A 57,671-nucleotide genomic window follows, 5' to 3' on the forward strand; every position below is an offset into this window, starting at 1 on the left:
CACTTGCGGCACACACCGTAACGATGCCGTGGCGAAGACGTGGTCGTTGGCAACGTGCGGCAGCACAATTCGCGACCGCGGTGATGCACTCGGGGTCCAGGCCAACTTCGCTTCTTTTTATGCTGCCGCACGTCCGTGAATCGCGCGTCCTCTCGCACTTCCCCATCGCCTCACGGCTCGGGCTACCTGAAGAGGGAACGCTCAAGCGCGCTACTCATCTCCCGACGGCCCATACATTCCCGGCACCGGCACGTCATTCAGTCGGAAGTAAACCGTCAGGATCGCGCGGTGATGAATCAAATGGTTCATCACAAACGTCCGCACCACCGCCGCTCGCGGCATCGTGAGAATCGTCTGACCGGCTGACTTCAGCGACCAAGCCACGCCCAGGTCTTCATCCTTCACGGTCTGAATGGCTGTGCGCGCTTCGGCGACGTTCTTATCAAAGAAGGCCAGCAGTTCTTGCCGCGTGCGATACGTAGGAGTGCGATAGGGTTCGCCGCCGACGGGCGAGACGTCCCACTCGGTGAACTGCAACGAACCGGCGACCCAGCCAGGAATTTCGGCGATGTGGTTCGCGTTCCAACCGATCGTGTGCGATTTGGGATGGCACTTCCAATCCCATTTATCTTCGGGAACGCGCTCCAGCACCTTGCGCGTGCTGGCCATTTCGGCATCGAACTCAGGAAGCAAAACGTCGGCGTAAGACATGATCGACCTCGCGAGAAGAAATGAACGTTGATCGCGCGGGACAATCTATACAAACGTCCATTTTCGTACAAGCCCCGCGATGCTGGGGTGCGGCTGACGTTGGTCTCGGCCGCGAGTTACAATAACGTTCCCCTTCCGCATCCAACCTCTCATTCTGATCGCCAGGAGTTGATTCATGGCTCGTCATTCTGTTTCTCGTCGCTCCTTCCTCGCCGCGTCGGCCGCTGCGATGGCGTCGACGATGGCTTGTCCGCTGTTTGTGCCGCGCAGCGCTTGGGGCGCGAATGAACGAGTTGTCACGGGGCACATTGGTCTCGGCGGACAGGGCCGCGGCAATCTCGGGCCGTTCATCAGCAATTGCGCGGGCATCTGCGATGTCGACAAAGACAACGCTGCCAAGGCCGCCAAGATGGTGGAAGACAAAGGTGGCAAGTGCGAGGTCTATGGCGACTATCGCAAGATGCTCGAGCGAAAAGACATCGACGCCGTCGTGATCTCGACGCCCGATCACTGGCACGCCTTGACGACGATTCATGCTTGCGAAGCGGGTAAGGATGTCTACTGCGAAAAGCCGCTCACGCTCACCGTAGCCGAAGGTCGCAAGATGGTCGAAGCCGCTCGCAAGTACAAGCGCGTGGTGCAAACCGGTTCGCAGCAGCGAAGCAGCAAGGAATTTCACCAGGCCTGCACGCTCGTTCGCAACGGCCACATCGGCAAGGTGCACACGGTGCTCGTCGGCTTGCCGAAGTCGAACCATCCGGGCGAACCGGTGGCCGACAGCGATCCGCCGCCGCAGCTCGATTACGAAATGTGGCTCGGCCCAGCTCCGTATCGGCCGTACAACTCCAAGCGAGTGCACTACAATTTCCGCTTCTTCTGGGATTACTCGGGCGGCCAAATGACCAACTGGGGGGCTCACCACATCGACATTGCCCAGTGGGGCCTCGGCATGGATGACACCGGCCCGGTCGAGTTCGAAGGAACCGCCAGCTTCCATCCGATGAAGTGGCATGAAGTGAGCGAAACCTGCCGCGTGACTTGCACCTATGCGAACGGCGTGAAGATGATCGTCACGCAAGGAAAGTACGACTACAACGGCAAGGACATCGCCGGCGGCACGACCTTCATCGGTGACAAGGGTCAGGTGTGGGTCAACCGCGGCAAGATCGAAGCCAGCAATCCCGAGTTGCTCAAGCTCGACCTCGCGTCGATGGAAACCAAGCTCTACAAGAGCCCCGGCCATCACAAGGATTTCGTGGCTTGCATCGCCTCGCGCAACAACCCGATCTGCGATGTCGAAATCGGCCACCGCACTGCCACCGTCTGCCATCTTGCCAATGCGACGACTCGCCTCGGCAAGAAATTGAAATGGGATCCAGTGGCTGAAAAGGTCGACGATGCCGATGCTGCCGCGATTCTCAGTCGGCCGTATCGCTCGCCGTGGAAGTTGCAGTTGTCGTAGAAACACACAACGGCAATGAGTTTCAGTCGCTGGCACATTTGCCAGCGACGCATCTGGCTAGAGCAATTCCGCGAGCTGTGTCTCTTCGGTGATCTCGTCCTCGTCGCAGCCGGTCATTTCAACGAGGTGCTGGACTACGATCTTCTTGATCAGCTCGTGCGTGAGCGGAATTCCCGACAGCCGGCTGAAATACTTGGGGTTCTTCCAGAGTAACTGCTGAGCCAGTTCGCCCACCGTCTTTGCTATGGGCACGCGGCCAAAGAGACAGCGCGCGATGACCAACCGAATGCCCCACACCACCAGCCCGCCGCAGAGAACAACAGCCAGATCTTGCAGCGGTAGGCCGTTCCAAATCGAGGCTAGCAACAGCACGATCGAAACGCCTGTGATCAGCCAGAACTGATACCACGAGAGAAACAGCGGCGGCACTCGCAGGCCGCGGTGACGAAACTCGGCGAAGAGTTGCCATGGGCTCACTGCCTCGGGCAACTCGGTCAGCCGCAGTTCGGCGGGAAACGCCCAGCCCGCGGAATCGCGGCGGCCCAGCATTTCGGCCAACTGTCGTTGCAACCATTGCAAGGCAAACTGCTCAAGCGAATGTGCGTCAGCCATCGGTTTCAAATCTCCTGCCTTCGATTCTCGACTGCCAGCCGGTCCGCTGGCAAGCAGCTGTATCGCAGGTTACTTTTCGCACGAACTTTGTTGCAGACCGCGCCCGTTTCGTGCCGCGGCCAAACCTGGCGCATATCCGCCACCAATCCACCCATCAAAAAATCTTGATTATTGCCTCGGCGATGCGATATGATCGGAAATGGCCCAGTTTGCCTCGCGCGACTGTGCCCCTTTCCCACCTCGCCTGCGGGCTTACCAATCCCCTTGGAGTCCTCCCCATGCTCAAGCTTCGTCTTGCCGATCCAAATCTCTCGGGGCACTCGAACTATTGCGACGGCGTTTCGCGCCGCAGCTTTTTGCAACTCGGGGCTCTCACCATGGGCGGGCTGACGCTCAGCCAGCTCTATCAAGCCGAAGCGGCGGCCGGCGTGGGATCGTCGAACAAAGCCATCATCAACGTCCACCTCAGCGGCGGTCCGTCGCACCAGGACATGTTTGATCTCAAGCCCGATGCGGCTGCCGAATTCCGCGGCGAGTTCCGGCCGATCTCGACGAACGTTTCGGGCATGGATATCTGCGAGCATTTCCCGCTGCTGGCGACCATGGCCGATAAGTTCGCCGTCATCCGTTCGATCATCGGCTCAACCGGCGCGCACAGCAACTATCAAACGCATTCGGCCTACGACGAACGCGATCTGCGAAACGCCGGTGGTCGCCCCGCGCTCGGCAGCGTGGTTTCGAAACTGCAGGGCGCCAGCGAGAGTGGCGCTCCGGCCTTCATCTCGTATGACGGCGGTCATCCCGGTTATCTCGGCGCCGTTCACAAGCCATATCAGCCGATGGGCGGCAGCTTGAATCTGAGCGACAAGCTGACCAGCGCTCGCCTCGACGAGCGCACGAACCTGCTCGGCCAGCTCGATACCATTCGTCGCGATATCGATGGCGGCGGCCAGATGGCGGCGCTCGATTCGTTCACGCAGCGGGCCGTGAATGTCGTGACCAGCGGCGCGGTCGCCGATGCTCTCGATTCGAATAAGACCAGCCAGCGCGATCGCGATCGTTACGGCAAGGAAGGGACTTCGTTCCTGCGAGCTCGCCGCCTGGTCGAAGCGGGCGTACGCGTGGTGTCGATGAACTGGGGTGGTTGGGATACGCATTCGGATAACTTCACTTCGCTCAAACGGCAGCTGCCCAACATGGACCGCGGCCTGAGTTCGCTGCTCATCGATCTGTCGGAGCGCGGCCTCGATAAGGATGTGACGGTTGTCGTGTGGGGTGAGTTCGGTCGTTCGCCGCGGATCACTTCCAACGGTGGCCGCGATCACTGGCCGCAAGTCATGATGGCCTTCCTCGCCGGCGGCGGCATGAAGCTCGGTCAAATGATCGGCACCACAACCAAGAACGCCGAAACCGCCAAGGACCGCCCGGTTCATTTCCAGGAGGTCTTCGCCACGCTCTATCGCAACTTGGGCATCGATGTGCGCAGCGCGCAGTTGGTCGACACCGCCGGCCGGCCGCAGTATCTGCTCGACAAGCGGGACGTCATCAGCGAATTGGTTTAGCTCGATCTATTCGGCGATCGTCTCGATCCGCCGCGATGAACCGCTAACTCGTTTGAAAAAACGCGGCCCGCTTCGCCCCTTTGGAGGCCAGCGGCCGCTTCTTGCCGCTCGACTGAACAGGGCGCGCCACATCAACTTCCGCGGCCGTGCGCTGCATCCGCTCCTCGACCCAATTCATCATGGCCACAGCCTTTGCGCTGCCCGGAGCCGGAATATCCTTATCGTCCATCGGCTGTTCAACGGCCGGCGGTGAACAGGCCTCTTTCGGTGGGTTCACAGGCTCGTGCGCGTTCGTTTCAGCCGCGGGTCCGTTTGTTTCAGCCGCGGGCGCTGCCTTTCTCGGGGCGCTGCTGTCCAAGTGAGGATCCAGCTTCGGCTCGGGCAACTCGGTCAGGAGCATGGCAAACCGGCTGGCCGCTTGTAGGTAACGAAGATCGCCAAAGCCCATGCGTGTGGTGGTGCAGCCCGTCTTTTGACTGTGCGGCTGGCGGACGATTTTCTGCGCCCCCACCGAGCGGTGAAAACAAAGCAGCGCCTCGCCATAGAGATAGTTGATCCGCTCCGCGGCGAGCAGTTTGGCGGCAAAGACCTGCCGCTGCGTTTCTTCTTCGGTCGGCAACGGCGCCGTTTCCACGATCAAGCGCGACAGCCGCGCCACAATCTGGCAAACCCGCGTCTGCGAAATGCCGAACTCCTTCGCCGTCACATGCGTCGACCAGTGAGCCACCTTCACAAACCGATAGATGGCCCAATCGCGCTCGCTGGGCTGCTGCCCACCCTGCAGAACTTCACTCGCCTGTTCGCCCCTCGTCGCCGTGCTCAATAACCTTGCTCCTGGTCAGGATGAAGAAGATTCTCACCCCTGATTAAAGAACAGTGCGTGGACAACTCTGGTCCGGATTTTGGTGATCTTCTAACGACTGATTGCTAAGTTTGCAGCGAATCCAGAAAGCCCGACGCGTGAGCGGAAGGGAGAACCGCTAGTGCAACCAACCATTGGCAACGTGCGGCAGCACCAAAATGGTGGAGCGGCGAGCGAGCGCAAATCGGTGCGCAAAAATCAGAATCCAACTCGCTTCTTATTGTGCTACCGCACGTTGTTGGACCTAAAGTCCACTCGCCCAAACCTTCGGCTCACGCCTCGGGCTACCTGAAGCGTTGAGGCGTTGAGGAAGCGACCCAAGATATCGTCAGCTCAATCCGAGCGCTTGGCGCTTCTCGTGAATGAACACGACGTGATGCTCGATGTGCCGCGAGACTCGCTCGAGCAACTGCTCGAGCGTGAGCGGACCGGCTTCCGAATGAATGCCGCGGCGGGCGAGGGCCGAGTCATCGAGCGTGCGCAGAATGCTCGTCATGTGGCGGCGGAGGAGATCGATGAGCTGCAGTTGCTCATCGAAATTGCGTTGCTCGTAGGCCAGGCGGGGAATGTATTGTTGCTCGTCACGCCCCGGCAACGATGGATCGGTTTCGGCAATCACGACGGCCAATCGATCGACGCCGATCACTTCGAAATCGGCGATGTGCGCGACAACCTCCAGCGTGCTCCACTTGCCAGCCACCGGCCGCGCGGCGACTTGCTCGCGCGTCATGCCGCTGACGGCCCGCTTCAGCAGCTCGGCCCCCGCTGCATAACGATCGATGAGCGGGGTGATTTTTTGGTTATCTGCCACGAATGTTTCACTATGAATCTGGTTCGAAAAATCAGCCGCCGGGCGCTAGCCCCCGGCTTGGTCGTTGGCCACGAGGAAGAGCCGGAGGCTAGCGCCTGGCGGCTGATGGGACGATCCGAATCATCGACGTGGCTCTAGTGCTTCTTCTTATTCTTCTTCCCCGACTCGGTCCGTTCTGGAATCCGCATCGAGTAGAACGAGCGCCAGACGAAGACCAGGGCGATGACGAACAGGATTCCGCCAGCAATCTTCGTGAAGTCCTGGCTGTGGGACTTTTCGGCTTCGTGCTTCATTTCCACAGCGATTTCGACCGCGAGCAGGCCGAACAGCGTCGAGAACTTGATGATCGGGTTGAGCGCCACCGAGGTCGTGTCCTTGAAGGGGTCGCCCACCGTGTCGCCAATGACCGTCGCGGCATGCAGCGGCGTTCCCTTTTCCTTGAGGTCGACTTCGACGAGCTTCTTCGCGTTGTCCCACGAGCCGCCAGCATTGGCCATGTAGATGGCTTGGAACAAACCGAAGACTGCGATCGAAATCAGGTATGCGACGAAGAAGTTCGGATCGAAGAACGCAAAGGCCAGCGTGAACGACATCAGGGCGATGAAGATATTCCACATGCCCGTTTGAGCATACTGCGTGCAGATGCGGACGACCGTTTTCGAATCCTCGATGTCGGCCGTCTTCTTGTTGAGGTTCATATTCTTCTTGATGTATTCGACCGCGCTGTAAGCACCGGTCGTCACGGCTTGCATCGAAGCTCCGCAGAACCAATACACCACCGAGCCGCCGCAGATAAAGCCGAGCAACACGGGAGCGTCGGTCAGGCTCAGCGCGAGCAGACCTTCACGGCCGAGGAGCAGAATGATCGAAAAGATCATCGTTGTCGCGCCGACCACGGCCGTGCCGATGAGCACCGGCTTGGCGGTCGCTTTGAACGTGTTACCGGCCGAGTCGTTGGCTTCGAGGTAGTGCTTTCCTTGTTCAAAGTTCGGCTTGAAACCGAAGTCGCGATTGATTTCTTCGTGAATGCCCGGCTTGCTTTCGGTTTGAGCGAGTTCGAACACCGATTGCGCGTTGTCGGTCACCGGGCCGTAGCTATCGACGGCGATGTTGACCGGCCCCATGCAGAGGAAGCCGAAGGCCACCAGACCAAAGGCAAAGATCGAACCGACGCCGACCAGATGAATCGAATCGGCGAGCTCCGTTTGAATCGTGGCTTTGGCGGGAGCGTCAACTTGCGTCGCTGCATTTAGCTTTTCCGACTTTCCGGCAACGGCCCATTCTTTGATGATCGTTTTTTTGTCTGCATCATCGACCTTCGAAGCGGCCAGAGTCTTCGACGCCGGCGGCGCGAGCGAAACCCTCATCACTTCATTAATGCCGCCCGGCATTTCGCTCACGTAGAGCGCGACACCCATCAGGCCCGCGATGAGAATGCCTTTCCAGAACGCGCTGAAGTTACCAGCGACCAGGCCCGAGAGAATCGTCAGCGAGGCGCCACCTTCGCGCGACGCAGTCACGATTTCTTTCACATGCGCGCTGTGCGAGCTGGTGAAGACCTTGGTGAACTCCGGAATGAGCACTGCAGCGAGCGTGCCGCAGCTGATGATCGACGCGAGTTGCCACCACAGTTGCGGCTTGGCGACCCCTTCGACTTGCAAATCGCTGAGGAGCAGCCAGCTCATGCCGTACGAAGTGCTGATGCAGAGGATCGAAGCAATCCAGATCAAACGGGTCAGCGGCTCTTCGAAATCGAATTCCTTCAGCTCGCCGTACTTGGCTTGCGAGATACCTTGGTTCAGGAAGTAAGAAGCGCCCGACATAAAGTCCATTAAGAACCGCATCGCAAACAGCCACACGATGAGCTTGGCTTGCAGTTCGATCTGGCCCGTGGTGAGCGCGAGCGTGATGAACGAGATCAGCGCCACACCGGTCACGCCGTACGTTTCAAAGCCGTCAGCCGTCGGACCGACCGAGTCGCCGGCGTTGTCGCCAGTGCAGTCGGCGATCACGCCCGGGTTACGCGGATCGTCTTCCTTGACATTGAAGACGATCTTCATCAGATCGGAGCCGATGTCGGCGATCTTCGTGAAAATACCGCCGGCGATACGCAGCACCGAAGCGCCGAGCGATTCACCAATGGCAAAACCGAGGAAGCAGATGCCGGAGATTGCCGGCGGCACGAACAGCAAGATCACGATCATCATGACCAGTTCGAGCGAGATCAAAAACAGACCGATCGACATCCCCGCTCGGAGCGGAATATTGACGACGTCCCAGGGCCTGCCGCGCAGCGAGGCGAACGCCGTGCGGGCATTGGCCAGCGTGTTAATCCGAATGCCGAAGTAGGCAACCCAGTAAGAACCACCCATGCCGATCAGCGAGAAGATCAACACGATACCGAACGTATCCCAGCCCTTCTTTTGTAGTCCCACAAAGTAATACGCCATGGCGATCGAGATCAGCACAAACAGCATGAGCAGGAATTTCCCCTGCTGCAGCAGATACGTTTTGCACGTTTGAAAGATGATCTCGGCGACGTCGAGCATTGACTTGTGGGCCGGCAGCTGACCGATCTGATACCGCAGATACAGGCTCATGCCCAACGTGCCAATGATCACAAACGAACCGGCCAGCAGCAGCCGATAGCCGTTGATCTCTTGCCCGCCGATTTTGAATTTCGCCGTCGCCATGTCGGGCAACTTCAAATCGGCTTCGCCCGCCGAGGCAAAGTCGGGAGCAACCAAGAAGGGCGCTGCGACGAGGAGGAGCAGCACCATCCAACGCGGGAACTTTCGAACGACGACATCCATGGAGAGAACCTGTGCGTGCGTACGGAGAAAACGTGCCTAGTGAAAGTGACAGTAAAGTTATCGATTCGCCGACCTCCCGAAAAGTAGAGGCAGGCGATTGCGGGGGATTTATTTTCCCTTCCGGGCGTGCAAGGGCGGTTGGAGTCGCGGTGGGCGAGGCGCGAGACGCGGAACGCGGGACGAGAGAGGAGAGATGAGAGATGAGGGGAAAGGCCTAAGACGAATCTGCACACGCTTCTCTCGCCTCCCGCCTCCCGCCTCTCGCCTCTCTTCTTTCTAATAGCCGTTACCAAAGCAATCGCTACAAACTTCGATAGAGCCCCTCCCATGACCGTTCGTACTCGTTTCGCTCCCAGCCCCACTGGCTACCTGCACATCGGCGGCGTCCGCACCGCGCTGTTCAATTGGCTCTATGCCCGGCAACACGGCGGGCAGTTCTTGCTGCGGATCGATGACACCGATGCCGAGCGCAACGTTGCGGAAGCCCTGCTGCCGATCATCAACGGCTTTAAGTGGCTGGGGATCGATTGGGACGAAGGTCCGACCGACGACGGCAAAAATAGCCGCGGCCCGCATGGCTCGTACTTTCAATCGCAACGGCTGGGTCGCTATCAAGAAGCCGCCGCGAAGTTGCTCGCCAGCGGCCATGCGTACAAGGATTACGCGACGCCCGACGAAGTGAAAGCCGAGCGCGAACAAGCCCAAGCCGAGAAACGGCCGTTTTTGTACAGTCGTAAATGGATGGCCGAAACGCCCGAGCAGGCCGCGAAGTTTGAAGCCGAAGGCCGCGCAGGAGTCGTTCGTTTAAAGATGCCCCGCGAAGGAAAATGCATCATCGACGATCAGGTCCGCGGCGTGTGCGAGTTCGACTGGAGCAACGAGCAGGACCACGTCATCCAGCGCGCCGATGGCACGTGCCTCTATCACTTGGCCAGCGTTGTCGACGATTACGATTTTCAAATCACGCACGTCATTCGCGCCGAAGAGCACCTGCCGAACACGCCGCGGCAGGTCTTCATCGTGCAGTCGCTGGGTTATCCGCTGCCGGTGTATGCCCACTTGCCGTACGTTGCCGAGCCTGGCAGTAAAAACAAATTGAGCAAGCGGAAGATTCCGCAGTACCTCAAGAATCCGGACTTCAAACGGCTGTATGACCACGGCGTGGAGATTGTCAGCAAACTCGGCCGAGAGATCTCTGCCGATACGTTCAATCCCGTGATCGTCGATTTCTATCGCGACGTCGGCTACCTCGCCGATGCGATCATCAACTACTTGCTCCTCCTCGGTTGGTCGCTCGACGACAAGACCGAAGACTTCACGCGCGAAGAGATGATCAAGAGTTTCACGCTGGGCCGCGTGACGAAAGCGCCGGCGAGCTTCGATTGCAAAAAGCTCTGGAACTTTCAGGACCGCCACATGCAACGGCTGCCGATCAAGCAGAAGGTCAGCAAGATGTGCGACTTCCTGCAAGCCGCGAAGCTGTTGCCGACTCCGCCGCCGTGCGACGTCGCGCCGAAGCTGACGCGGATCATCGAAGCGGCCGGCGATCGCTTGAAAGTGGCCGGCGACATTCTTGCGTACGCCGATTTCTTTTTCGTCACGTCCGAGCAACTGCAGTTCGACGAAAAGGATTTCGAAAAGCGCGTGAAGCCGCCAGCCCAACTCGCGCTGCTGCAGAAGTATCGCGCCAAGCTAGCAGCCGCGACCGACTTCACGGCGGCTCCGCTCGAGGAAATGACCAAGGCGTTCCTCACCGAGGAAAACATCAAAATCGGCGACATCGTCCACACCATCCGCGTGGCGATTTCCGGCAAAGGCGTTGGCCCTGGTCTATACGACTGCCTCGAATTGCTGGGAAAAGAAGCCTGTCTGGCGAGAATCGACCGGGCGGTGGCGAAAGCGGCAAGCTAGGGACGAGAGGCGAGAGACGGGAGGCGAGGGAAATTCAGCTACTCGAAAACCGAGGTTCGTCCTAAAATTCAAGGGTCGGGAGATGTTTTTGCATTTCCCTCGTCTCTCGTCCCCCGTCTCTCGCCCCTTCCTCATGTCCCACAACCGCACAGCAACGGCAGTGATTGTGGGACTCGCCTCGGCGGCTAGTTTTCCTTGGCTGTTCTCGACGGCGGCGCATCTCGCGCTGATGATCGCGCTGGTCCTGTTCGGCAGCAGTCATTCGCACCAAGCTAAGGAAGGGAAAGTCGGCCGCACGTTGAAGCTCACGCTCGCGACGGGAACCGGCGATGGGACCGATAGTCCGGAAGGTGGCGAAGAAGGTGGGGCGCCGCCGGGACTGGCTAATAGCGCTCCGCCGCTGCTCAACGCAGCGCCGCAGCTCGTGCCGGTTGTGAATGAAACGCCGGAGCCGCCGAGTGTGCTGTCGGAGCGGATCAACGCCATCGGCAATTTGCCGCAACCGATGGAAACGCCGAGCGTCGATGTAACCAGCTTTCCCGTGCCGTCGGTCATCGAAGCCAACCCGTCGAACTCTGCTGCCGCTCCTGGTACAGGCAGTACACCGGGCGATGGCATCGCTGGTGGAAATGGCCGCGGTCAGGGGCGCGGTTCGGGCGTGGGCAATGGCTCCGGCAACGGAGGCCCGGCCTCGGCGAGCATCTTCGGCGTCACGGGTCGCGGCATGCGGTTTGTTTATGTCTTCGATCGTTCGGCGAGCATGTCGGGCTACGAAGGCCGACCGCTGGCCGGAGCGAAGCGGGAGTTGCTGCACAGCTTGAAGGAGCTCGACAGTATTCATCGCTTTCAGATCATCTTCTACAACGACAAACCGCACATCATGAATCTGGATCCCGATCGGCCGCCGCAACTTCTCTTCGGCGACGAGAAGGGACGAAACCTGGCGGAAACATTTGTCGGCGGCATCTTCGCCGACGGCGGCACGCGGCACATGGAAGCGCTGCTGCTGGCGATTCAGCTGCGGCCCGATGTGATTTTCTTTTTGACCGATGCCGACGAACCAAAGATTTCCGCCCCCGACCTGCGGCGAATTCGCGAACGAAGTCGCGGCATCAGCATCAACGCAATCGAGTTCGGCTCGGGACCCTCAAGTGGCCGTTACACATTCCTGCAGCAGCTCGCCGCCGAAAACAACGGCCAGCATGTGTATGTCGATGTGACGTCACTACCACATCCGTAAGCCTGGCTTTCCGGCTGTTTCGGGAGCGCGACCCACAAGCGGCAACAAAAAAAGCGGCGGTCAGGAGATCCTGACCGCCGCTCGTGTTCATCAAGCAAAGCTGATTAGCTTAGGCCCAGTTGCCTTCGGCCATGGCAGCGTCAACACCGCCGACGTATTCACCAGCCGACAAGGGCTGCGGAGCAGCCACGGCGAGCGGGGTGCCGACGCCGAAGAAGTCGCTGGCCTTGCCGTCGATGCGGAGGAGGTAGTTGCCGTTGGCGTCATAGCCCAGCACGCGGAAGCGAGCGAGGTTCGAAACGTTGGTCGCCGGAGTGGTGGTCGGGCGATTCGGATTGCGGGTGTCGTAGGGATTCACAAAGATCCGAACGGTGTGGGCAACACCCAGGCCGTCGGTCGCCGTCAGCGTGGCGGCCTTCAGATCGGCATCGAGCACCACGCTCACGTCGGTCATGCCGCCCCAGTTCTTCAGCGACCAGCTCCAGATGGAGTTGCCGGTGAGGGTGGTGGCCATCACGAAACCGTCCTTCGAGCTGCTGGCGTCGAGTTCGGCTTGCAGGCCCGAGCTGTTGACCAGTGCGGCGGCGTTAATGGCACCTTCACCGAAGTCGTTGCGCGACACGCCACCGGCCAGGCCGAGCAACGGCAGGTCGAGCAGAATGTCGTCATTGGCGAACAAGGTGGCGGCCAAGCCCAGGGTCTCCAGCCGATCGGACAAACCGACAGGCTGCGTTTCCTTGATGTGATAGTCACCTGGTTCGACACCGGTGAATTGGTAGAAGCCGAGGTAGTTGGTTTCGACCGTGATCGGCGCGATCGCACCGTTGATGTCGCTGGCGCCCGTGAGAGTGACTTGAACACCCGACAGCGGGAAATCGACGCCCACGTCGTAAGTGCCGTTGGCATTCACATCGCGATAAACATAGCCGTTGACATCAGTCGGGATGAAATCGACCACGTCGATGCGGACCGTGACGACCGTCGACTTCGGATCGGCCACGCCGTTTGTCAGGCCGTTGTCGGTGATCGTATAGGTGAAGCTATCCTGGCCGATGTAGCCGGCGAGCGGAGTGTAAGTCACCACGCCACCGACCAGCGTCACCGTGCCGCCCGCGGTGCTCGTTGCCGACACAGCGGTCAGCGTGAGCGTTTGCGTGCTTTCGTTGGCCGGACCAGCCGTATCGTTGGCCAGCAGCGAAGCTGCCGTGAACGTGCGGTCGCGATCCTTGATGACGGTGTAGCGAGTGGTTGGGCTCGGATCGGTGCCACCGACCGGAGCATCGTTGACTTCGGTCACGGTGATGGAAACCGTGGCCGTGTTCGAATCGAGAGCCAGCGGTGCGATGGTCGATTGATCGTTGACCTTGTAGGTGAACGAGTCTGGACCGTTGTAGTCGGCAGCCGGCGTGTAATCGATCTTGCGGGTCGTGGTGTTGAACACCGCGGTGCCGTGTTGCGGCGGCGTGACGATCGTCACCGACCAGTTGGCCTTGGCGGTATCGGGGTCGGTGTCGTTGGCCAGAGCATCGATCGCAACCGAGGTGTCTTCGGCGGTCGTGGCCGTGTCGTTATTCGCAACCGGCGGATCGTTCAACTCGGTGACCGTGACGGAGACCGTCGCGATGTTCGAGAGGTTGTTCGGGCTGTTGTGGTCGTCGAGCTGATAGGTGAACGTAGCCACACCAAAGAAGCCGGCCGCTGGCGTGAACTTGATCGTGCCGTTGGCATTGACCACCGCCGTGCCTTGCGTGGCGAGCGGAGCCGTGACAATGGCGACCGTCGTGCCAGCTTGCAGCTGACCAGCAGTGCCGGTCGGCGGATTCACATCCACATCGCGATCGTTGGCGGTGACCGCGATATCGATCACCTGGCCTTCGGAGATGGTCACCGCGTCATCAACAGCGTTGGCGGCATCGTTGACGGGGGTGATGGTAAACGAAGCCGTGCGAGTAACCGACTTCGGATCGGCAGCACCGTTCGTCGTGCCGTTGTCGGTCACGGTGAACGAGAACGAAGCCGGGCCGTTGTAGTTGGCCGTCGGAGTGAAGACCACATCGGTGCCTTGGATCGCAACCGTGCCGCCGACCGGGGCCGAAACCGCGGAGATCGTCAGCGTTTGCGTGTTTTCGTTGGCTGGACCAGCCGTGGCGCCCGTCAGCAGCGTGGCGAACGGAACGGTTACCGTGGCCGTGTCTTCGGCGACATTGGCGAGCGTTTGATTGCTGGCCGTCGGAGCGTCGTTCACTTCGGTGATCGTGAAGGTCACCGTGGCAGTGGCTGACTTTGGATCGGCAACGCCGTTGGTCGTGCCGTTGTCGGTGACGGTGTAAGTGAAGCTGGCCGGGCCGTTGTAATCGGCGGTCGGCGTGAACTGCACGTTGCCACCGACGACCGCAACCGTGCCACCCACGGCAGAACCTGCGGCGGTGATCGTCAGGGTTTGAGCCGTTTCGAGCGGGCCGGCGCTGTCGTTGCCGGTCAAGGTTGCGGCGGTGATGGTCCGCACCCCCGAGTCTTCGGCAATGCTGCTGATCGCATCATCCACGGCAGTCGGAGCGTCGTTCACTTCGGTGACGGTCACATTGACCGTGCCGGTCGAGTCAGCACCCAGGCCCGAGTTGTCGTTCATCGTGTAAGTGAACGAGTCAGGGCCGAAGTAGTTCGGAGCTGGGACGTAGACCAGGTTGTCGCCCACGCGAGTGATCGTGCCGTTGTGGGCCGAGGTCGCTTGGAACGAGAGCAAGATGCCGGTCGCACCGACATTCACAATGTCGTTGGCCAGCACGGTAACAGAAGTGCCAGTCGAGCTGTCTTCGGCAACCGTGGCGTTGTCTTGGCGAGCACGAGGGCGAGTGGCCGGGTCGACGGTGATTGCGACCGACTTGGTATCGCTCTGAGCGCCACCTGTGCCGGTGTTGCCTTGATCGTTGACCGTGATCTGCAGCGATTCGGCTGTCGGAGCAAAGCCGATCGCGGCAGTGTAGGTGATGCCGTTGAGGGCCGTGTTGATATTGGCAATCGTGCCCGTGAGGGTCACGTTGTTGGTGTCATTCGTACCGATCGTCACACCAGGCGTCGTGTTGACATGAACGGTATTACCCGCGGTGACATGCAACGTGACGAGCACGGGGCTGCTGCCGGCATCGACGTCGGAGACTTGAATGAGCGTGCCGTTCGCCGAATTGAGGACGAGCGGATCGCCTTCGACCACGGTGGGAGCAATCGTCACGCCGCCGAGTTCCACCACCGGCTTATCGTTGACGGGCGTCACAACCAGCGAGACGCTGCCAGTCCCTTGCAGGGCCGGAGCCGGCGTCTGGCCGTTGTCGTTAATGGTGATGTTGAGCGTAAAGTTGCCCGTAGCATTCGCGGCTGGCGTGTAGCTCAGGCCGTCGAGGGCCAGGTTCAAGTCGTCCTTGGTGCCATTGACGGTGATGGTGCTCGTACCGTTGCCAACCAAGCCCGTCAGACCATTCGTGCCGGCGAGCGTGAGGGTACCGTTGCCAGCACCGACCGACAGCGTGAGAGTCATCGGCAAGGTCGGATTGTCGACGTCGTTGACCGAGATCCCGTTGCCGCCACCAGAAGTGAAGACGCGGGTGGTGTCTTCGGCAAAGGTCTGGGCGACGGTCGGCACGGTGACCGTCGGAGCGTCGTTGACCGGGGTGATGTTGATGGTGACGGTGGCCGTGTCGGTGTTACCACCCTGATCGACCACGGTGTAGGTAAAGGTGTCCGTGCCGTTCACATCGCCGCCGGGAGGCGTGTAGCGAATCTGCGTGCTGCCGGGAAGGATCTGGACGTTGCCCAGCGTACCGGTGGTGTTGACGCTTTGAATCGTCTTGGTCGTATTCGGAGTCGGCGAGTTATTGACGTCGTTAGCGAGCACGCTCAGGGTGAGCGGGGTCGTGCTCCCTTCGGTGATCGTGGCCGTGTCGTCGCCAGCGCTCAGCGGTTCGACGATCGTGATCGAGTCATTGACGACCGTGATCAAGTCGACTGTCACCGGAACATTGAAGCCGACCACGCCCGATTCCAGGCTGTCGTTGACATTGGCAAACGACACTTGGATCGGCACGATGCCGGCATCGTTAGCCGTCATACGCAGGCGGACGATTTCGGTCGGCGCGGTGCCCGGGAAGGGATCTTGGAAGTTGCTGCCGCCGATGTCGTTAATACCGAATGTTTCGACGAAACCGACGCGTTGATCCTGGTAGAACGGCGGATCATCGTTGAGCGGGGTGCTGTCGGTGTCGTAGAAAGTGCGGACGCGGAAGGCATCGGCAACCGCAGCGAGAACGGTGGCCGGCGGGGTTTGTTGACCCGGCACAGCCCGGACGGCAGCGTTGGTTACACCCTTGACGAGTTCGGTGACGACGATCGACGACGAACCACCCAGGCTGGCATCTTTGGTCGCGACGACGTCTGGCACGTCGAGATTCGACAGTTGATTGATGAACCGCAACTTGAAGTTCGTGGTCCCCGTGCCGCGAGAGACTTCGACGCGGCCTTCGCCCAGGGCGTTATCGAGAGCCGTTTGGATATTGGCGTTCGCAGTGTCGCGATTCGCGGCATAGGTGATGGGAGCCGTGGTCTTCAGCGTGCCGTGGTCGTTGACCGTCAGCGTGAACGTACCGTTGTTCGTGCCGCCAACGATGTTGATGTTCTGCACATCGTTGACTTCGAAGTCGGTCTTGGTCGTGTCATAGAGCACGTCGAAGAACGAGGTGATGACACCGTCGGCCGATGTACGGGTCTTGCCCATGTAGCTCAGAACGCCAAGGTCCTCAGCCAGAATGCGGACGTCGTAGAAGCCACCCTTCGAGATCGAAGTGATGTCGTTGTTGGTGCCTGCGGCGACGATTTGCACCGTGATCTTGATCATCGGATCGCCAGCGCCGGCCGACGAATTGAGGCGATTGATAACAGTCACCGCGTCCATCGACGTCAGGCGGTTATCGTTGTTGACGTCGACGAATGGCAACGGTTCGTTGCTCGATTCACCGCCAGAAGCGCCAGTCACGCCACCGGTCGCCAGGCTGCGGGCGCCGCGCGTGTTCAGGTCGTTGATGATCGTGATGGCATCGAAAGCCGTAATGCGGCCGTCGTTGTTCACATCCAGCGGCTGCTGAATGTTCCAGTAGGGATAACGGATCAAGCCGGCGCCACCAGCGGCATCCATCACCGAACGTTCTTCGAGGGCCTCCGCGAAGAGCGCACGGCGCTGAAAATCTTGCCGGCGAGTTTTTTGCCGGGAAGAACGAGCCGACGAAGGGACACGACGCTGACGACCAGAAATTGTCATGAATTTTACCCGTAGCGAAACGAAGTCTCTGTTCCCGATGCAAATTAAGCAGTTTTGCGGGTGAGCTGGTGCTTCGCCTCAGAAGCACTCGCTCACTGCTCGAATTCGCTGACCCCTACCCCAAAAGCAAAAACAGCTGAACTGTAAGTGCGACAAGCAGTTGCAGAAAAAGCCAGCCGTAAACTACAGCTGGAAATCCCCCTAGGTGGTTGCAAACCAATCCGAGGGGTTTGAATTCCAAGCTAGTCAGGACATGCGAGCTTTGCAACAGATTTGCGCTGACCGGCCAACTTTTCTTACAAGGGCAAGTCGACGCATTCCGCAATCTTAGCGCGCACGGCATAACTGTCAAAATCGTGAACACCCCATTTAATGACGCAGGCCGGGTGGAAAAGTTCCCACCCGGCCTGAATGTCTTTCAAAACCGCCAGAGCCCGCCCCTGTGGGCCCCGGCCGGTTAAGATTTCGCCAACTTCAACCAGACCGCTGCCGGCCCGGCTGAAAATTGCTGACTTACGACTGCTGAGTCTGCTCCTGGGCCAGTTCGTCCAGCAAATCTGCCCATTGGCCGTCGGTCAGAGGGCCAGTCGGGATCGCCATTTCTTCGAACGCTTCGAAGGTCGGCTGCGAGTGGCTGGCTGCTTCCCAGCCCATATTCCGTTCGGCCATGGCGTACATGGCGGCTTCCACGGCGACAGCGTTCATCATTTCGTCGACCGGCGACTCCGTAGCCACCGCTTGGGCAGCCACTCGTGGCTGCGGGGCAGCGACCGGCTTGGTTTCGATGATGACGCTCGACGAAGCGTACATTTCGCCGGCCAGCCCGTTGAGAGCCAGTGGCAGATCGGCTTCGATCGATTCGCCAGCATGTTCCGGAGCGGCGCCACCACCCACACTCGTCGATTCCGGAGCACCCGCCCGCACCGGCAACAGCGGGTTGGCGTTGAGGTAGGTGATGATCGGAATCACGTCGAACGCCGACAACCGGCCGTTGCCATCGACATCGAGGTACGGCGGCGGGGCAGCCAACGGCGAAGGACCACCCACGATTGGGAACAGGGCACCAGACGGATAGAGATTGAGGTAGTTGATGACGATGATCGCATCGAAGGCGTTCACCCGGCCGTCGTTGTTCACGTCCATGTTGCCGATGTCATCCAGGCCGTTACCGGGAACGTCAGCCCGATCGACCTTGATGACGATGCCGTTCTGGAACTGAGCACCAGTCAACGTGACCTGGTAATCTTCCACTTCGCCGTCGATGGCTGGACCCGTCGGCAGGTCGATGTCCTGCGAGCTCACGCGGAGGCGAGCGTAGGTCGGTCCGCGTTGGCCGATCGGAATGGTGAAGACAATCGTGTTGTTGCCGGCCTGCAGCACGTAATTGTGAATCACGCGTTCGGCAGTGCTCCAACCGGGAGTTCCATCGACATCGATCCACATCGACAGCTTGAGGCCGCTGGTCGGCGAGTTGACAGTCACCGACGAAGCGTCGGCGACGCCTGGCAGCAACTGACCCCAAGACACCACACCGTCATCCGAGTCCAGCGTTGCTGCTGCACTTGGCTTGCCGTCGAAGTCGGCCGAGGGCGTGGCACCGATCGACACACCAGGCACGATGAAGTGACTGGCGCCACCGTTGGCTTCGAGCACCGGATAGTTGGCCGGAGCATCACCGTAATCGACCGCCGTGCCGAGGAAGATGTCGTAGTAGTGATCGATGTTGTCGGCGGCATTGTTCGGGTTCGGCAGCGCGACGTCGTTGTTCGCCGTCAGCGGATTGCCGGCCTGATCGAGAATGCCATCGTTCAGGTAAACGCGATACGTACCGCGTGGCCAGATGTTGCCGACCGGCGTCAGCACGATTTGATTGCTCGTCGAATCGTAGCTGAAGAAGTAGTCGACACCGTCCACCAGCGGAGTTGGGACACCCACACCCGTCAGACGCGTGACGATGACCTGGTCGGTAGTGACCGTGAAATCGTCGATGTCCGAGCCGTCTGGTTCGCCGTTCGGATCGGTCCGATCGAACAGGGCGATCGTGAAGTTGCGAACGATCTGCGTACCGTCGGTCGAAACCACATTGGGCGACGAGTCGCGATCGATCCCCAGGCTGTCATTGTCCTGCGGATTGACCAGGCCCGAGCTCGGGCCGACCTTGTCGACGCGATCGATCGCACCACGATCCTTGAACGGATTCAGACCAAAGCCTTGCGGCGTTTGCACATTCGGATCATCGGCCCGCACCTGGCCGCGAGCATCGCGGTCGGGCGAGAGAATCGGCGAAGCACCGAGTCCCAGCGGAGCCTTGATGGTGACCATCAGCGGCCGATCGAGCAGCGAGTCGACCGAGCTGTCGATGGCAGGCGACAGGGCGTCGAGGTAGAAGTTGCCGCCAGGAGCGTTGCGGAACAGCGGTTGGGTATTGGTGAGTTGGATCGGGAAGTCGCCCAAGCCCAGGTTGGCGGGATTGGTTTGCGTTCCGTTTCCTTGCGTCACCACACCACCGATGACCGTGTTTGGTCGCGAGGTTGCATCGACCGAGATGCCGGTGTTGAAGTTGGCGATGATATTGTTGAGCAGCGTCGGCCCAGCCTTTTCATCGACCAAGATACCGACATCGGCAACTGCGGACGGCGGCGGATTGACCGTACCACCCACGCCGTACAGCGTGTTGTTGATGATGCGGCCGTACGGAACCGGGGCATCGGCGCCAGCGTCGCCGCTGAAGTGAATCGCACCCAGGCCGTTGCCGTAGATCACGTTGTTCATGATCACGACGCCGGGGAGCAGACCCGCGACGTTGCTTTGGGCCAGGTTGCGAACCCCACCTTGGTGAGCTGCGTTGGCGTCGTTCGGCGAACGCGAGCCCGCGTCGACATCGATGCCGAAGCCCACCGAGTTGTAGATTTCGTTGCCTTGCAGAATGATCTGCCCTTGGTCGCGAGGCAGGTTGCCGTCGCCAAGAGTCGAGTCGTAGCTGATCACGTCGATGGCGCTGTTCACGCCAGCCGAGTTGTTGCCAGTCGCATTCGGCGAGGTAACTTCCAGCGTGTACTTGCCGGTCGAACCAGCCACCGTGCCACCGCCCGTGACCGGGTTGTAGCGATTGTTGGTCGCACCGCTGACCGCGATGATGTAACGACCCGCCACCGGAGCAATGAAGTCGAGTGCCGAGTCGGTATCGTTCTTCTGGGTCGCGGTGTTGCCGATCACGATCGGGTTGCCCCGTTCGCCCGGAGCCGCATAGGTCACGTTCGAGAACGTGCCGTTCGGCAGGAGCATCGGAATCGTCGGACCGTCGTTCTCGGCCGTGTAGGTCACGCCGCCGATCGACACCGTCTGCAGAACACCGGCTTGGTTGAAGATCCGCATGTACGAGTCGAGCGTCGAGCCGGCATCGGCTGCGTCGACATCGGCAATGATCCGCTGACCGGCTTCCAGGTCGAGTGCGAAGTAGTCGACATCGCGATCGCGGCGACCAGCATCGAGTTGCGAAGTGACGCTGTCGTCGCTGTCGCCGATCATGCCGTTCGCGAAGAACCGCAGACCGTCGTACGGGATGCCCGGAGCAGTGATCTCCATCGCGGTGGCGATGTTTTCGTTCCGTTCGGTCACCGGCACACCGGTGGCCACAAACGTCACGGCGCCGTTCAGGTTCACACGATTGGTCGTGGTGAACAGGCCAGGCTGCACGCCGTCGCCCATCCAGGCATTGACGTCGATGATCTGCTGCACGTTGACGTTGTTGATCGCGTCGCGAATCGCTTCGGCGACTTCGAAATCCTTCATCCCCGAGTGATAAGGAATTTCCTGGTTGCCGGGGGTGACCGTGTCGCCGTCCGGATTGACCTCAAAGATGTCGTTGAACTCGAACGTCAGCTGGCGGTTGCCGTCGCTAAGCGTGAAAGTCTGGCCATCGATGATGTCGGCGCCGGCCCGAGCCAGAATGGTCTGCTGGCTGGTGAACCGGTCGTTCGAATCGGGCGTGAAGCCCGGGTTTTCGCGGCTGACAAAGTCGTAACCCACACCACGGCGGATTTCCAACGTGTAATCGCCGGTCCGGATCTGACCAGGCAGCGCCAGGGCTGGCTGAGTGGTTGTGAAGGCCTGTGTGCGAGTGACGTCACCCGTAGCCATTTCGCCACGTTCGGCGAGGCCCACGATGAAGTCGTCGACGTACACACCTTCGAACGCGTTGTTCTGGCCACGAGCGTTGCTGCGGAAGCCGCCGTTATCACCTGGCAAAGCTGCTTCGAAGCCGAATGGCCCGCGGAGCGGCAGGTCGGTGATCGGATCGTAGTCGAGCGTATGCTGCGGGCCAGTCGGCGAGCTGATCAAGCGGATCAAGTCACCGTACTGCTTGACGTTGTTGTTGGCCACCACGTTCGTCAATTCGAACGAGATGAGCGCGGTCGGATTGACGTTCAGGTTGTATTCGTTCGCACTCACCAGCGTCACACGGTTCGGCTGCGTGCCGGCCGTGGTTGCGGTGACCGTACCCAGCGTCGTGATCGAGTTGATGGCCGAAGCCACCGCAGCGGCCACATCGGCTGTGGCGAACAGCGGCGAGGCGGTGACATAAACCGGAACGTTCGTTCCCGTCACGCCATTCGCACCCGTGATGCTGTACTTGGCAGCCACAGCAGGAGTGATCGACGGCGTGTAAGTCATCGTCGTCAGTGCACTCGAGTCGGTATCGAACTGCACGCGGGCGCCAGTGACCACCTGAGCGTTCAAGCCCGGGAAGGCAAAGTTGAGAACCGACGTGGTAACCGTGGCGATCTTCGACTGCGTGTCGTTGACGTTGAACGGAATCCGCGTGGCCGTCACATCGTTCAGGATGGCGTCGCTGTCGTACTCAAACTTGATCGTCGTCGGCACGCCGTTGACCGTGTAGGTCAGCGTGAAGTCGTCGCCGTCGTTGACCCGTTGCGTCGCCGGGAACAGGTTGTTGGCCCCGTTCACTGGGATGTTCAGGATCTGACCCATCTCGATTTCGAACGTCTGCGTCGCGAGCGGATCGGTGACGTCGGTGATCGTGAAGGTCTGACCATCAGCGTATTGGCTGCCGTTGCCGACAATCAACTTCTGATCGTAGAACTCACGTTCGAGCACGTTGTTGACCGAGTTAGCAACTTCGATCTTCGTCCAGGCTCGCTGATACGGAATTTCGATGGCGCCCGGCTGAACCAAACCAACCTGGCCCGTGAGGAAGGTAACCTCGCCCAGGGATGGGGCATTGGTGACGGTGACATTTTCCGAGCCGTAGAAGTTCAGCACGGCGTCGTCGCCCATGTAGCTGATCTGGCCGCCAAAGCCATTGGCCGTCAGCACGCTAAGCATCGACTGCGTCGTTTCGATCGCAGTCATCAGGTCGTGGATCGGCACGGCGATGCGCCCGGGAGTAACCACGCCATCCTTGTCGAATTCGAACGTCGTCGAGGCGCCGCCCGGGGCGGTTACCGTCAGGGCTTCGCCGTCCGGAGTCGCATTGCCGCTGGCAAAGGTCGCCGAAATGCCGCTGTCGAGTTCGTAGAGCTGCCCGTCGATCGAGATGTACTGACCATCGGTGATGTACTCACCAGCCACGGTGCGGAGTTCTTCACCCTTGGTGTAAGCCACACCCGTCGCCATGTCGCCAGCGGTGCTGAAGTCCATCTTGATCCGCAGGTCTTTCCAGCCTGCGAACCGATCCAGCGGAATCCGCACTTGCCGCCAACCGGCAGTGGTGAAGGTCGATTCGGTCGTGGTGACATAGGTGTTGGCGTTGTCAACGTTGTTGACAACCGACGTTTGATCGTCGAGAGCCACCGGCCACCAGTCGCCACTGTTCGTGTCGGCAATGCCGTCGCCATCGACGTCGGCGTTGTTGTTATTAATACCGCTGACAAACACCCGGAACGAATCCGTGGTTCCGACTGTGTCGTGATCAGCAAAGTAGCTGAAGTAGAGCATCGGCTGATCAATGGCCGAGTAGCCTTCGAGGCTGAACTCGTTGCTGATGATCGAACCATCGGCACCGTTGTTGAAGTTGTAGTTGCCGTTGGTGGCAGCGCCGCCGAAGTAGAAGCTCGAGTGACCGTTGGTGGCATCACGGCTGTCGTTTTCGTTGGCGTTCACGCCGTGGCCCGGATCGGTAGCACGTCCGCCATCGAACGGCGTGATGTGCCACAGGTTGCGATCGAGTTCGGAGAAATGAATCCCCTTGGCGTCGTAGATCGGCGTCGTGGTGTTCCCCTGACGGAAGGTGAGCGGAACATTCGACTGGCCGTCGACAAAGATCGGCTGCAGACCGTTGTAGGCGTTGCCCGGGTTGTAATCGAAGGCATACACCCGGCTGGCGCCGAATTCTTCCTTCGTCACCGTCACACCGTAGGTACCGGTGAAGGTCGTACCGCGGCCTGTGCTGGCCACGAAGGGATCACGCAGGTCACCGCCAAAGGTGAAGCCGCCACCGCGAACTGCAAAGTAATAAGTACCGGCCGCGCCGATGGTGTAGGTCAGCGAGCTATCGAGACCAGTGCCGCCGTTGTCGTCGGCAGCCAGGATTTGGCCCGCGGCGTTGTACAGCGTGAGGTACGAATCGGCGAGTGTGCCCGTACCAGCACCAGCTGCTTCAACGTCGATCGTGATCGTCTGACCGGCGCCAGCCTGGAACGAATAGAAGTCGTAATCGCCGCTTTGACCGGCTCCACCGAACGGTCCGTCGCCGATCACACCAGTGCCCGCCGGCAGGATCGCCGTCGACGCACCCGTGGCAGTGATGCCGGTGGGAATCGCCAGGCCGATCTGGCCGTTGTTTTCGGTGTGAGCGAAGTTGACCGTTGGACCGAGCACGAACGGCCCCGAGTCAGCAACCGCGAACCAGGTGTTCGCGTAGCGGCCACCTTCGACGTTGGCCGGACCACGAGTCAAACCTTGGAACTGGATTCCCTTGAGGTCGTTTTCCGAAGTGCCGATGTACTGCGTGTTGACCGTGTTGTTCGACGGACCGGCGATGTTGTTATTGTGGTTGACAGTGACCAAGTAGAGACCGCCGCGGTCGCTAATCGCCACGAACGTCGAAGTGCCGTTCGGCGGGTTCGAGACATTGACGATGCCGGTGATATTACCACCCGGACCAGCGCCAGCCACGGCGAATGGAGAACCGGTCGGCAGGCTGATTTGCCCGCGATCCAGCGTCACAAAGGCGCCAGTGGCGGTCGCATTGAAGCCCGCCATGTTGCCATCAATGGCCGCTTCGACTCGCTGCGCGATAGCAAACCGGTCGTCTTCGGCCAGGAACGGAATCGCCACGGCACCCGGGCTGACGCCCGGCTGGCTGCCCAGCTGCTGCGTCCACAACGGATTGCCCGTGATATCGATCCGACGCGTGGCAGCCTTGACCCCGGCAATGGTGATCGGCGGGAAGTTGATCCGACTTGTGCGAGTGGCAGCTTCGCCACCGGCGGTGAACTGCGATTGATTGTTGACTGCAGCCGTGGTGACCGTCGTCAACTGTTGGTTGGTGAAGTTTTCTTCGGCGACGATTGGAATGCCTTGCAAACCACCGTTCGCGATCGTGTCCATCAGGTCGACGATCGGTTGCGTGGGTGTATAGACATAGGTGATCTGAGCGCCATTGACCAACACGCGATCGCCAAAGCGAGTCGCGGCGTAGCCATTTTGGGTCAAGATCGCGTTGGTCATGGCCTGCGCGACTTGATCCGAGGTCTGGTTGTAGCCGACAGCAACGGCGACGTTGCCAGCGGTCACACCGTTGCCTTGCGGATCGAACTCGAAGGTGGTCGTGGCGCCGGAAATCTGCAGCGTGAAGGTTTTCCCTTCGAGGCTGCCCGGACCAGCGGCCGGCGACGAAACCGCCTGCAGCACCGGGGCGTTGCCGGTCGAACCTTGCACGGTCACGCCCTGGGCGATCAAAGGGGCACTCAGGATCGTCGCATCGACAAAGCCGGCTCCCGTCGGAATCAAGCTGATGCGGGTCGAACCAGGAGAGACCGCGGCCTGAGCTGGGAAGCCTGCACCCGTTTGGCTGTTGATCGCTTGCGCGGTCAATGTTGCCACCACGTCGGCCGTGAGTGCCGGACCGACGCTCGAGATGTCGATCGGAATCGCGGTCGGGTTGTTCTGGACGCCGTCGCGGTCGTATTCAAACGCGATCGCTGCGCCATTAGCGTTGACGGTGAACGTCGAACCATCGGGAATCTGCGTGGAAAGCAGCGTCCGGCGGAAGTTGATCACCGGGCCCGTGTCGTACTGGAAGATCTTTTCATTCTTGTTCGTCGGGTCGCTATCGGGATCGAGAATGAAGAAGTAACCGTCACGCACCGTTTGATCGGTGGCATTGTTGACGGTTTGCGAAACTTCAAAACCGGCGTCGAACTCGAAGGGTTGCGTCAGCTGACCATCGGACACGCTGAAGGTCGTGCCATCGAGCACGTTCGGGACATAGAACAGACCGGTGTTGGTCGTGGCTTCGACAGCCGTGAACCGTTGTTCGGTCAGAATCACGCCCATTTCGATCGCGTCGGTACCAGCTCCGTTGGTGCGCGGGGTGTTGAGATCGATCAGCGACGAGCCGTTGGCAGCGCTCAGCTGATAGACGATGTTCGTCTTGTCGTCGATTCCGGGATTCACGTTGCCTGGCAGGAAGGCTTCACCGCGGCGACCCACGCCGAGGATCCGCTGCGTAGCACCGCCGTTCGGATTGAAGAACGACATGGCATCGTAGTGAATGCCATAGCCGTAGCGGATGTTGCCTGGGCCCAGGTGCGCACGGATCGGAGCACCGGTCGGATCGAACTCGTAAGTGAAGATGCCGTCGTCACCCAAGTCGGTCGCTGCACCATTGGCAGTCGAGATTTGGATCAAGTGACCGCTATCATCGTCTTGCAGCGGGATGTTGTCCGGGTCGTTATCGCTGGTCAAACCATAGAGGGTGTTCGCGCTGCTGAAGTCGATGTCTTCGACTTCGTAGCCGAACGTGCCGACGTCCGTCATGTGGGCGCCGGTGAAGGGATCGAAGGTTTGCAGCACGCTTTGATCGATCGTGGTCCCCGGGTCGCGGAGAATGTACATCGACAGATCGTTGAGCGTCCATGGAATGGCGCTGTCCTGACCCGGCACTTGCGGAATCAGGTTGTCGAACAGGATCTGGTTGGTCGGCAGATCCGAGGTGCCGCGATCGGGCGCGCTGCTCGGCAGTTCCGTCTTGACGTTACGGCGCGGGAAATCTTCGAACAGACCTTCGTTAATGTGATCTTCGACGATGCGATGCACCGAATCGATCGGCTCAAGCCGCAACAGAGCGTTGGCAGAAGTGGCGCTCGTGAACTGATCCATCACGGTCGGAATCGTGCCGATCGACGTTACCGCGACGTAGTACGTCTGCGGCGCTGTGCCGTTGTTCGAAGAGAACGGCGTCGATGCGGGCAACGCCACGTTGCCGATGTAAGGATCGTTGTAGCCGGTCGAACCACGGCTCAGATCGCTCAGCGAGCTGCCGGTGTTGGCGTTCGAGCGATCGTCGGCCACGTTCGAATCGCGGCTCGACAAGATCAGTTCGAAGTTGCTGTTGTAGACGAACATCTGCATGTTCGCCCGGCCCAAGCCGTCGGCATAGTCCAGGTCGAAGACCGTGTTGACCAGCGATTGCAGCGAAGGATATTCCTTCTGCACGCCGTTCGTGCCATCGATGGCGGTGTAGTCGAGCGAGAAGCGATACCAGTCGACATCGTTATAAGCCGACAGGTTGCCGGCGATCGCGATCGTGCCGCGGTCGGTTTCCAGCAGGTTGCCCAAGTCCTGAGCGCCGAGGAGCGTGCCGAGATCGTTCGGTTCGACTTCGCGTTGTTCGCCACCGAGCGGCGAGTGCGTCGGGTGACCGTTGACGTCGATGCCCGTCGTGGCGTTGGCGATGCGGCCGTAGCGAACCGTCGTGCCACCCTTCTCGTCTTCTTCACGCAGACGAACTTGCAGTTCGTAAGCACCATAGCTGACGCCCGAGGTGACCAGGCTTTCGTTGACGCTTTGGGGCACGGCGGTGTCGAGATCGACCTTGTTCTTCGGCACGCTGCGAACGCGCACAAAGTAGGTGCTTTCGACTCCCGGTGGGCCCGGCAGCTTGATCCGCATGCCGGCGTCGCGGACGTTGGTCGAGTACAAATCCACGCCGTCATAAGGCGCGGTCTTTTGCATCGGCAGAGCGCCTTCGCCAATCAGCGAATCGCCACCGACTGCTTCATCGGCGCTGTTGTCGGAACGGGCCAGCACATTGCCGAATTCATCGACGAGCTCGAGCACCGAGTCAAGCGACTGCGAAGTGCGGTCGATATCAAACCACACTTCCGTTTCGCTCTTGGCCTTGAAGCTGTAGATGTCGACGTCCGAAGGAGCGCTGATAGCGCCTTGAACCACGAAGCCAAGGCGGAGATTTTCGTCGCCACCCTTATCGGAAGAGTTCAACGAACCGAGGAACTGAGCCTTGCTCGGCCGCGAGTTTTGCGAACCGTTGCTCGTCACCGGTTCCCGTTCGGGAACAGTTTCGACGTTGCGATCGTTGGCGTACTTGTCGATCACAATGCCTTCCCACTCGCCAGCGGTGCCACCCGTAACCGGAGCTTGCGGGAGGAACTCGAGGAAAGTCGAGATTTGCGAAGTGGTCGCTTGCGGATTCACCTGCCAGGCCAGGGCGGTGGTGATATCGTTCAGACCATAAATGTTGCCGAGCACCGGATCGGCAAGCAGCGGCAGATCGACCAGGTCGATGTTTGTGCCGCTCGGGGTGATGGCAAACTGCGTGGCCGTGCCGGCTTGGATCGTCGACTGAAGATCGTTGTACTGATCGGCCATGAAGCCGACGTACGTGGCATTGCTCAAACCGGGTTGGCCAGCATTGTAAACGCCACCTTGGGCGAAGCCGATGCGTTCCTGATTGTCGAGCGTCATCAAGCGGAAGTCGTCGGCGCCCGGCGATCCCGCGATATACAACAAGTCGTCGGAGATGCCCTGGATATCTTCATCCAGGTAGCTGATCAAACGGATGTCGCCGAGCGGCGAGTTGTCAACTGTCGTGAAGTCATAAACCGTGTTCAAGCGAGCCACGCCGTTCGTGAACGACGAGGTCGCAACCCAGTGCACAGCGGCGCCACCCTGACGAGTGAACTGACCTTCGCTCTTCACCACGTCGGGCGAGATCAAAGCCGGGGCCACCGTCACGGTCGTGGCCAGATCGATCACCGCACCGCCGGCGTACACAACCGGGTAGTAATCGAAGATGAAGTCTTGAGCGATGAACTGGCCCGTCGTGCCCTGAGCGGTCGCGGCAGTGATGCCACCGTCGCTGCCTGCAGCACCAACCTGGAAGGCAAAGTGGCCATTGGTGTTCTGCGGGACGTCGTCGTCAATCAACAGACCGTTGTTGACTTCTGGACCGGTCGGCAGCGTGCCGCCACCGCCACCGCCGCCACCAGGGGCAGCGCCTTCGTTCGTATCCTTTTGCGGCTGGCCATCAGGCCGGAAGCCGGCGCTGATCGTGTCGTCGGAGTAGGCGGTCAGCACGACCGGGAAGCCCGGTTGACCCAACACTTGTAGCGTGCCGCCGATGCGGTCTTCGGTTTCCAGCGGACGACCGTTGGCGATGATCGCGGCCACCGTGTTGTTGGCCGTATTGCTGGCCGACTTGACCACCAGGCTTTCGCGGGCCGAGCTTTCGAGCCGCAAACCACCAAAGGTGTGGAAGTCAGGAATCAGAACCGAATCGAACAAAACGTGGGCGATATCGGTATCGTCCCACACGCTTTCGGTGGTGAGCACACCGCCGCGCACTCGCATGCCGTTCGTCGTGTTGCCGGCGAGGCGATTGAGGCGGACGAGCGGACCGTTGTTGTCGACATCGGTCACACCGGTGGTCGTATCGGTCATCCGCGAGATCGGATAGTTGATGCGGCTCAGCGAAGTGCCGGGAGCGATTTCCGCGAGCAGACCGGTTTGACGACCCCAGTCGACGAGGCCAAAGGAATTGAGGGCGTTCACATTGATGCTGATGAACGAGCCCTTATTGTTGACCGCCGTGTTGTTGACGATCACCGGCTGCGCGCCACGCACAAAGATCACGGCCGAGTCATTCGTGCCGCGGCCCGAACGATCGGCTGGCGATTGAGCGCCGCCACTGCCGTCGGCGTTGTTCTCAAAGCGGCTATTGGCGACGCGCACCTTGCCGCCCTGAATTTCCAGCACGTTGATGCCGGTGAAGGTACCTTCGATGCGGTTCTCACCACCACCGTAGGCAAACACCACATTGTTAAAGCTGCCCTTGGAATCGGGCGCGAAGTAGATACCGGCCCAATCGCCAGCCGTGCCGACCGTACCCACCGACTTCGAAGTGGCGAACGTGCCGCCCGCTCCGTAGCGAGTGTCGTACATCGAGGTCATCACGATGTTACGGCCCGTCACACCTTCGGCAATGATGCTCGTGCCGATGGTCGCATCGATGCGAGCGCCATCCGACTTCATCACGATCGAAGGATCGATCACCAGCGTGCCGTGCGGCCGAGCGCGGGCCGTCATCGGCGGCGAAATCGTCGCTTCGGTCAAGAAGACCGACGGATCGATCGAAGCGCCGTTCCGATCTTGGAAGCTGAAACCAAACGCGGTTTGCTGATCGACCAGATCGCGGAAGCCGACGTATTCAAAGCGACCGTAATCGATCGAGCGATAGATATTGATCTGCGTGTACCGCTTTGCATCAATGGCTGGCAAGTTGGTCAGCGTGATCATGCGGTTGTTGCCGACGGCGACAAAACCCTTCGTATCGCCAGCCGTCACGGCCAGCGGAGCCGAAGCCGTTTCACCCGTCACACCCGAGTAGGTGAACCGGTAGTTCACAACTTGGCCGTTGGTGAAACCAGTCGTACCAGCTGGCGCCGGAACGCCGGCCTGCGCGGCCACAATGTCGACCGTTGACACCAGAACTTGCGGCTGCGCGAGAGGCGCGCCGGTGTCGACAAAGGTCGTGGCGCCGGCATCGACCAGGCCGACCAGATCGAACTGGCCACCAGCGATCGAGCGATAGACCCGCAGACCCATGTACTGAGCGTAGGCGACTGGCAGGTTGGCCAGCGTCACCGAGCCGTTCGGCCCGAGCGTCAAACCGCCCAGCGGCACTTCCACCATCGGCGTGTCGCGACCTTCGGTGTCGACGTAGGCGAGGCCATACACCACCCGTTGGCCGGCTGCGTATTGACCACCACCAATCGCGGCAGTCACCGTCACGCCCGTGACGCGCGGCGAAATCGTATCGGTCGCCGAAGCAACCTTCAGCTTCAAAGCCGAGGTCGGCAGGGCGATGTTCTTGTCGGTGTAAGTCGAGCTCGACGAAGCTGGAATCTGTTCCACGAGCGAGAAGTCGCCCGTACCACCAATGCGGCGATACAACCGGCGACCCACAAAGCCTTGCGCCAGCAACGAAGCCGTCACGTTCGGCAGGTTCGTCAACCGGATGTAGGAATTGGCAGCCGTGATCGTGCCGGTCACCTTCACGGTGTTCGAGGCCAGGCCTTCGTTGCCGTTTTCGTCGACGTAGACAATCTTGTATTCGATCTGCGCTTGCGAACCAGCGGCAAAGCCACCGGTGCCCGCAACTGGCGCGGCCACGGTCAGCGTGGTGCCCGGAGCCGACAGCGAGCTGTGCACCAGCGCGCCACCCGGGTTGCTGTGCAGCACCAGGTTTTCTTGAACGACGTGGACGATGTCCGTATCGTCGAAGCGACCGGCGACGGTCATCTCTTCGAGCGAGTTGGCGTTGAGCGCACCCGATTGCGTGCGAGCACGAATCGACAGTGCATTGACCGTGTTGTTGGTCAGCGTGTTGCCGTGGATTTCCGGGCCCACGCGGTTGTAATCGACGTTGAAGCTCGTGTTGAACGTGCTGCCAAACTGCGGGCTCGAGAAATTGCTCTCTTCGAAGCTATCGGGATTGGCCGACATCGCGGCATCGGCGTTGTAGGTCACCTTGTTGTTGATGATCGTCGGCCGCGAATCCGTCATGTGAATCGGATTCACCGTGCGGGCCGTGGAATTGACCACCACCGCACCACCGCCGTAACGAATGTCGGCATTCGAGACGTAGTTGAGGAAGATGCCGCGGGTCTCGTAGTCGAACCGGCCGTCGGCCTTGTCGATGTCGTTGCGGAACGCGATGCCGCCCCAGTCACCTTCGTCGGCCCGTTCGGTGCCAGCATTTTCTGGCTTGCCGATTTGTGGTTCGGTGGCCAGGGTCGCGGTTGCAGCGCGGTTGTACGAAGTGAAGTAAACGTTTTGCCACGGCGTGCCGAGCACTTGCAGGGCGCCGCCGCTGCGATCGGCCGTCAAACCTTGATTTTCGCTACCGACGCTGATCTGAGCGCGGCGCAGTTGCAGCACGGCGCCAGCGTCAATCATCACCGTGCGATCTTTCGGCACGTCGAGCGACGAGCCATCGGCCAGCGGCTTGCCGAGCTGATCGAAACCGATCTGGTAAGCCAGGTTGTCGGTCAGGTTGGTGTCGGTCGTGTCCTTCGTGGCATTCAGATTGTTGCCGACGATGCGGATGATGTCGCCAGGCTTCGAAGCTTCGGTGGCGCGCTTGATCGAGAGGAACGGCTTGGCGAGCGAACCATCGGGCACGTAGGCAGCCGAATCCGGATCGCCGTCACGCGGCGAAACGTCGAGCGCCGTTGCATTGCCGCCGCCGGCGCGATCGACAAAGATCGTCCGGGCAGTGCGAGTCGTGCTTTGCAGGTCGGCTTGGTTGCTCACGCTCGCTGCGGCGCGGAACCAGAAATTGTTCACGCCGCCCGGCTTGCCATCCGAGTCGCCATCGAAAGCGACGCCAGCGCCACCGGCCACACCCGTGTTGTCGGTCAGCGTTTGCTGAGCCACTTTGCGGAAGTCGAGCTTCAGCTGATACACGCCTTGGGTCGTACCGCCCATGCCCGAGTCGAAGACGTTCGGATCGTATTCGGAATTGCCGCTGGCGCTCACGCCGACAAAGTAAGTGCCGGCTGGCAGTTCCAATTCGATGAACGAATCTTTGCTGAAGTAATCGTCGTTGCGAGCGTACAGTTCGGGCTGCTGCGTCACCGGGTTCAAACGGTAGATCGACAACGCCGAATCGAGTTGGCTGGAATTGGCCAGCCGTTCGGCGAAGACTTCCGCGGTGAAGACGCCCGCTTGATCGAGATCGAACTTATACAGATCGATGTCTTTGCTTTCCGGGCGATAGACATGCTGCATGTGCTCGATGTCGGCATCGCCGGGGAACGCCGGTTCTGCGGCTGGCAGACCGGTGTTCAGGGTCGGGTCGTTGCCTTGCACGGTCGGAGCCGGCAAGTCGTACGAGTGACCCAGGCCGAGCAATTCCTGAATCTCGTGCATCGCGGTGACGAACCAGGCATTGCCGTACAAGTCGCCGCCGTTCGAGGCCCAGTCTTCGCCCGAATCCATGATCGCGGCAGCCGTCTCGGCAATGCCGTCGTTGTTTAGGTCGACCGTTCCGGCCAGGCCCGTCAAACCGCCAGCGCCGGTTTGCACCGTCGACAGGATCGAACGCATATCGCCGGTGGCGATGATGAAGCCCTGCTTTTCGGTTTCGACAAAGTTCACGCCCGAGTACTGGCCGATCACTTCCAGCACTTCGCGAGCCCGCTGCTTCTGGCGCTCGGTGATGATGTTGAAGGTCGGCTGCGAGGGAACCGTGCCGGTCGTGGTGTCTGGAACGTAGCCCAGTTCCGAACGGAAGTTGTAGTAATACGTGGTGATGCCGTTCACCTTGTCGGCATCGGCGGCCGGCGGAGCGATCGGGTTCGCGGCATACTTGAAGCCCAGGTGGTCTTCGAGATCGTCATTGCCGGTGACGAAGGTCTGGGTGCGGTTCTGCGGAGCGAGCACAACCGTCGAACCCGGGTGATTGCCACTCGAGACGTCGCGGTGGCCTGGATCGCCGTCGCCGCCTGGCCAGATCAAGTTGTAGTACTGCGGATCGATCGACTGACCGATGATCACGCTCGTGCCGCTGGTCAGCACGTTGGTGTTGGCAGTGCTGTTGGCCGATTGGTTGATGAAAGATTCCAGCGTTTGCGGGCTGGTCAAACCGCGAGCCAGCACGTTCTTCAGATTGGCAGCGCCATCGAACGTCGAACCTGGATCGGTCGACAGGTAATCGGTTGTTCCGCCGCCACCCGTCACGCCGTACATGTTCGGCCGGCGAATTTCATTCGTGCCGATGCGCAGACGGAAGGCCACGGCCGGATCGGCCACGCCAGCTACCACCGGAGCATAGGTTTCGATGTTCTGGGCAAAGGTCAGCGTGACCTTGTCCTTGATCGGATCGTAGGTGATCGACGAGGGGAGGATTTCGCTGCCGCTGGGCGCATCGTCGAGCGGATCGACCGTGCCGCGGGTGACCAGCAGGCGATAGTACTGCGGATCGATGGCCCGGACGGGGTCGAGATCATCGTTGTTGAAATACACGTCGACTTGATTCGAACGCTGCGTCAGTTGGCCCGTGGCGCTGCGGTCGATCGGTTGGGGCACGATCGACAGAATCTGCGGCGCGAGATTGAGGCGGAAGTCGACGTTGAACGACGTTCCCTTGTTGAACGGCAGGCCGTCGGTGTCGAGCAGCGTGCCGCCGACGAATTGAATGCGATACAAATCGTCCGGCAGCGGCGTCGCAAACCGCATCACGACTTGCGTTTGGTTTTCGCCGATGTCGAGATAGGCCGGCGTGTACGTGATGTCGTTGGCGTTAAAGAGGTTGTCTTTATTGGCGCCGGTCAGCGTGATGCCGCTGGCCAAGGTCGTGCGGTTGATGCCCGGCACGCCCGAGAAGGTAAATGTCAGTTCGCGCGGCGATTCATTCCGCACCGTCATCGGCGCGGTGCCCGTGCCAAAGGCCGCGCCGCCATCGGCTTGGACAATGACAGGGTCGATGGCAAACATCTGCCGGTCTTCGAGCGATTCCAAGTGGTGCTTACGCGCGGCGCGCCGAAGCATCTCGCGATACTTGGGATCTTTTTTCAGCGTGCTCTTGAACAACGGTTGCTTCACCGAACGCCGGGTCGACATGTACTAACCCTCGAAAATATCGCGACTTACGCCAAACTCTGTTCCGAATAACCGGTTCGCAAAAAGAAGAGACTACGCGGCGAACCGGCCGCTCTCACCTGCTGATTAGCCTTCCGAAACAGACCAGCAGCCCAAACTACAGGGGCCAGCTTCGGATTATAATTAGGGGCTCGAACGATGCAATTAAAAGCGCAGCAAGTGTTTAAACGCTCGCGCGCTACTGGCCTTTGATAGCCCTAGCAACCGAAAAGTTCCCTGCGACCGGACCAAATTCCGCCAACCGCGACCGACCCTACCACTAGAACCGCCTCGGCCGGTCGCATCAATGCTGGCGATTGCACCAATCTACCGGTCCCGCGCGTAAGAAAAAACGGTAAAAACGCGCAAAAAAACCGGTTGGAGCGGAGCCAGCGCTCCGGCACAACCTGCACGGTCGACACCAGGATTACAGCCGCTCCAGACTCCCTGGCCGCCAACCTTTCTTAGCAGGATGTTCAGAAATCTGTGCTGGCTACGCCGCCGCAGACCCCGGGTTCAGCACAGGCGGGAAAGCATCAACAGAAGTTTATCAATACTCGTTAGGCTTGACGTCGCTGACACCCGGCCGGTGGCTCGCTCGCTGCTGCGCACTTGCCAGGACTCGGCGAATCGCAATTTCAGCTGTGCGGAAGAGCAATAATCGCCAAAAACCACCCGAATAGGTTATTATAATGTGTTATACCAGATCCAATCCAATCATACGTAACTCCAATTCCATCAAGAGCTTTCTCATCTCAAGAAACTTCGATAACCTGTTATAAGGCGGCGTCCAAAATGGATTGCGTGGCTAGCAGTACTTGTTTTTGAGTTCTTGGGGAGTCTGGTAGCCGAGCCGTTTGCGAGGGCGGGTGTTGAGTTGGCTTTCAGCCGTGGTCAGCTCCGCTTGGCTGACTTGCTGGAAGTCGGTTCCTTTGGGGAAGTATTGGCGAATGAGGCCGTTGGTGTTTTCGTTTGTCCCACGTTGCCAGGCTTTGTAGGGTTGCGTGTGGTACACCTCGATTTGCAACACGCTTTCGAGCTCGCCGACCTTGGCGAACTCGGCGCCGTTGTCGAAGGTGCAGCTCTGCAGCCAGTTGGGTGGGTACTGATTGAGGCGACGGCGAAGGATGCGATTGGCCGTGTCGGCTTCACGGTTTTCGCCACGCGCCAGTTCGAGATAACCGCTCACCCGTTCGACGATGCTATAGAGCACGGGTTTCGAGATGCCTTTGCGACCGACGAGCGTGTCGCCTTCCCAGTCGCCGAAGCGTTCGCGGCGGCCGATGATGGCGGGCCGATTGGGGAGCGTCTGAGCAGGATCGACGCGACGCCGAAGTGGCGGTTTTTCCCGATAAAAACGCAGGTATTGGCGATGCTCGCTCCCTGCAGGTTGCTTCAGCCAGTTGTAGATCGTTTGCCGCGAGATCCGCCGCAGGCGGTCGTCGAGAAAGTCCCGTCTGGTTCGGCCATCGATCTGATCTGGCGACCAGCGCAGCTCCAGTCGCGACTTCACATACTCGGCCACCTCCGGAGAATCCATCTTGCGATGACGGTGCGTGTGCCGCATCACCGCCTGTTGCTGAGCCGAGCCCGCCTGGTAACCCGTGTCACCGCAATTGCGTTTGAGCTCACGAAAGATGGTGGACGGGGCACGTTGCAACCGGCGCGCAATCGCGATCTTCGAAACTCGCAACGCGACCAATGCCGCCAACTGCTGGCGTTCGCTCACGGTAAAATGAATTGCCATCGCTGGGTCTCCGGTTTGAATCGAGAAGTCGTTTTCCAACCTCTATTCAACCGCCCCAGCGTTGGCGTTTTCAATCAGCCACCCCTCCACAAAATGCCCGAAACTCAATGCTAGCAACGCGTTCCATTATGGACGCCGCCATATGGCGACCCCCATTTTTAGCTATGCGATTTTTTCCTCGCTTGGCGGCCAGCCATCGGGCACAATGAGGCGGCGAAAGAATCCCAACCACCAAGCGACCGGAGGCAAGCAATGGCGACGACTGATCTATCGCGCCGGGCGTTCGGCGTCCTCGCCGGTTCGCTGGCTGCGGCTTCGTCGCCCGCAGTTGCACTCCGCCAGGCCGCAGCCGCCGATCGGCCGCTGGGGAGTTCGACCTTCGGCCGGGCCAAGCGGGTGATCCTCCTTTACCTGTATGGAGCCGCCGCTCAGCACGAGACCTGGGACCCGAAGCCCGCCGCCCCCGCCGAGATCGGCGGCAAGTTCAAACCGATCTCGACAGCCGTGCCCGGGATGCAGATCTGCGAGCACCTGCCCAAGGTCGCCGCCATCGCCGATCGGCTGACGCTGATCCGTTCGATGACGCATCCATACAACATCCACTCGGCCGCTTATACGATGTCGGGGATCGACAAGGTCGATATCCCGATGGAGCTCAATCCGTTCGACGCCCGCCACTGGCCCAGTTTCGGCAGCGTGCTCGATTACCTCGCCCAGAAGAGCCGGCCCGACGCGCCGCCGCCTGCCATCCCGCGGAACATCTGCCTGCCGTTCCGCTTTAGTGCTCGCTCGGGGCAGTTCGTCCGGGGCGGCCCGTACGGCGGGTTCCTCGGCCGGGGCTATGATCCCGTCTGCACCGATTTCGACGGCAACGCACCGCGCAAAGTTGGCCGCTGGACCGGCAACAACCTGGCCGAAGTGAGCGAGCCTTACCTCGGCATCGAAAAGGAAGGGCGGTTCATCGTTTCGCGCGGCAGCCAGCCTCTGCCGCAGGAGCAACTCGACAGCCGCTGGTCGTTGCTCTCGCGCCTCGCTCACGAACAGCGCGACTATCAAACCGCGGCCGCGCCGAGGGGTCATGATCGTTTTCGCGAGCTCGCCTATTCGCTTCTCACCTCCGACAAGATCCGCACCGCCCTCGACATCGGCCAGGAAAAAGAATCCCTCCGCGAGCAATACGGCTACACCCTCTTCGGCCAGGCCACGCTCGCGGGCCGTCGGTTGCTGGAAGCCGGCGCGCAGCTGGTCACCGTCATCTGGGATGAAATCCAAATTGCCAATTCGGCGTGGGATACGCATTTTCATCACTACGAGCGGTTGCAAGATGAACTGCTCCCCGGCCTCGATCGCGCGTTGAGCACGCTCGTTCGCGATCTGGAAGAGCGCGGCATGCTCGACGACACGCTGGTCCTTTGCCTCACTGAACACGGCCGCACCCCGAAGCTGCACGACAAAGGCGCGAACGGCGTGGGCCGCGAACATTGGTCCGATGTCTACTCGAACGCCTTGGCCGGCGCAGGGATCAAGCGCGGCCACATCGTCGGTGCGAGCGACAAGCACGGCGGCTTTGTGCAAGAGAATCCGGTCACGCCGAAGGACATTCTGGCCACGATCTACCACCTGCTCGGCATCGACGCTCACACGATGATCCCCGACCGCCTCGGCCGGCCGTTGCCACTAGTGAGCGGCGGACGCGTGGTGCATGAGATGCTGAGCTAACGGCGAACTTCTTTCGAGCTCCGGTGTCTCTGCACGAGGGCTGATTCCGAGCCTCGCAATTGCTAGCTCCGCCGAATTGCTCTTCCCTGCCCGCAGCGCTTTTGTTAATTCAGCCGCGGACTTTTCATTCATCTCATCAGCTTGATGTTTGCGTCAGAAAGGGAGCTTCGCTTGCGCTTGTGGCAACGGATCATCGTGCCGGCCATCTTCACAGCACCGCCGCTGGCGGCTGTGTTGCTGTCGGGCTGCGCGACGCCCTACGTCAACCAGCACATCGAAGCCGTGAATGCCGAGTACCGCGCACTCGAAACCTACAGCTATGAGTTGGAGAGAGAAAACTCCCAGCTGTGCGACGAAGTCGAAATGCTGAAGGACGAGAACACCCGGCTCCGCGGCGGCAGCGTTCCGGCGCGACGCAACGGGCCTTTTTCGGCGCCGAACTCCAGCCGGCCAAAAACGCCAAGCACTCCGCGCAGCAGCCCCTCACACGCGCTCGATCCTGATGCCCCGATGCCCGGCGGCTCGCGCTCGCATGCGGTTGATCCCGATGCGCCGATGATCCACGTTCCCGAGTCTTCGAGTCCGGCACCCGCGCCAGCGCCGATTCCAGCGCCGTCACTGCCACCCATTCCGCCTGTTCCGCGAGCCACGCCGCGATCATCTTCTTCGACAGCGCCGCGCAGCCCAGTCTCGATGCAAAAGCCCGCCGAGAGTTCGCTGCCGTTGTTGCCCTCGGCGCCCAAGCCGATCACGGACGATCCGCCGCCGACACCGATCAATTTGCCCGGCGAATTGCCGCCCCCCGTGAATGAAAGCGTGCAGCCCGAGCCGATCGACGGCCGCGTCACCAATTTGTACTTGAACCCGCTGCTGACTCACGGCGCCAATCTCGATTCGAATCCTGGCGACGACGGCCTGGCCCTGGTGCTGGAACCGCGCAATCAATCGGGCCAATTCGTGCCGCAGGCCGGCGCCATCTCGATCGTGGTGCTCGACCCGGCAAAGTCCGGCGACGCGGCCCGCATCGCGCGGTGGAACCTCGACGAAAAACTGGTCCGCCAACGGATCGACCGTTCGAACTCCTCACGCGGCATTCACTTGCAATTGCCGTGGGCTGGCGGCGCTCCCGAGACGAGCGAGGTCAAGCTCTTTGTCCGCTACCAAACCGCCGACGGACGGCAGCTGGAAGCCCAGCACAACGTGATTCTCAATCCCAGCTCGCAAGCCTCACAGCGCTGGACGCCGCGGCCCGGCGATCGCCCGCGGCCACAAGTCCCCACGGCCATCGTAAACACACCGCCGACCACGCCGAATGTGACGACAGCCAATCCGCCGTTGCCAGCACCGGGCGTGCAGAGCGATCTGACCAAAGTCACACCGCCGGCCGTCTCGACTCCGGCCTTCACTCCCTTGCCGCAGCAGCCCATTCAAGAACCGGCAGCCACGCAAACCGACGTGGCCATCAAGCAACCGGCGCCAGCGCCTGAGAAGAGCGGCATCGCCTCTCCGCCGCTGCTGCAACCGCCGCCACCGAGCAAGAAGCCCGAGTGGCAGCCATTCCGCTAGTGGGACGGACCATTGGTCCGTCCGGAACTGTGACTGCAACGAAATCGGCTCGGTACCTGCCGCCCAGACGGACCAATGGTCCGTCCTATGTTGCGCTCAACGCCTCTTATGGGAACCGGCGATCCGTGCCCATGTTCATGCCGTTGAAGTCGTTCAACGAATCGGTCAGCGTGGCGTAGAAATCATCGTCGCCCGTATCACCGGTCAGCGAATCAACCGCGCCATCATCGCCAGTCACAATGCCACTGGCGATGCCGGCTCCGTGCGTCGCATTCCAGTTCGCCAGCAGCGCCATCAGCGCCGTGTCGTTGGAATCGTTCGCCAGGCTGCTTTGGCTATTCGTGGTGTCTCCGGCAATCAGCAGATCGTTGCCGGCGTTGCCGTTAAGCGAATCGCCACCGCCACCTGCACCGCCGATCAACACATCGTTGCCATCGCCGCCGATGAGGTAGTCGTTGCCGCTGCCGCCGCTGAGGATGTCGTCTCCGCCATCGCCACCGAGCAGGTCGTTTCCGGCCCCACCGTAGACGCGATCGTTGCCGCCGCCAGCCGACACCGTGTCGTTCCCCTGGCCTGCATAGACATAGTCATCGCCGTCGCCAGGATAGATCTGATCGTTGCCGCCGCCGCCGTACATGATGTCGTTGCCGGCCAGGCTGCTGAGCGTATCGTTGCCACCCGTGGCCAGATCCTGCTGACCGATTTCGTCGCCCCAGACGATGTTGTTGCCGCCGCTGGCGTTGATCTGATCGTCGCCCGCGCCGCCGACGATGAAATCGTCACCAGTACCCGACGAGATGTAGTCGTTGCCAGCCCCAGCATCGATCGACACCGGATTGGTGATGCCGTTGACCACGATGTAATCGCGGCCGTCGCCAGTGCTCAGGGTAATGGTGCCTCCGGGCGCCAGCGGATAGTTGGCCGAAGCGCTGAACGAGCCGCTCGAAGTGCGAACCAAAGCCTGCCCGGTCGGCCCCCTCGAGATGATCACCGTGTCGTCGGCTGTGGTGCCGAGGACTTCGATGTTGCCACCCGAAGCCGTAACGATCGGCTGAGCGCTCTGGATCGAAATGCGGACGGTCGCCGTATCGGTGCTCGTGCCGTCGGTCACGCTGAACGTGAACGTATCGAGCCCCGTCGCACCGGTGGTTGGAGTGTAGGTGAACTGACCGGTCGCCGTGTTGAAGTTCGTCACTGTGCCAAGCAGCGGCAACGTGCCGAGCGTGTACGTCAGCGTCGGGCCATCGGGATCGGTAACGATCACGGTGGCATTCAGCGGAGTATTGATCGGCGTCGTGAACGTGCTGTCGGCGGCGTCCGGAGCGTCGTTGACTGCGTTCACCGTAATGGTGAAGGTCTGCGGAGCACTCGTATTCACACCACCGTTGGCCGTGCCGCCATTGTCGACCGCGACCAGCGTGATGGTCGCCGTACCGTTGGCGTTCGGAGCCGACGTGTAGGTCAGCACGCCAGTCGGCGAAACGGCTGGAGCTGCGCTGAACAGAGCCGGATTGGTGTTGCCGGTGACGCTGAACGTGAGGGTCTGCGTCGATTCATTCGCAGGACCAACCGAGATGCCAGTGGCCCAGCCGCTGATCGATTGAGCGCCCGCATCTTCATTTACCGTCTGGTTGGCACCAGCCGTGAAGCTCGGCGCGTCGTTGACCGGCGCGACGTTGATGGTGAGCGTCGCCACGGTGCTGGAACCACCAGCGCTGTCGGTCAACTGCACGCTGAGAACTGCCGTGCCGCTGGCATTCGGTGCCGGTGTGTAGCTCAACACACCGGTGGGCGAAATCGCCGGACCGGCTGAGAAGAGTGCGGGGTTCGAGTTGCCCGTGATGAGGAATGAAACCGTCTGCGACGATTCGTTGGCAGGACCAGCCGAGATCGCAGAAGCCCAACCGTTGACCGTTTGAGCACCGGCGTCTTCGTTCACGTTCTGGGTCGGGCCAGGCGTGAAGGTCGGCGCGTCGTTGACCGGGTTCACCGTGATGGTGAAGGTTTGCGGAGCACTCGTGTTCACGCCGCCGTTGGCCGTGCCGCCATTATCGGAAACGGTAACGGTGATCGTCGCCACGCCGAAGGCGTTCGGAGCGGGCGTGTAGCTGAGCGTGCCGCTCGGCGAAATCGTCGGCTGGGCCGAGAACAGCGCCGGGTTGTCGTTGCCGGTGATGTTGATCGTGATCGCCTGACCCGATTCATTCGCGGGACCAAAGGAGAGCGCCGAAGCGAAGCCGCTGACGGTTTGGCCGCCGGCATCTTCGTTGACAATCTGGTTCGGGCCGAGCACGAACGATGGCGCGTCGTTGACCGGATTCACCGTGATGGTGAACTGCTGCGTGGTGGTCGTGTTCGCGCCGCCACCGTTATCGGAGAGCGTGACGCTGATCGTCGCACTGCCGAAGGCATTCGGGGCTGGCGTATAGGTCAGCACGCCGGTCGACGAAATGCTCGGCTGGGCCGAGAACAACGTCGGGTTGCTATTGCCCACGATATTGAACGTGAGGATCTGACCAGCTTCATCGGCGGGTCCAGCCGAGATGGCCGTGGCCCACGGATTAACCGTTTGCGGCCCGGCATCTTCGTTCACCGTCTGGCTGGGGCCAGCGACGAAGCTCGGCGTGTCATTCACACCGTTGACGGTGATGGTGAAGGTCTGCGTCGCGCTGGTGTCGACACCGCCGTTGGCCGTGCCGCCACTATCCGCAATGCGGAGCGTGATGGTCGCCGTGCCACTGGCATTCGCGGCAGGGGTGTAGGTGAGCACGCCCGTCGGCGAAACGCTCGGCGCGACCGAGAAGAGCGACGGATTGCTGTTGGCAGTGACGGTGAACGCTACCGTTTGACCAGCTTCGTTCGCTGGTCCGAAGGAAATCGCCTGGGCGAAACCGCCGACCGATTGCGGGCCGGCATCTTCGCTCACGGTCTGATTCGGACCGACCGTGAAGCTCGGCACGTCGTTGACCGGATTCACCGTGATGGTGAACTGCTGGGTGCTGGTCGTGCTGGCTCCGCCGCCATTGTCGGAGAGCGTGATGCTGATCGTGGCAGTGCCAAAGGCATTCGGGGCTGGCGTGTAGTTCAACACGCCAGTCGACGAAATGGTCGGCTGGGCCGAGAACAGCGCGGGGTTGTTGTTGCCCACGATGTTGAACGTGAGAATCTGACCGGCTTCGTCGGCTGGTCCAGCCGAGATCGCCGTGGCCCACGGATTGACCGTTTGCGGCCCGGCGTCTTCGTTCACCGTCTGATTGGCGCCAATCGTGAACGTCGGCGTATCGTTCACCGCGTTGACGGTGATGGTGAAGCTCTGCGTCGCACTCGTATCGATGCCGCCGTTGGCCGTGCCACCGCTATCCGCAATGCGGAACGTGATGGTCGCCGTGCCGTTGGCATTGGCGGCGGGCGTGTAAGTCAGCGTACCGTTCGTCGAAATGCTCGGCACGGTCGAGAAGAGGGCCGGGTTGCTGTTGCCAGTGACGGTGAACGAAACCGTCTGGCCCCCTTCGTTCGGAGGTCCGACAGAAATCCCTTGGGCAAAGTTGCTGACCGTCTGCGGGCCGGCATCTTCATTGACGAATTGGTTCGGACCAACCGTGAAGCTCGGCACATCGTTGACCGGGTTCACCGTAATGGTGAAGGTCTGTGCCGCCGTCGTGCTGGCCCCGCCGCCGTTGTCGGAGAGGGTCACGCTGATCGTCGCACTGCCGAAGGCATTCGCGGCAGGCGTGTAGGTCAACGTGCCTGTTGACGAAATCGTCGGCTGAACCGAGAAGAGGGACGAATTGTTGTTCCCCACGATGTTGAAGGTCAGCGTTTGGCTGGCTTCATTAGCTGGACCAGCCGAAATGCCAGTGGCAAAGCCCGGGACCGTTTGCGGCCCGGAGTCTTCGTTCACCGTCTGATTGGCGCCAACCGTGAAGCTCGGGGTATCGTTGACCGCGTTGACGGTAACGGTGAACGTCCGAGTCGTGATGCCGTCGTCGCTGTCGCCCGCGATGCCGTTGAGGCCGGTGTCGCGGACGGTCACGGTGATGGTCGCCGGAACCGACGTGAAGTAATCGGCTGGCGGCGTGAAGGCGATCGAGCCAATGGTGCTCGGCGAGGTGTAAGTCACCGTCGGCACGATATTCGGGTCGCTGCTGCTGGCAGTAACCGTCAAAGCCTGGCTTTCGCTGCCGCCGGCAGTGATGCCCGAGAGACTGACCGTTTGCGGGCCAGCGTCTTCGTTGATGTTGACGTTGCCGATCGGATTGATCGTCGGCAGTGCGTTGATCGGCTGAGCCGTGATCGTGATCGTGAAGGTCTGGTTGCCGCTGGTATTCACACCACCGAAGGCGGTGCCACCATTATCGGAGATATTGACCGTGATCGTCGCCGTGCCGTTCGCGGCGGCGGCTGGCGTGTAAGTCAACGTGCCGTTCGGTGCGATCGACGGAGCGACCAGGAACAGGCCCGGGTTACTGTTGCCGACGATATTGAACTGCACGGTCTGGCTTGATTCGTTCGTCGGACCAGCCGAGATCGACGTGGCAAAGTTCGTCACCGTCTGCGCGCCCGATCCGAACGGAATCGTTTGATTACCGCCGACCACGAAGCTCGGAGCGTCGTTGACCGGGTTCACCGTAATGGTGAACGTGACCGGAGCAGCCGTGCCTCCCGCACTGTCGGTAAGCAGGACGGTGATATTCGCCGAGCCGTTGGCGTTCGCGGCCGGAGTGTAAGTTAGCACGCCGTTCGACGCCAAGGTCGGACCAGCCGAGAAGAGGCCTGGATTCGTATTGCCGGTGATCGAGAAGCTGACCGTCTGGCTCGATTCGTTGCTGGGGCCAGCGCTGATGGCCGAAGCCCACACGAGCGATTGCGGCCCGGCATCTTCATTGACCGTCAGGTTGGTGCCAGGCGTGAAGGTCGGCGCGTCGTTGACCGAGTTCACCGTGATGGTGAAGGTCTGCGTGGCCGACGTGCTCGCGCCGCCGCCGTTGTCAGACAGCGTGACGCTGATCGTCGCGGTGCCGAATGCATTGGCGGCGGGCGTGTAGGTCAACGTGCCGGTCGACGAAATCGTCGGCTGCACGGAGAAGAGGGACGAATTGTTGTTCCCCACGATATTGAACGACAGCACCTGGCTCGCTTCGTTCGCCGGACCAGCCGAAATGCCGGTGGCGAAACCAGTCACCGTTTGCGGGCCGGCGTCTTCATCGACCGTTTGGTTGGCGCCGATCGTGAACGACGGCGTGTCGTTGACCGGGTTCACCGTGACAGAGAACGTGCGGTTCGTGATGCCATCGTCGCTGTCGCCAGCGATACCGTTGAGGCCGGTGTCGCGGACGGTCACGGTGATGGTGGCCGGAACCGTGGTGAAGTAATTGGCCGGCGGCGTGAAGTTGATCGTGCCGGTCGTGTTCGGCGAAGTGTAGGTCAACGTCGGCACGATATTCGGATCGCTGCTGCTAACCGTAACGGTCAGGGCCTGGCTTTCGCTGCCACCTGCCGTGATACCCGAAAGACTGACCGTTTGCAGGCCGGCGTCTTCGTTGATGTTGACGTTGCTGATCGAATTCATCGTCGGCGGAGCGTTGATCGGCTGCGCCGTGATCGTGATCGTGAACGACTGGCTGGTGCTGGTGTTCACACCACCGAAGGCCGTGCCGCCGTCATCCGAGATGGTGAAAGTGACACTCGACGTACCGCTCGCAGTTGGCGAAGGCGTGTAGGTCAGCGTGCCATCGGCCGAGATCGCGGGAGCGACCGAGAACAGGGCCGGGTTGCCGACATTGACCCGATTGAACTGTACGGTCTGGCCGGATTCGTTCGCCGGACCCGTCGAAATCAACGTGGCGAAGTTCGGCACGGTTTGCGCACCCGAACCGAAGGCAATCGTCTGATTGCCGCCGATCGCGAAGCTCGGCACATCGTTGACCGAGTTCACCGTAATGCTGAACGTCACCGGCGCACCACTGGCTCCGGCGCTATCGCTGAGGACGACCGTGATGTTTGCCACGCCGTTGGCGTTCGGGGCGGGCGTGTATTGCAGCACGCCGGTCGAAGACAACGTCGGGCCGGCAGAGAACAGCGACGGATTGCTGTTGGCCGTGATCGCGAAGCTCGTCGTCTGCGACGATTCGTCGCTCGGGCCAGGGCTGATGCTCGTCGCCCAAGTCAGCGACTGCGGGCCGGCGTCTTCGTTGATCGTGAGATTCTGGCCGCGTGTGAACGTCGGCGCGTCGTTGACCGGGGTCACCGTGATGGTGAAGGTCTGCGAAGCGCTCGTCGTGGTGCCGCCGCCGCCGTTGTCGACGATGTTAACGGTGATCGTCGCGGTGCCGCTGGCGTTGGCAGCCGGAGTGTATTGCAGCGTGCCATTCGACGAGACCGTCGGCGGCGACGAGAACAAGCCACTGTTGGAGTTGGTGAGGACGTTGAACGTCAGCGTTTGCGAGGCTTCGTCCGGAGGGCCAGCCGAAATGTTGGTAGCCCAGCCTGGAACCGTTTGCGGGCCGGCGTCTTCAGCAACCGTTTGATTCGGGCCGACGGTGAACGACGGTATGTCGTTGAGGGCAGAGACGGTGATCGTGAACGAATATACGCTGCTCAGTCCGCCGGCGCTATCCTGCAGTTGCACGCTGATCGTCGCCGCGCCGTTGGCATTGGCAGCCGGAGTGAAGGTCAACGTGCCGTTGGGACTGATGCTCGGGCCGGCCGAGAAGAGCCCAGGATTAGAATTGGCAGTGACGTTGAAGTTCAGCGTCTGGCTTGCTTCGTCGCTGGGACCTGCCGAAATTTGCGATGCCCAGCTGGCGAACGTGGCCGGGCCGGAATCTTCTGGCACTAGCGTGTTCGTCCCACCGATGAACGTCGGCGGATCGTTCACCGCGTTGACGGTGATGGTAAAGGTCTGCGGCGTGCTATTGGCGAGCCCGCTGTCGGTGGCGATGACGGTGATCGTCGCCGTTCCGACCGCGTTCGCAAAGGGCGTGTATTGCAGCGTGCCAGTCGACGAAATCGTCGGCTGCGACGAGAACAGCGCCGTGTTCGAGTTGGCAGTGACGCGATAGGTCAGCGTCTGGCCGGCTTCATCGGGTCCGCCGCCAGGACTGCTAGTGGCGACGAAGCCCGTCACCACCTGCGGGCCGGCGTCTTCGTTGACGGTTTGATTGCCGGCCAGCGTGAAGGTCGGAGCATCGTTCACCGGATTCACGTTGATCGTGAACGACTGCGTAGTGGTAGTGTTGGCGCCGCCACCATCGTCGCTGAGCGAAACCGTGATCACCGCGCTGCCATTGGCATTCAGCGCGGGCGTGTAAGTCAGCACGCCGGTCGGCAAGATGCTGAGGGCCGAGAACAAACCGGGATTCGAATTAGTGACAATGTTGAACGTCAGCACTTGCGAGGCTTCATCCGCTCCGCCGCCGCGCGAAACGCTCGTGGCCCACGGATTCACCGTTTGCGGGCCGGCATCTTCGTTCACCGTCTGGTTCGAACCGATGACGAAGCTCGGCGTGTCGTTGACCGCGGCGACATTCACCGTGAGGGTGGTCGACGTGCTGGCGTCGTCGGCGTTCCCCGAGATGCCATCGAAACCGGCATCGGTTACGAGCACGGTGATCGTGGCAGCGCCATTGGCATTGGCAACCGGAGTGAAGGTGAACGAACCGGTGGTGTTATTCGGAATGTAGTTCCGCACAATCGGACCGGTCAGGCCTGGATTGTTGCTGGTGATCGTTACGGTGATGGTCTGGTTTTCCGTACCCGATGTCACACCGCTGAAACTGATCGTCTGCAGCCCCGCATCTTCCTGAATGTTGAGCGGGTTCGGCGTGAGCGGATTGATCGTCGGCGGCGAATTCACCGGCGCGGCGCTCACCGTGATGGTGAACGTCTGCGTGGCGCTCGTATCGCTACCACCATTGGCCGTGCCGCCATTATCCGAGAGACGAACCGTGATGGTCGCGGTGCCTGAGGTGTTCGCGGCGGGTGTGTACTGCAGCGTGCCGGCCGCCGAAATGGTCGGCTGAACGCTGAACAGGGCCGTGTTCGAGTTGTCCGTCACAGTGAAGGTCAACGCCTGGCCGACTTCGTTCGACGCACCGGTGGTGATGTTCGTGGCCCAGTTCGCGACGGTCTGTGCCGGCGAGTTGTAAGCCACCGTCTGATTCGGGCCGACCGTGAAGGTTGGCGCGTCGTTGACCGCGGTCACCGTGATGGTGAAGGTCTGCGAGCTGGTTGCGCCACCGCTGTCGGTCGCGGTCACCGTGACCGTCGCCGTACCGTTCGCGTTCAAGGCCGGAGTGTAGTTCAACACGCCGCCGGTGATCGACGGTTGGACCGAGAAGAGCGGATTGTTGTTGTTCGTCAGGCCGAACGAAACCGTCTGAGCCGCTTCATCCGAGCCGCCACCGGGGCTGACCGCCGTCACAAAGCTACTTACTGCTTGCGCACCGGCGTCTTCATTGACCGTTTGATTGCCGGCGAGCGTAAAGGTCGGCGCGTCGTTGACCGCGCTGACGGTGATGGTAAAGGTTTGCGAGCTCGTCGCGCCGCCGCTATCGGTGGCGGTCACCGTGACCATCGCCACGCCGTTCGCATTCGCGGCTGGCGTGTAGTTCAGCACGTTGCCGGTGATCGTCGGCTGCGACGAGAAGAGGGAGTTGTTGTTGTTCGTCAGGCTGAACGAAACCGTCTGAGCCGATTCATCCGAACCGCCGCCGGGGCTGACCGCCGTCACAAAGCTGCCCACGGTCTGCGGACCGGCATCTTCCAGAACGGCTTGATTGCTCCCCATCGTGAAGGTCGGCGCGTCGTTGACGGCAGTGACCGTGATGGTGAAGGTCTGCGTGCTCGTCGCGCCACCGCTGTCGGTCGCAGTCACCGTGACCGTCGCCACGCCGTTGGCATTCACGGCCGGCGTGTAGGTCAACGCGCCGCTGACAATCTGCGGCTGCGACGAGAACAGTAAGTTGTTGTTGTTCGTCAGGCTGAACGAAACCGTCTGAGCCGATTCGTCCGAACCGCCGCCGGGGCTCACCGCCGTGATGAAGCTGCTCACCGATTGAGCGCCAGCATCTTCCAGCACCGTTTGATTGCCACCCAGCGTAAAGGTCGGCGCGTCGTTGACGGCAGTGACCGTGATGGTGAAGGTCTGCGTGCTGGTGGCGCCCAAACTGTCGGTCGCGGTGACAGTGACTATCGCCACACCGTTGGCATTCAAGGCAGGCGTGTAACTCAGCGAGTTGCCAGTGATCTGCGGTTGCGACGAGAACAGGCTGTTGTTGTTATTCGTCAGGCCGAACGAAACCGTCTGGGCCGATTCATCGGCGCCGCCACCTGGGCCAACCGCGGTGACAAAGTTACTCACCGTCTGCGCGGCGGCATCTTCCAGCACCGTCTGATTGCCGGCCAGCGTGAAGACTGGCGGATCGTTGACCGCCGTCACATTGATGGTGAAGGTCTGCGGCGCGCTCGTGTTGGCCCCGCTGCCGCTATCCGTCAACGTCACCGTGACCGTCGCGGTGCCCACGGCATTTAGAGCTGTCTGATAGGTCAGCACACCCGTCGGCGAAATCGCTGGCAGTTGCGAGAACAGGCTGTTGTTGTTCGTCGAAACATTGAAGGTCAACGTTTGGCCGGCTTCATCGCTGCCACCACCACGCGAAATCGACGTGGCGAAAGTATTGACTGTCTGCAGACCGGCGTCTTCGGCCACCGTTTGATTGCCGCCGACCACAAAGCTCGGCGTGTCGTTCACGGCGGCTACGTTGACGGTGAAGCTCACCGATGTGCTGGCGTCGTCGCTGTTACCAGCGATGCCGTCGACACCCGCGTCGGTCACCGTCACAGTGATCGAAGCCGTGCCATTCGCATCGGCAACCGGCGTGAACGAGATCGAGCCGGTCGGATTGTTCGGCGTGTAAGCGACCGTGATTGGTCCCGTCAGTGCCGCGTTGTTGCTACTGGCCGTGACCGTCAGATTCTGCGTTTCCGCGCCACCGGCGGTGATGCCGCTCAGGCTCACGGTCTGCAGCCCGGCATCTTCGTTGATGTTGAGTGTCGGCGGCGTATTGATCGTCGGTGCGGCATTGGCCGGCGGATTGCCGACGGTAATCGTAAAGGTCCGCGGCGAGCTGGTATCGACACCGCCGTTGGCCGTGCCGCCATCATCGTGCAACAACACGGTAACGGTCGCCGTACCGGACATATTCGCGGTCGGCCGGTATGTGAGCGTGCCATCGGCATCGACCGTCGGCTGAATCTGGAACAGCGCGTTGTTGTTGTTCGACACCTGGAAGTTCAAGGCCTGAACCGGATCGAGCGGACCAGGCGACATCGCGCTGGCAAACCCGCTCACATTCATTGTCGGCGCGTTGAACGCAGCCGTCTGATTGCCCGAGATATTGAACGTCGGCGCATCGTTGACCTGCGTCACGGTGATCGTCACGGTGATCGGCGGATTGCTGGTGTTCACATTCGCGCCGCCGGTCGGACCATCGTCGACCACTTGCAGCTGGAACGTCGCCGTGCCGTAAACATTCGGCGCGACCGTGTAGCTCAGCGTGCCATTCGCAGCGACGGTGGGGCCGCTCGAGAAAAAGCTCGGCGTGACATTGGTGACCAGGTAGCTCTGCACTTGCTGGCCCGCTTCGTTCGGACCAGGTGAGAAGCCGCTGGCAAAACCGCTGACCGACTGCGCGCCGGCATCTTCGAGAATCGTCGGGTTCGCGCCCGCGACGAATGACGGAGCGTCGTTGATGCCGGTCACATTGATCGTGAACGTCTGCGTGCCGCTGGTCGCGGCTGGGCTGCCATTGTCGGTGACACTGACCGTGATGGTCGCCGAGCCGAAGGCATTCGGCGCGGGAGTGTAGGTCAACACGCCGGTCGGCGAAATCGACGGCTGACCACCAGCCGTGAAGAGCGCCGAGTTCGTATTGCCGCTCAGGTTGTAAGTAAACGTCTGGCCATTTTCATCCGTGCCACCACCAGCATTGGCCGTGGCGAAACCAGTCACGGTCTGTGCACCGGAATCCTCGTTTACTGTCTGCGTGCCGAGAAGCGTGAACGTCGGCGCGTCGTTGACGGCGGTCACGTTGATCGTGAACGTCTGCGTACCGCTCGTTGCAGCCGGGCTGCCGCTATCCGTCACGCTAACCGTGATCGTCGCCGAACCATTCGCATTCGGGGCTGGTGTGTAAGTCAGCACGCCGGTCGGCGAGATCGTCGGTTGACCGCCGGCGGTGAACAGAGCTGAGTTCGTATTGCCGCTGAGGTTATAGGTAAACGTCTGGCCGTTCTCATCGCTGCCGCCACCAGCATTGGCCGTGGCGAAGCCAGTCACCGATTGAGCACCGGCGTCTTCCAACACCGTTTGCGTGCCGAGGAGCGTGAACGACGGCGCGTCGTTGACGGCAGTCACGTTGATCGTGAACGTCTGCGTGCCGCTCGTTGCAGCCGGGCTGCCGCTATCCGTCACACTCACCGTGATCGTCGCCGAACCATTCGCATTCGGCGCTGGTGTGTAAGTCAGCACGCCGGTCGGCGAAATGGTGGGTTGGCCACCAGCGGTGAACAGAGCCGAGTTGGTATTGCCGCTGAGGTTGTACGTAAACGTCTGGCCGTTTTCATCCGTACCGCCGCCGGCATTGGCCGTGGCAAAACCAGTCACTGATTGCGCACCGGCGTCTTCGAGCACGGTTTGCGTGCCGAGGAGTGTAAATGTCGGCGCGTCATTGACGGCAGTCACATTGATCGTGAACGTCTGCGTGCCGCTCGTCGCAGCCGGGCTGCCGCTGTCAGTCACGCTCACCGTGATCGTCGCGGAACCATTCGCATTCGGCGCTGGCGTATAAGTCAGCACGCCGGTCGGCGAAATGGTGGGTTGGCCACCAGCGGTGAACAGAGCCGAGTTGGTATTGCCGCTGAGGTTGTAGGTAAACGTCTGGCCGTTTTCATCACTGCCGCCACCTGCATTGGCCGTGGCGAAACCAGTTACCGATTGAGCACCGGCGTCTTCGAGCACGGTTTGCGTGCCGAGGAGTGTGAATGTCGGCGTGTCGTTGACGGCGGTCACGTTGATCGTGAACGTCTGCGTGCCGCTCGTTGCAGCCGGGCTGCCGCTATCGGTGACGCTCACCGTGATCGTCGCAGAACCATTCGCATTCGGGGCTGGCGTATAAGTCAACACGCCGGTCGGCGAAATGGTGGGTTGGCCACTGGCCGTGAACAACGCCGAGTTCGTATTGCCGCTGAGGTTATAGGTAAACGTCTGGCCGTTTTCATCCGTGCCGCCACCGGCATTCGCCGTGGCAAAACCAGTCACTGATTGCGCACCGGCATCTTCCAGCACGGTTTGCGTGCCGAGCAGTGTGAACGACGGCGTGTCGTTGACCGCAGTCACGTTGATGGTGAAGGTCTGCGTGCCGCTGGTTGCAGCCGGGCTGCCGCTATCCGTCACGCTCACCGTGATCGTCGCGGAACCATTCGCATTCGGGGCTGGCGTATAAGTCAACACGCCGGTCGGCGAAATCGTCGGTTGACCACCGGCCGTGAAGAGCGCCGAGTTCGTATTGCCGCTGAGGTTGTAGGTAAACGTCTGGCCGTTTTCATCCGTGCCACCACCGGCATTGGCCGTGGCGAAACCAGTCACCGTCTGCGCACCGGCGTCTTCGAGCACGGTTTGCGTGCCAAGCAGCGTGAACGACGGCGTGTCGTTGACCGCAGTCAACGTGACGTTGAAGCTGTCGGTATCGGTACCACCCACACCATCGTTCGACTGCACCGTGATGGTGGTCAAGCCGATGCTGCTGTTGCGATTGAGCGCGGGGGTGAGCACCAGCGTTTGCAGCGCTTGATTGATCTGCGCCTGTGAGCCGAAGAACGTAACCGTCGACGTACCGCTATTGCTCGGCGTGATACCGCTACCGTTGCCTGTAGCAGCGAGCGTGCCGAAGTTGACCGACACTGTAACGGTGATATTCGTCGCGCCCGCATCGGGATCGCTGACCTGAATCAGGTTCGCGCCGCTCAGATTCAGCGGCGTGTCTTCGGTGCCGGTGGGCGAAACGGCCGGCACGCTGTTGACCGGATTTTGATTCGCCGCGGCCGTGATCGTGATGTTGAACGTCACCGGCGTCGAGGTATCGACACCACCATTAGCCGTGCCGCCGCTATCCTTCATGGTGAAAGTCACCGCCACGGTGCCGCTCTGCCCCGTGGCCGGCGTGAACGACAGATTGCCGTTGGCGTCGATCACTGGCTGCGAGCTGAAGACCGCCGAGTCGGCGCTGGTCCGGGTGAACGTGACGGTTTGCGCCGATTCGTTCGTCGCGCCCTTGTTGATCGTGGCAAAGCCATTGATCGTGGTCGCCCCGGCCGTGTTCGGCGTCGATGGCACGGTTCCCACCGTGAAGCTCGGCTGATCGTTGACCGGCGTCAGCGTGATGCTGATCGTATCGGTATCGATGCCACCAGCGCCATCGTTCGAAGTGACCGTGATCGTCGTTAGGCCGTCGCCGCTGTTACGATCGGTGGTCGGCGTGAAGACCAGCGTTGCCAGCGCGAGATTGATCTGCGTCGGCGCACCGGTAAAGGTAATCGTCGCCGAGCCGCTGCCACCGGGCGTGACCGTGCCAGTGCCGTTATTGGCAGTGAGGATGCCCATGCCGACCGCTGAAACGGTCGTTGTGATCGACGCCGAATCGGAGTCGGCTACCGAGATTACATTGCCGCCGTTGAAGCTGACCGGCACATCTTCATTCGAAGTGATCGGTCCCGGCACGGTATTCACTGGGTTCGCATTCCCTGCCGGCGCAGTGAGCGTAATGGTGAACGACACAGGATCCGAGACATCGACCCCGCCGTTATCCGTTCCGCCACTGTCCTTCATCGTGAATGTGACGGTCGCAGTGCCAGTCTGGCCAGCCAAGGGAGTGTATTGCAGCACACCCGCCGCCGAGATCGTCGGCTGCACGCTGAAGAGGCTCGAGTTGGCGCTAGTCCGAGTGAACGACACAACCGTCTGCGCCGCTTCACTGCTGGGGCTCGTCGGCCCGAACACCGTGCTGTTCACAAAGCTGTTGACCGTCTGTGCCCCGGCGTTATTGACTACCGATTGGTTGCCGACAACCGTGAAGCTCGGCTTGTCGTTAACTGGCGCAAGATCGATTTGGAAAGTGTCGGTTGTGGTTGCGATCGTGTCATTCGACTGGATCGTGACAGTGATCAAACCATTGCGATTGGCAGCAGGTGCGAACTCGAGCGTGGACAAGACCAAGTTGACTTGATCTTCCTGACCCGAAATGGTGACCGTGGCATCGTTGTTCGACAGCGTGACTACCGCAGTCGTCAGCGCAGATCCCTCGACAAATTTGCCGATCAGCGAACTAGCTACCGAGAGTGTCGTAGTTACATAATTGTTGCCCGAGCTCGTATCGTTCACCGCGGGCGAAATGCCATCACTCAGCACAACGTTCGTATCTTCAACGCCCGCAATCGGCCCTGAAGGCAGCACGTGAGTCGGCGCGACATTCGAACCTGCCGTTACCGTCACCACACCGTCGGTCAACGTATCATTCGTCGCGTTGGTCGGTTCTGGTCCGAGGGCGATGTTGCCTTCGTTGATTTGCGTGGTCCGCAGCGAACCATTGACGGTCGCCGACTTGACCATGTTGATCGGCGTCGTTCCGACTGGAGCAGTGGCCTTGATGATGGCGTTGATGTAGCCGATTTCCGCGTTGAAACCCGTCGCTACCGCCGCCTGACGTCCGAACGTGATGCTCAGCTTGCCGAGATCGTCGGCGTTCCCCAGCGGCGTGTACAACGAGGGGCCGTTGGCGGAAACAGGTCCTGGAGCAGGTCCCGGCGGAGATGTCGGCAGGAGTTGCAAGTAGTTCGTGTCGTAGAGGACGACAATGTCGATGCCCTGAATATTCGCCACGCCGTTCGCCGTCAGCCGGATGGGAATCTGCACGAGATCGCCGGCCTTGCCCGAGATCGTCATCGGGACGCCGGTCGCAGTCTTACCGATCGACAAGACGGGCGCTGCATTGACGGTCACTGTAAAATTGTCGTCAGTAAACAAGCCGCCTTCTGCGTCTGTCGCGCGGATGGTGATATTGGCAGTGCCGCGGGAGTTAGCATTGCCGAGCGTGCCCGCTGGAGTGATCGTCACCGTGCGACTTGCACCAGTCCCCGTGACGACGATATTTGCAGTCGGGATGAGAGTTGTATTGCTGTTGTTCACCACGGAAAACGAGACGTTGTTGGGCAGGTCATCGCTTAACGGGAAGGTATAGCTAACAGGTTTGAAGTTGGTCGTCGTCTGGTCGACGATGTCAAATGAAGGTGCGACGACCGTGGCCGTGCCGACCACATTCACGTTGTCGATGCCAATGCCCTGCGAGTTCGTAGCGCCTGTGGCGATACTCCACCGCAAGTAGAAATCAGCACCGTTCGCGATATTCAGTCCCGAAATGGTGATATCGGATTTGTTCACCACAGTCGGGTTTATAAAGTCAAACGCACTCGCGCCATTCGGGAAATTAGAGGCGGCGATGTCGCCAGCAGAGACAGCGGTCCAAGTCGTTCCGTCGAGCGAGTAGAAGAACGAAACGGAAGCTGCGGTAAGGTTGGTGCGATAACGCTCGGCGGCATAAGCGACGGTCAGCGTGTTGATGGTCTGGCCCGAACCGTTGTTGATCTTGGCCATCAAACTATTCGGGCTGGCAAATCCACTGGATGACATTGCACCCACGGCGCGTTCCGTCGCCGAAGTACCCCAGTTGTACGTACCGCCAGTCTGCGAACTGCCGCTACTCGCTTGCTGTGTAACGGTGCTTACCGCTGTCCCGTAGGCTGGCGTGGCAGTGGAAGGACTGATCTTCCACGCGCTCGGCAGGGTCAAACCCGCCCCCATGCTGTCGAAGCTCTCAATCACCGCGGCGCCCAACGAGGTAATCGTGTCGACCGCCATCAGGCTGCGGTCTTCGAGCTTCTCCATCGACGAGAACAGCGCGCGACGGCGGCGCTGGCTGATGAGTTGTTTGCGGCGTTTGGCGGGAGTCGTGCTGTTCGATCGCAGGCGCTTCGGAGAATTGGCAGAGGAACCTGACTCGGGGCGAATCGACATGATTCGAAAACTCCAACGGACGGCAGAGGACGGGGATGATAGGTATGTCCGGCGCGTGACGTATTTGCTGAACTGAACTGTCGCGTGCGCGGAAAAATGAAAGCAGGGCGCTACGCGAGCTGGGGAGAGAAGCCACACGTTTGGCCGAACCGGGCCAAACAGCGCATTCCCACCGTTGTACTCGCGTTCTGCGGAGAGGGAAAGAATTTGGGTGTTAGTAAAAATGGAATCCGCCGAACGGCTGCCGCGTCCTGCAACCCCGTCAACTGATCCGACTTACGAATCTAACGATCTTCGTTGACAGCCCCCCGAAAGTCAAGTTGCGGGATTGGCTTTAAACGAATGCCCGGCCTGCACGCGTTGTAGCGAGTTTCTGCGGCGGCCGTGCCTGCGACTTTGCTCCACCGCCGCAGAGCTAGTTAGACCTTGACGGCGCGCAGCATCACGCGCCAGCGTCAACCTTGCCGGACGGGCAAACTTCACGCGTCGTTTGGCCCAGACTGGGGGCGGTTAATCGGCATGGTCCATACACCTTACGGCGGCGTTAGAGTTTGCCTGAGCGTTGCTGTAAACCAATAGCTGAAAATTGGTTGCGTGCGTTCAAGAGGCACAGTCGGACGCGACGATAGGTTGGTTGTCACAGTCTGCTATTGAGCTGCCAAGCCAATGCGGACACGTGAAACCGGGGGAACTTCTTCGGGTCATTGGACGACTCGACCGGTTTGGTGTACCCACCACAAATGTGCGGGCCCTAAGCCCACCTAACCCGCACACTGGCAAACCCACCGCACACTTTTAAAGGTTCCGCCGGCAATCGGATTGCCCGCGGGATGCTGCCCACCGTGAAAACGGCACGCGTGCCTCTAGCGCGGCCGGCCTACGCCACGTGTCGGACGGTGTTGGTAGCTGCCAGGTTGATAGTTCCATCGTTAAGGAGACGTCTTTCGATGAAGTGGAACATTGTTCTCAGTACTGTCGTTGTTGCTCTTGCCACCTGCAGCCAGAGCTTTGGTTTTGAACTGTTGGACCGTATGCTCGGTTCGTCGGGCTGTGGCTGCCAAAGCAGCTGCTGCGAAACGAACTGCTGCAAGGTCAAGTGCGTGAAGGTCAAGTGCTGCAAGCCTGCTTGCAACAGCTGCTCGACCGGTTGTGCGGCCGCTGCCCCCACGTGCGGAGCTGCTGCTCCTACGTGTGGCGCTGCTGCTCCGACCTGTGCTGCCGCCCCGACTTGCGGTGCTGCTGCTCCTAGCTGCGGTTGCAACACGGGCTGCAACAGCGGTTGCGGTCACCACCACCTCGGCCGCAAGTGCTGCACGCCTTGCAACAACGGCTGTGGTTGTGGCGCTGCTGCTCCGACTTGTGGTGCTGCTGCTCCGACCTGTGGCGCTGCTGCCCCGACTTGCGGTGCCGCTGCTCCGACCTGTGCCGCTCCTGCTGCTGCCCCGACCTGTGCTGCTGCTCCGACCTGCGGTGCTGCTGCCCCGGCTTGCAACAGCTGCAACACTTGCTGCAAGACCAGCCTGCTCGACCGGTTGTTCCCTTGCTGCAAGAAGTGCCACGGTGGTTGCTTGATCGGTGGTTGCAAGACCAGCTGCTGCAAGCCTGCTTGCGGCAACGGTTGTGGCAACGGCTGCTCGGCTGCTGCTCCGACTTGCGGTGCTGCTGCCCCGACCTGCGGTGCTGCTGCCCCGACTTGTGCCACGCCTGCTCCTGCCCCGGTTGCCCAGCCGACCTGTGCTGGCCCGGCCGCTGCTCCGACCTGTGCTGCTCCGCAGCCAGCTTGTGGCACGGAAGGTCAAACCGCCCCGACCAGCATCGACGCTTCGCCGATGCCGCCGGCCCCGGTTGTTGATCCTTCGGCTTATGTTCCCGCTCAGCGTCGGGTCGTTCACGCCAGCACGAGCTTGGTTCGCTAAGCTAGTGATTGGTACGAGGCTCTGACAAACAAGACGGCCCGTTCGAGCGAAAGCGAGAACGGGCCGTTCTTTGTTTCTTGACCTGCGAGATCCTTTCGCGAACGCAACATCTCTACTGCATCTTCAAGATAAGCAGCACCCCCGGGCTCACCAGGGCGTCGACCTTTTCCCAATCCAGCTT

The 57,671-nt window shown here is 60.8% G+C and carries 17 protein-coding genes (1 of these 17 cut by a window edge); 7 read left to right on the forward strand and 10 right to left on the reverse strand.

Annotated elements, in window-relative coordinates:
* Positions 1-210: 210 nt before the first annotated feature.
* Complete coding sequence (locus M9Q49_RS25080) at positions 211-711, reverse strand: DinB family protein (protein ID WP_254512004.1); 501 nt, start codon at positions 709-711, stop codon at positions 211-213.
* A gap of 175 nt (positions 712-886) precedes the next feature.
* On the opposite strand from M9Q49_RS25080, the gene M9Q49_RS25085 reads away from it, so the two are divergent.
* A complete protein-coding gene (locus M9Q49_RS25085) occupies positions 887-2,173 on the forward strand; it encodes a Gfo/Idh/MocA family protein (protein ID WP_254512006.1) in 1,287 nt (428 codons plus the stop codon).
* A 57-nt stretch (positions 2,174-2,230) separates the two neighbouring features.
* Here the strand turns inward: M9Q49_RS25085 and M9Q49_RS25090 are convergent, their stop codons facing one another.
* Complete coding sequence (locus tag M9Q49_RS25090) at positions 2,231-2,785, reverse strand: hypothetical protein (RefSeq protein ID WP_254512008.1); 555 nt, start codon at positions 2,783-2,785, stop codon at positions 2,231-2,233.
* Positions 2,786-3,063: 278 nt separating this feature from the next.
* Here M9Q49_RS25090 and M9Q49_RS25095 point away from each other — a divergent pair, with 278 nt between their 5' ends.
* Complete coding sequence (locus M9Q49_RS25095; protein WP_254512010.1) at positions 3,064-4,347, forward strand: DUF1501 domain-containing protein; 1,284 nt, start codon at positions 3,064-3,066, stop codon at positions 4,345-4,347.
* A gap of 43 nt (positions 4,348-4,390) precedes the next feature.
* On the opposite strand, the gene M9Q49_RS25100 is transcribed toward M9Q49_RS25095, so the two are convergent.
* From M9Q49_RS25100 to M9Q49_RS25110, 3 genes are all read right to left on the reverse strand, one after another.
* Positions 4,391-5,170, reverse strand: a complete 780-nt coding sequence (locus M9Q49_RS25100; RefSeq protein ID WP_254512012.1) for a hypothetical protein — start codon at positions 5,168-5,170, stop codon at positions 4,391-4,393.
* A 367-nt stretch (positions 5,171-5,537) separates the two neighbouring features.
* A complete protein-coding gene (locus M9Q49_RS25105; protein ID WP_254512014.1) occupies positions 5,538-6,020 on the reverse strand; it encodes a DinB family protein in 483 nt (160 codons plus the stop codon).
* Positions 6,021-6,154: 134 nt separating this feature from the next.
* Positions 6,155-8,833 (reverse strand): sodium/proton-translocating pyrophosphatase, encoded by a 2,679-nt coding sequence (locus M9Q49_RS25110; protein WP_254512027.1) that lies wholly within the window; start codon positions 8,831-8,833, stop codon positions 6,155-6,157.
* A gap of 327 nt (positions 8,834-9,160) precedes the next feature.
* Between M9Q49_RS25110 and gltX the strand changes: the two genes are divergently transcribed.
* Both gltX and M9Q49_RS25120 read left to right on the forward strand, forming a co-directional pair.
* Positions 9,161-10,744: a glutamate--tRNA ligase gene (gene gltX, locus M9Q49_RS25115; RefSeq protein ID WP_254512029.1), complete on the forward strand. Its 1,584-nt coding sequence runs from the start codon at positions 9,161-9,163 to the stop codon at positions 10,742-10,744.
* A 133-nt stretch (positions 10,745-10,877) separates the two neighbouring features.
* A complete protein-coding gene (locus M9Q49_RS25120) occupies positions 10,878-11,984 on the forward strand; it encodes a hypothetical protein (protein WP_254512030.1) in 1,107 nt (368 codons plus the stop codon).
* Between the two features lie 109 nt (positions 11,985-12,093).
* Here M9Q49_RS25120 and M9Q49_RS25125 read toward each other — a convergent pair whose 3' ends face one another.
* From M9Q49_RS25125 to M9Q49_RS25135, 3 genes are all read right to left on the reverse strand, one after another.
* On the reverse strand, positions 12,094-17,289 hold the full coding sequence (locus M9Q49_RS25125) for an Ig-like domain-containing protein (RefSeq protein WP_254512032.1): 5,196 nt from the start codon (positions 17,287-17,289) through the stop codon (positions 12,094-12,096).
* A 513-nt stretch (positions 17,290-17,802) separates the two neighbouring features.
* Entirely contained in the window at positions 17,803-34,398 is a 16,596-nt protein-coding gene (locus M9Q49_RS25130) for a dockerin type I domain-containing protein (RefSeq protein ID WP_254512034.1), read from the reverse strand.
* An 826-nt stretch (positions 34,399-35,224) separates the two neighbouring features.
* Complete coding sequence (locus M9Q49_RS25135) at positions 35,225-36,163, reverse strand: IS30 family transposase (RefSeq protein ID WP_254508056.1); 939 nt, start codon at positions 36,161-36,163, stop codon at positions 35,225-35,227.
* 252 nt (positions 36,164-36,415) lie between these two features.
* Here M9Q49_RS25135 and M9Q49_RS25140 point away from each other — a divergent pair, with 252 nt between their 5' ends.
* On the forward strand, positions 36,416-37,882 hold the full coding sequence (locus M9Q49_RS25140) for a DUF1501 domain-containing protein (protein WP_254512036.1): 1,467 nt from the start codon (positions 36,416-36,418) through the stop codon (positions 37,880-37,882).
* A 171-nt stretch (positions 37,883-38,053) separates the two neighbouring features.
* Positions 38,054-39,448 carry a hypothetical protein gene (locus M9Q49_RS25145; RefSeq protein ID WP_254512038.1) on the forward strand — a complete coding sequence of 465 codons (1,395 nt, stop codon included), beginning with the start codon at positions 38,054-38,056 and terminating at the stop codon, positions 39,446-39,448.
* A gap of 106 nt (positions 39,449-39,554) precedes the next feature.
* On the opposite strand, the gene M9Q49_RS25150 is transcribed toward M9Q49_RS25145, so the two are convergent.
* The gene (locus tag M9Q49_RS25150) at positions 39,555-55,574 is read right to left on the reverse strand and encodes a beta strand repeat-containing protein (RefSeq protein WP_254512040.1); all 16,020 of its coding nucleotides are present in this window, start codon (positions 55,572-55,574) and stop codon (positions 39,555-39,557) included.
* Positions 55,575-56,521: 947 nt separating this feature from the next.
* Here M9Q49_RS25150 and M9Q49_RS25155 point away from each other — a divergent pair.
* A complete protein-coding gene (locus tag M9Q49_RS25155) occupies positions 56,522-57,490 on the forward strand; it encodes a hypothetical protein (RefSeq protein ID WP_254512042.1) in 969 nt (322 codons plus the stop codon).
* Between the two features lie 112 nt (positions 57,491-57,602).
* On the opposite strand, the gene M9Q49_RS25160 is transcribed toward M9Q49_RS25155, so the two are convergent.
* Positions 57,603-57,671, reverse strand: partial view of a trypsin-like peptidase domain-containing protein gene (locus tag M9Q49_RS25160; RefSeq protein ID WP_254512044.1) — the 3' end only. It continues 2,499 nt past the right edge of the window; the window shows 69 of its 2,568 coding nt (coding positions 2,500-2,568); the start codon falls outside the window, past its right edge — the gene reads right to left on this strand; its stop codon occupies positions 57,603-57,605.

This window comes from Anatilimnocola floriformis (assembly GCF_024256385.1).
GTDB classification, from domain to species: domain Bacteria; phylum Planctomycetota; class Planctomycetia; order Pirellulales; family Pirellulaceae; genus Anatilimnocola; species Anatilimnocola floriformis.

Excerpts from the sequence above, each read along its gene's own strand:
- gltX (WP_254512029.1), top strand. The coding sequence starts at position 9,161 with ATGACCGTTCGTACTCGTTTCGCTCCCAGCCCCACTGGCTACCTGCAC.
- M9Q49_RS25080 (WP_254512004.1), bottom strand. The coding sequence starts at position 711 with ATGTCTTACGCCGACGTTTTGCTTCCTGAGTTCGATGCCGAAATGGCC.
- M9Q49_RS25090 (WP_254512008.1), bottom strand. The coding sequence starts at position 2,785 with ATGGCTGACGCACATTCGCTTGAGCAGTTTGCCTTGCAATGGTTGCAA.
- M9Q49_RS25140 (WP_254512036.1), top strand. The coding sequence starts at position 36,416 with ATGGCGACGACTGATCTATCGCGCCGGGCGTTCGGCGTCCTCGCCGGT.
- M9Q49_RS25125 (WP_254512032.1), bottom strand. The coding sequence starts at position 17,289 with ATGACAATTTCTGGTCGTCAGCGTCGTGTCCCTTCGTCGGCTCGTTCT.
- M9Q49_RS25155 (WP_254512042.1), top strand. The coding sequence starts at position 56,522 with ATGAAGTGGAACATTGTTCTCAGTACTGTCGTTGTTGCTCTTGCCACC.
- M9Q49_RS25120 (WP_254512030.1), top strand. The coding sequence starts at position 10,878 with ATGTCCCACAACCGCACAGCAACGGCAGTGATTGTGGGACTCGCCTCG.
- M9Q49_RS25130 (WP_254512034.1), bottom strand. The coding sequence starts at position 34,398 with ATGTCGACCCGGCGTTCGGTGAAGCAACCGTTGTTCAAGAGCACGCTG.
- M9Q49_RS25135 (WP_254508056.1), bottom strand. The coding sequence starts at position 36,163 with ATGGCAATTCATTTTACCGTGAGCGAACGCCAGCAGTTGGCGGCATTG.
- M9Q49_RS25110 (WP_254512027.1), bottom strand. The coding sequence starts at position 8,833 with ATGGATGTCGTCGTTCGAAAGTTCCCGCGTTGGATGGTGCTGCTCCTC.
- M9Q49_RS25095 (WP_254512010.1), top strand. The coding sequence starts at position 3,064 with ATGCTCAAGCTTCGTCTTGCCGATCCAAATCTCTCGGGGCACTCGAAC.
- M9Q49_RS25150 (WP_254512040.1), bottom strand. The coding sequence starts at position 55,574 with ATGTCGATTCGCCCCGAGTCAGGTTCCTCTGCCAATTCTCCGAAGCGC.
- M9Q49_RS25085 (WP_254512006.1), top strand. The coding sequence starts at position 887 with ATGGCTCGTCATTCTGTTTCTCGTCGCTCCTTCCTCGCCGCGTCGGCC.